This is a genomic window from Roseiconus lacunae (genome assembly GCF_008312935.1).
In the GTDB taxonomy this organism is placed as follows: domain Bacteria; phylum Planctomycetota; class Planctomycetia; order Pirellulales; family Pirellulaceae; genus Stieleria; species Stieleria lacunae.
This window is the reverse complement of sequence record NZ_VSZO01000053.1, coordinates 576,714-629,750: the sequence shown is the minus strand read 5'-3', so window position 1 is coordinate 629,750 and position 53,037 is coordinate 576,714. Positions and strand designations below refer to the sequence as shown.

Annotated in this window: 36 protein-coding genes (1 of these 36 cut by a window edge); 23 read left to right on the top strand and 13 right to left on the bottom strand. The window is 54.5% G+C overall.

What is annotated here, in order from left to right; translation table 11 throughout:
- Nucleotides 1-661: 661 nt before the first annotated feature.
- Nucleotides 662-2,029 carry an integron integrase gene (locus FYC48_RS25265; RefSeq protein ID WP_200836697.1) on the top strand — a complete coding sequence of 456 codons (1,368 nt, stop codon included), beginning with the start codon at nt 662-664 and terminating at the stop codon, nt 2,027-2,029.
- 464 nt (nt 2,030-2,493) lie between these two features.
- Here the strand turns inward: FYC48_RS25265 and FYC48_RS25260 are convergent, their stop codons facing one another.
- From FYC48_RS25260 to FYC48_RS28210, 3 genes are all read right to left on the bottom strand, one after another.
- Nucleotides 2,494-3,993 (bottom strand): Gfo/Idh/MocA family protein, encoded by a 1,500-nt coding sequence (locus FYC48_RS25260; protein ID WP_149499554.1) that lies wholly within the window; start codon nt 3,991-3,993, stop codon nt 2,494-2,496.
- Nucleotides 3,994-4,332: 339 nt separating this feature from the next.
- On the bottom strand, nt 4,333-5,079 hold the full coding sequence (locus tag FYC48_RS25255; RefSeq protein WP_235034420.1) for a methionine-R-sulfoxide reductase: 747 nt from the start codon (nt 5,077-5,079) through the stop codon (nt 4,333-4,335).
- 1 nt (nt 5,080) lies between these two features.
- Entirely contained in the window at nt 5,081-6,334 is a 1,254-nt protein-coding gene (locus FYC48_RS28210) for a prepilin peptidase (protein WP_235034419.1), read from the bottom strand.
- Between the two features lie 710 nt (nt 6,335-7,044).
- On the opposite strand from FYC48_RS28210, the gene mtnA reads away from it, so the two are divergent.
- The gene (gene mtnA / locus FYC48_RS25245; RefSeq protein ID WP_149499592.1) at nt 7,045-8,085 is read left to right on the top strand and encodes an S-methyl-5-thioribose-1-phosphate isomerase; all 1,041 of its coding nucleotides are present in this window, start codon (nt 7,045-7,047) and stop codon (nt 8,083-8,085) included.
- A gap of 6 nt (nt 8,086-8,091) precedes the next feature.
- Here mtnA and epmB read toward each other — a convergent pair whose 3' ends face one another.
- Complete coding sequence (epmB, locus tag FYC48_RS25240; protein ID WP_235034418.1) at nt 8,092-9,222, bottom strand: EF-P beta-lysylation protein EpmB; 1,131 nt, start codon at nt 9,220-9,222, stop codon at nt 8,092-8,094.
- Nucleotides 9,223-9,371: 149 nt separating this feature from the next.
- On the opposite strand from epmB, the gene efp reads away from it, so the two are divergent.
- The 7 genes from efp to FYC48_RS25205 all read left to right on the top strand — a co-directional run bounded on the left by efp (nt 9,372) and on the right by FYC48_RS25205 (nt 19,919).
- On the top strand, nt 9,372-9,941 hold the full coding sequence (gene efp, locus FYC48_RS25235) for an elongation factor P (protein WP_149499553.1): 570 nt from the start codon (nt 9,372-9,374) through the stop codon (nt 9,939-9,941).
- Nucleotides 9,941-11,287: a magnesium transporter gene (mgtE, locus tag FYC48_RS25230; protein WP_149499552.1), complete on the top strand. Its 1,347-nt coding sequence runs from the start codon at nt 9,941-9,943 to the stop codon at nt 11,285-11,287. The genes efp and mgtE overlap by 1 nt, the downstream gene beginning before the upstream one ends.
- Before the next feature lie 934 nt (nt 11,288-12,221).
- Entirely contained in the window at nt 12,222-13,691 is a 1,470-nt protein-coding gene (locus FYC48_RS25225; RefSeq protein ID WP_160149763.1) for a methyl-accepting chemotaxis protein, read from the top strand.
- Nucleotides 13,692-13,881: 190 nt separating this feature from the next.
- Nucleotides 13,882-14,232, top strand: coding sequence for an arsenate reductase (glutaredoxin) (gene arsC / locus FYC48_RS25220; RefSeq protein ID WP_149499550.1), 351 nt, complete (start codon nt 13,882-13,884; stop codon nt 14,230-14,232).
- Nucleotides 14,233-14,497: 265 nt separating this feature from the next.
- Nucleotides 14,498-16,975 carry a c-type cytochrome gene (locus tag FYC48_RS25215; RefSeq protein ID WP_149499549.1) on the top strand — a complete coding sequence of 826 codons (2,478 nt, stop codon included), beginning with the start codon at nt 14,498-14,500 and terminating at the stop codon, nt 16,973-16,975.
- Complete coding sequence (locus FYC48_RS25210) at nt 16,915-18,546, top strand: DUF7133 domain-containing protein (protein WP_235034417.1); 1,632 nt, start codon at nt 16,915-16,917, stop codon at nt 18,544-18,546. Before FYC48_RS25215 ends, FYC48_RS25210 begins: the two co-directional genes overlap by 61 nt.
- Before the next feature lie 5 nt (nt 18,547-18,551).
- Nucleotides 18,552-19,919 (top strand): PhoPQ-activated pathogenicity-related family protein, encoded by a 1,368-nt coding sequence (locus FYC48_RS25205; protein ID WP_149499548.1) that lies wholly within the window; start codon nt 18,552-18,554, stop codon nt 19,917-19,919.
- A gap of 79 nt (nt 19,920-19,998) precedes the next feature.
- Here FYC48_RS25205 and FYC48_RS25200 read toward each other — a convergent pair whose 3' ends face one another.
- The 4 genes from FYC48_RS25200 to FYC48_RS25185 form a co-directional block, all read right to left on the bottom strand.
- A complete protein-coding gene (locus FYC48_RS25200) occupies nt 19,999-20,934 on the bottom strand; it encodes a beta-propeller domain-containing protein (protein WP_149499547.1) in 936 nt (311 codons plus the stop codon).
- Between the two features lie 50 nt (nt 20,935-20,984).
- Complete coding sequence (locus FYC48_RS25195) at nt 20,985-22,361, bottom strand: sulfatase-like hydrolase/transferase (RefSeq protein ID WP_149499546.1); 1,377 nt, start codon at nt 22,359-22,361, stop codon at nt 20,985-20,987.
- A gap of 275 nt (nt 22,362-22,636) precedes the next feature.
- Nucleotides 22,637-25,114, bottom strand: coding sequence for a DUF1549 domain-containing protein (locus FYC48_RS25190; protein ID WP_235034416.1), 2,478 nt, complete (start codon nt 25,112-25,114; stop codon nt 22,637-22,639).
- 73 nt (nt 25,115-25,187) lie between these two features.
- A complete protein-coding gene (locus FYC48_RS25185; protein ID WP_149499544.1) occupies nt 25,188-26,564 on the bottom strand; it encodes a DUF1501 domain-containing protein in 1,377 nt (458 codons plus the stop codon).
- Nucleotides 26,565-26,684: 120 nt separating this feature from the next.
- Here FYC48_RS25185 and FYC48_RS25180 point away from each other — a divergent pair, with 120 nt between their 5' ends.
- Both FYC48_RS25180 and FYC48_RS25175 read left to right on the top strand, forming a co-directional pair.
- Nucleotides 26,685-27,512, top strand: coding sequence for a class I SAM-dependent methyltransferase (locus FYC48_RS25180; RefSeq protein WP_149499543.1), 828 nt, complete (start codon nt 26,685-26,687; stop codon nt 27,510-27,512).
- Nucleotides 27,513-27,585: 73 nt separating this feature from the next.
- On the top strand, nt 27,586-28,815 hold the full coding sequence (locus tag FYC48_RS25175) for a protein-L-isoaspartate(D-aspartate) O-methyltransferase (RefSeq protein ID WP_149499542.1): 1,230 nt from the start codon (nt 27,586-27,588) through the stop codon (nt 28,813-28,815).
- Between the two features lie 380 nt (nt 28,816-29,195).
- Here FYC48_RS25175 and FYC48_RS25170 read toward each other — a convergent pair whose 3' ends face one another.
- Nucleotides 29,196-29,714 (bottom strand): hypothetical protein, encoded by a 519-nt coding sequence (locus FYC48_RS25170; RefSeq protein ID WP_149499541.1) that lies wholly within the window; start codon nt 29,712-29,714, stop codon nt 29,196-29,198.
- A gap of 246 nt (nt 29,715-29,960) precedes the next feature.
- Between FYC48_RS25170 and FYC48_RS25165 the strand changes: the two genes are divergently transcribed.
- From FYC48_RS25165 to FYC48_RS25150, 4 genes are all read left to right on the top strand, one after another.
- The gene (locus tag FYC48_RS25165) at nt 29,961-31,586 is read left to right on the top strand and encodes a 30S ribosomal protein S1 (RefSeq protein ID WP_149499540.1); all 1,626 of its coding nucleotides are present in this window, start codon (nt 29,961-29,963) and stop codon (nt 31,584-31,586) included.
- Between the two features lie 287 nt (nt 31,587-31,873).
- On the top strand, nt 31,874-33,238 hold the full coding sequence (locus FYC48_RS25160; protein ID WP_149499539.1) for a sulfatase-like hydrolase/transferase: 1,365 nt from the start codon (nt 31,874-31,876) through the stop codon (nt 33,236-33,238).
- Nucleotides 33,239-33,675: 437 nt separating this feature from the next.
- Nucleotides 33,676-34,014 (top strand): ArsR/SmtB family transcription factor, encoded by a 339-nt coding sequence (locus FYC48_RS25155; protein WP_149499538.1) that lies wholly within the window; start codon nt 33,676-33,678, stop codon nt 34,012-34,014.
- A gap of 244 nt (nt 34,015-34,258) precedes the next feature.
- Nucleotides 34,259-34,747, top strand: coding sequence for a bacterioferritin (locus FYC48_RS25150; RefSeq protein ID WP_149499537.1), 489 nt, complete (start codon nt 34,259-34,261; stop codon nt 34,745-34,747).
- 257 nt (nt 34,748-35,004) lie between these two features.
- Here FYC48_RS25150 and FYC48_RS25145 read toward each other — a convergent pair whose 3' ends face one another.
- Both FYC48_RS25145 and FYC48_RS25140 read right to left on the bottom strand, forming a co-directional pair.
- Entirely contained in the window at nt 35,005-36,252 is a 1,248-nt protein-coding gene (locus tag FYC48_RS25145; RefSeq protein WP_149499536.1) for a DUF1559 domain-containing protein, read from the bottom strand.
- Between the two features lie 335 nt (nt 36,253-36,587).
- Nucleotides 36,588-36,782: a hypothetical protein gene (locus tag FYC48_RS25140; protein WP_149499535.1), complete on the bottom strand. Its 195-nt coding sequence runs from the start codon at nt 36,780-36,782 to the stop codon at nt 36,588-36,590.
- 927 nt (nt 36,783-37,709) lie between these two features.
- On the opposite strand from FYC48_RS25140, the gene FYC48_RS25135 reads away from it, so the two are divergent.
- The gene (locus FYC48_RS25135; protein ID WP_149499534.1) at nt 37,710-38,066 is read left to right on the top strand and encodes a hypothetical protein; all 357 of its coding nucleotides are present in this window, start codon (nt 37,710-37,712) and stop codon (nt 38,064-38,066) included.
- Nucleotides 38,067-38,457: 391 nt separating this feature from the next.
- Here FYC48_RS25135 and FYC48_RS25130 read toward each other — a convergent pair whose 3' ends face one another.
- On the bottom strand, nt 38,458-39,876 hold the full coding sequence (locus tag FYC48_RS25130; RefSeq protein ID WP_160149762.1) for an amidohydrolase family protein: 1,419 nt from the start codon (nt 39,874-39,876) through the stop codon (nt 38,458-38,460).
- Nucleotides 39,877-40,354: 478 nt separating this feature from the next.
- Between FYC48_RS25130 and FYC48_RS25125 the strand changes: the two genes are divergently transcribed.
- The 7 genes from FYC48_RS25125 (at nt 40,355) to FYC48_RS25095 (ending at nt 51,289) form a co-directional block, all read left to right on the top strand.
- Nucleotides 40,355-43,054: a hypothetical protein gene (locus tag FYC48_RS25125; RefSeq protein ID WP_149499532.1), complete on the top strand. Its 2,700-nt coding sequence runs from the start codon at nt 40,355-40,357 to the stop codon at nt 43,052-43,054.
- A gap of 69 nt (nt 43,055-43,123) precedes the next feature.
- Nucleotides 43,124-44,128 (top strand): ABC transporter ATP-binding protein, encoded by a 1,005-nt coding sequence (locus FYC48_RS25120; protein ID WP_149499531.1) that lies wholly within the window; start codon nt 43,124-43,126, stop codon nt 44,126-44,128.
- Nucleotides 44,129-44,131: 3 nt separating this feature from the next.
- Nucleotides 44,132-45,847 carry an ABC transporter permease gene (locus FYC48_RS25115; RefSeq protein WP_149499530.1) on the top strand — a complete coding sequence of 572 codons (1,716 nt, stop codon included), beginning with the start codon at nt 44,132-44,134 and terminating at the stop codon, nt 45,845-45,847.
- A complete protein-coding gene (locus FYC48_RS25110) occupies nt 45,823-47,727 on the top strand; it encodes a HEAT repeat domain-containing protein (RefSeq protein WP_149499529.1) in 1,905 nt (634 codons plus the stop codon). The genes FYC48_RS25115 and FYC48_RS25110 overlap by 25 nt, the downstream gene beginning before the upstream one ends.
- A 320-nt stretch (nt 47,728-48,047) precedes the next feature.
- A complete protein-coding gene (locus FYC48_RS25105) occupies nt 48,048-48,941 on the top strand; it encodes an EamA family transporter (protein ID WP_149499528.1) in 894 nt (297 codons plus the stop codon).
- A 120-nt stretch (nt 48,942-49,061) separates the two neighbouring features.
- Nucleotides 49,062-50,105, top strand: a complete 1,044-nt coding sequence (locus tag FYC48_RS25100) for a galactitol-1-phosphate 5-dehydrogenase (RefSeq protein WP_149499527.1) — start codon at nt 49,062-49,064, stop codon at nt 50,103-50,105.
- 53 nt (nt 50,106-50,158) lie between these two features.
- Nucleotides 50,159-51,289 carry an aldose epimerase family protein gene (locus tag FYC48_RS25095; RefSeq protein WP_149499526.1) on the top strand — a complete coding sequence of 377 codons (1,131 nt, stop codon included), beginning with the start codon at nt 50,159-50,161 and terminating at the stop codon, nt 51,287-51,289.
- Between the two features lie 106 nt (nt 51,290-51,395).
- Here the strand turns inward: FYC48_RS25095 and FYC48_RS25090 are convergent, their stop codons facing one another.
- On the bottom strand, nt 51,396-53,037 hold the 3' portion of the coding sequence (locus tag FYC48_RS25090) for a c-type cytochrome (RefSeq protein ID WP_160149761.1). It continues 266 nt past the right edge of the window; 1,642 of the gene's 1,908 nt are visible here — the last part of the coding sequence; its start codon lies beyond the right edge, outside the window — the gene reads right to left on this strand; the stop codon is at nt 51,396-51,398.

The window sequence follows — 53,037 nt, the reverse complement described above, 5'->3', positions numbered from 1 at the left end:
GATGTTAAACCGTGACCACGATTGCGATCAACAGGCGACAGAGGGTCCGTTGCCAATGGATGGGACGGTACGTGAATCAATACGGTGAACCAGGCGCGACAGCCAAACCGCAACATCAGGTGCGATCGATAGGCGACTGATGTTCCGTTGCCAATCAATGGGCCCCTACGTGAGTCATCCGGCACGACGGACGCGATTCGCGTTGCGAATCACCAAGCCATCATCCGATTGGAGAAGATGATCTATCATCCCGTGACATCAAGAGCGATCACCAGGAAACAGAGGTCGCGTCACGAAGCGATGGGCCCAAGTCCAGCCACAACGACAGGCAACGGATTAAATCCGCATTCGAAGGTGAATGAACCAACGAACGTGAAGTAGCACGACGAACAACTAATTATTACCGGTTCTCCCAAGGATAATTGAACATATTCCTTGGTTGGGCCGGGAAATATCTCCTACCACCCAATAGTACTGGATGAGTTTTGGGTGGTCAAGCCTTCCCCCAGATGCTAAAAATGCGTTCTAGGCACGGCTCTCATCAGGAGGACATGATGATCGGTACGCGGCATCAAGCTGCGATTGCGCTCTAGGCAACGCAAGCTACGATCCGCTGCCAGAATTTCATCTCTCCATCTTGTCCTGTTAAAGGAGTGGTCAAATGTCTGTCAATCAGTTCCGACAGTGCCTTGCGGTGATGAATCTTCCAGAGGAAGATCAAACTTGGTTTCCCAAATGGCTGGGAAGCTATGCCAGTATGCCGTCCGTTCACGCCCGCTCCAACCCGCACGACGGAATCGCCGTCGAACAGGAATTAGTGATTGCGTTTCTTCGCAAGCTACTGGCATCTAAAACTCCCGCCTGGCAACGCCTGCAAGCCGCTCGAGCGATCGAAGCCTATCAAAGCGCCGTCCTGCGCACGGCAGTCGTCGATTTCCGCCCCATTCGTGAGAAACTGACCGAAATCGCGCGTCGCCCCAGTGACATTGACGGTGCCCACGAAGACGGTGAATACGACCCTTCGCTAGTCGCAGGCGAGGGCAACGAAGGTGCAATCGACGACCGTGAACCGGAGTGCATTCAGCGGATGCGAGGAACACTTCGTCGACTCCATCACCCCAAAAGCACCGAGGAAGCCTACGTCCGTCAAATCAAAAAATTCATTCGTCATCTGGACGACGATCGTCTGGAGAAATTTGGTGAGCCAGAGATCGGTGACTTCTTGACGGATTTGGCGATCGAAACGGAAGTCACCGCATCGACTCAAAACCAAGCACTTTCGGCGATCCTGTTTTTTTATCAAAAGGTCATCGGACGTGACCTGCAGTTCATTAGTTCAGTCCGCGCAAAGTCCAGTGAGTACCGTCCGGTTGTTCTGACGAAATCCGAAGTGACCGATTTGTTCCAGTACATTTCCGGTGTTTACCGACTCATGTTCCTGTTGATGTATGGCAGCGGATTACGCCATCGGGAGTGCCGCACGTTGAGACTGAAAGATCTTTGCATCGAAACCCGTCAAATTGTGGTTCGAAATGGCAAAGGTATGAAGGATCGCGTGACAGTTTTGCCAGACAACACTATTGAACTGTTCAAACAACAGTTCGCGCATGTCAAAGCGCTCCATCATCGAGATCTGGCCGACGGTTACGGCGAAGTCTATCTGCCGTACGCGTTGGCTAAGAAATATCCTTATGCCCAGCGAGATCTCGGTTGGCAGTATCTATTCCCTTCATCAAAAATTTCTCGCGATCCACGCAGCAATCGCCGACGCCGACACCATATACATGAAGGTACCTTTCCGGAGCACTTTAGGCGTGCTCGAAGACGGACCGAAATTGTCAAGAAGGCCGTCCCACACACGCTGCGCCATAGCTTTGCGACACACATGCTTGAAGACGGTGCGGATATTCGAACCGTCCAAGAATTGCTCGGTCACAAAGACGTCAAAACGACGATGATTTACACCCATGTCATGAATCGACCGGGGTTGGCGGTGACGAGTCCTTCGGATCGCCTGGGTTTACTCTGAAGGATTCTTACAGGGCGAGCGATGCGCCAACGAAATCGCTGAATGTATTTTGGGAATCTAACCTGATCGGCTGGTCGAAAGGTCAGGCGTTCCCAAGTTAACGGTTCGCCACAATCGATGGCGATCACGCGGACGCGACGGTTGATGGACCGGGGGATGGGAAACACTTATCGGCACTAATCTCCACTAATAAGTCAAGGTGGATGATCGATGAAGGTCGCCGCACAGGCATGTCCTATGTGGCTTTGTGACTCTGCGAGAGTCCTGTCGGAGCAACTACCATCCGCCGAGGCTTGGTGGCCATCGGCGGATGAAGAGGACCTGAAAATGGAATGCTATCGCACCAATAGCAGTCTGTTCGTTTTCAGATTCAACCTCTTCCCATGTCGCCTATGCTCTGCAAAAGCAGCGAAGCGAACGCTACTTTCACGGACCGAAAAGCGACAATTAAAATTAACAGACCGCTAGGCGAAGGTATCCGCCGAGGGGACTTCGTAGCCGGGGTTGTTCGGATCTTTGAGCAATTTATTTGCTTGATCCGCGTTGTTACCAATAAAACGTTCGCTTTCTGGATCAAACTGCAGCGTCGGCCCGAGTTTCCATGGTGCGTCCTTGGCGACGCCCACACCGTCGGTCATGACCGTTCGCAACTTTTGGAAGTGTTCCGCTGCATCGTCATTCCCAAAGTCAACCGAGGAATCCGACAACGCAACTGACTCGCCCAATCGATACGAGTTATTCATCATGTGTCCGAGTACGCATCCATAGTGCGCGTCGAGGACGTTTCCGTTAGCCATCGATGGATCGTTAGCGCGAATGGCGGCGATGAATGCCCCCCAATTTCCACCAGGAGTCACGTCACCGGGTTCAACATCGAGCGGTTCGGGCTTGGAAGCGCCGGGACGGAGGATTTTGTATTTCCCTTCTCCCGTGATCACACTGCCGTCTTCGAGATAGTACTCGTTGTAAACTTGACGCTCGTAGCCTTTGTAGTTCACGTTGCGAACATTGAAGAAGACCATCTGGCCATTGGGATATTCAGCCATCGCGAACATCGTGTTCGGCGTTTCGCCTTGGTCGCCCCACTGAAATCGGTTGCCAATCGCCATGGTGCGAATTGGGTGCGTTTGATCGTCATCGATCGCCCAACGTGCGACATCGAGCTGGTGGGTTCCTTGATTATTCAAGTCGCCGTTACCGCTTTCCCAGAACCAGTGCCAATTATAGGGGACATAATTGGCGTGATAGTTCTCGATGACTGCGGGGCCTTTCCAGTGATCCCAATCGAGATCGGCCGGCGGATCAGAAACCGGCTTGAAGCCGATCCCCGACCGTGGTTTGCAACAATAGCCGTAGGCAATTTTCAACCGAGGCAACTTGCCCGACTTCAGTGCTTCGTGCAGTCCTGCGATGCCGGCACTGCTCCGTCGCTGCGTTCCGTGCTGAATCACGACGCCGTACTTTTGTTGGGCAGCGACGCAAGAACGACCTTCCGCAATATCGTGACTCATCGGTTTTTCGACGTAGACATGCTTACCGGCTTGGGCGGCCCAGATCGTCATCAACGAGTGCCAATGGTTTGGCGTCGCGATTGATATCGCGTCGAGCGAATCGTCGTCGAGCGTTTTGCGAATGTCATCAACGCCTTTGGTTGTCAAACTTCCTTCGGCACGTTTCTCAAGCGAATCCATCGTACGGCGAAGAACTTTGCTTGCCGGATCAACAACGTAAGCCAGTTCGACGTCTTTTTGTCCGGTCCAACCACCGATATGGGACTGCCCACGACCATTCAGACCGGCGACGGCGATACGAACGCGGTCGTTCGCCCCGTTAATTTGCCCGCTCGCCTTGGTGCCGGTGATGATCAGCTGGCTGCCGGCCATCCAGCCGGTGGTTGCAACGGCGGCGGCACCGGAGCGTTTGAGAACTTGACGTCGATTTAGAGATTTTTTGGTCGGTTTCATGGAAAAGGTAGGAGAGCGAGGGAAGGATTGAGCAAGCACTGAGAGTCGCATTTTAACACGATCGCATTGCCGCGTTGGAAGTGAGCCTGAGTAATCAGGCCGAGCCAGCGAAGACCGATCGCATCGAAGGGAACCGCATCAAAGGAACGAAGACAAGTGCCAAGCAGCGATGCGAGGCCTGTTCCGCAGGAAACGCCTTGTGTCGAGTGAACTTGAGCCGATTAAATACAATGCGAATAGGGAACAGTGCCGTGATACGAAAACAGGCGAGCCGAAGCTCGCCTGTTACGTTAAAGTCGCTGTTGACTACCGTCTTTGTGGTACAACTCAATTACGGCGTTAGTCTTTGTCCTGTTGAACAGGTTCGGACTTGGTCGCGGTGCGCTTCTGATTCGCTTCTTTCGCGGCCTGTTTATCGACGACCAATTTAGGCGGAATCGGCTTGCCTTTGGGAATGAACTTCATCGAAATCGAATTCACACAATGGCGGGTGTTCTTTTCGGTAAAGTTTTCGCCTTCGAAGACGTGACCGAGGTGACCGCCACAGTTGTTGCAGATGATTTCAACGCGGTAGCCATCGGCGTCCGTTTGGCGTTTGACCGCGCCGTCGATTTCGTCATCAAAGCTGGGCCATCCGCAGTGACTTTCAAACTTTGCTTCGCTTTTGTAGAGCGCCGCATTGCACTGCCGGCAGATGTAGGTTCCGGCGTCTTTGGTCATCGTGTAGCCGCCAGGTCCCGGCGGTTCGGTACCTTTGCGTAGAATCACGTAGGCGGCTTTGGCATTGAGCGAATTGTAATCGAAGACGAACTTCACTTTCTGATCGACAGAATCTTCCTTCTCTTTTTCGCTCATCTTCGAATCCTTGTTGTCTTTGGAATCTGCTTGATCGGAATCGGTTTCGGACGCGTCTTTTTTGTCGGCTTTTTCTGCCGCAACTTTGACGGTTCCGGAAGTCTCGGAAATTTCGATGTCGTCAGGCGTCGATGTCACGCCCGGATTGTCGCATCCGACCAGGCCAGCCGTGGCGAGTACACCGCAGGCGACCGCGATGCCGTGACTTCGTATTGATTGTCCAATCTTCATGTTATTCTCCGCGGAACCTATCCGAGACAACTCGATAGCAGTACAGCATTACTCCCATCATACCCAATAGGGCAAGAAACAGCCAAAGCATGAATTGCCCAAGAATTGCGAAGTTACCGACAAACCACCCGCTGACAAAGTCGTCCCACCACAAAATCGTCAGCATCGTTCCGGCACAAAGGTAGGGTCCGAAGGGGATTTCGGCATTCCGGGTGAGGATGAAATAGACCAGAACGATTGCAATCGCCGCGATCGGGGAGACAAAAAACGCCATGACCGCCCCTTGCCACCCGATGAACGCTCCAACCATCGCCATCAGCGTGACGTCGCCAAAGCCCAACGCCTCGCGGTTCATCGCGACACTACCGACGATTCGGATCGCCCAAACGACTCCGCCGCCGACACCGAGACCGACAAGCGAGGACAGCAGGCTGATCCATGGGATCCCGCCGAACGAATACGCGACTCGGATCGCAATGCTTCCGGCCAACCAGATCGCGACCAGCAGTTGCCAGTTGTAGCGACGAACGAGTGAAGCAACAAAATAGGCGACCGCTTTTGCCAACCCGTGCCGCAAGATGACACGTCGATTGGCGAGAGCAAAACACCAGCCGGTCCAAATGAGGATCGCGGTCCACCAGCCCTTGGGCCCTAACCAAACCATCGCGATCGGGGATGGCGACGCAAACGTAATCGGCTCTGGCCAGTTAGGAGCATCCCAGGGCAAAAAAATAAAGATCGAGCACCAGCTGAAGATCAGCGCCAAAATTGTCCCAGGGATAGTCAGCAGATCGGGAATCGTTCGTTCGTCGAAATCGATAAATGTCGCCGCGACCATGATGGTGATCAGAGCCAAATGGGCGGCAAATACGGTCGTCATCCAAGACTCGGCAGCCACGATGTCTTTGGGAGCCCGAAACCCGATCGGAAGCAGCGACGCGGTCTGGGTGACGTACCAGTAATACGCCGGGATACCGATCGACATGGCGACTTCGATTCCCATGGGACGAATCCAAAATCCCTTGCCGTGCAAATGGTTCTCGCGGCGCATTCCCAGCCAACCGAGGATCGGAATGCGATCCGAGATCGAGCGTGCCGGCGCGTCTGGGTGAGCCCTACACCATGGGCCGATCGGCCGTTTGTCCCAGGCTAAGTTATAGATGGCGTAATTGCTGATCACACCCAACAGCACTCCGGTCAAACTGAGCAGCACCAAACGCAGTTCGATCGGCAGCGGTATCCAAAAATTGATCAACGGATTCAGTCTCGTCGTAGGTTTGTGAATTGCTGCGGAAGGTCTGCGGTCCGTGACCGCGCGTGAGAAGCAGTTTACTTTAGACCAGTGATCTTTATTTAAAGCGATTGTGGTTGCGTGGTCCCAGTTCGCTGTCGCTGACATCTCTGCAAGACGCCGATGATAGCGAGCTTCGTAAGCAAACGTTTTTTGCTTTCCGAAGTCGGACGATTGTTGCGTCGTACTGGAACAGAACGGTCGTTCTCGGTCTCTCTCAATATTCGAGTTAGGCTCATCAGCAATCGTGCCATGATTTGCTTACCGCCACCGAACCGTGGCTAACGCCAGCCGGCTAATCGTAATTTCGGATGTCGAGGATGCACCAGGGGCGAACGGCGTCCGAAGTTGCAATTGCAGGATTTCGCTATCGCTGGAACAGTGAAAAAAGCGACGCGATCTCTGAATTCATGCAATGCGTTGGTGATATGGTCGAAAACGCGGCTTATCAACTTCCGTATCCGGTTATCATGACCCGGCAAACAACGCCCAATGGGTCAGCCCACCCGATGTCTGTGGTTTCCAAAGGCCCTAATGTAGCGGCGACGGGCCTACCCTCCAACGCCTTGCCGAATCCGTTCTGTCCGATCATCTTCGGCGTGATTCGGCGAGCCATTCAGGCCACCGACTCAGTTTCTCGTCCGTCACGTCTTACACCATCCCCAAACGCTGCCATGGCGACGCACGCCCCGGAAACCATCCGCTTCACCACCGATCAACTTGAACTCATTGATCAAACGAAGCTCCCGACACAACTCACCTACCTGGTCTGCGAGACGGTGGAGCAGACCCACAGCGCTATACGCCGATTGGTCGTTCGCGGTGCGCCCGCGATCGGGATTGCAGCGGCCTATGGCGTTTGCTTGGCGAAAAGCAATAAACACGGGGTACCACCGACAAAAAAGGACTATTTAAACGCGATCGAATACCTAGCGACCAGTCGTCCGACCGCAGTCAACTTGTTTTGGGCACTCGATCGAATGGCCGAAGTCGTCGAATCGACTGATGACTCGCAACTATTGACGGCCTTGATCACGCAGGCCCGAAAAATTCATGACGAAGATCGCGTGATGTGTCGGGCGATCGGACGCAACGGAGCCTCGTTACTTTCGGGCGTCGATACCGTGTTGACACATTGCAATGCGGGTGGTTTGGCGACGTCGATGTGGGGAACCGCGCTCGCACCGATTTATCACCTGCATCAAACGGGCAAGCGAATCAAGGTGTTTGCAGACGAAACCCGCCCGCTGCTTCAAGGTGGCCGCCTGACCGCTTGGGAGCTTTCTCAAGCGGGCGTCGACGTGACGGTCATCACCGATTCGATGGCCGGGGCGCTGATGCACCAAGGGCGGATTGGCGCAGTAATTGTCGGTGCCGATCGAATCACGGCGGCCGGCGATGTCGCCAACAAAATCGGAACCTATTCCGTCGCAGTCCTTGCGAAACATCATCGCTTGCCGTTTTACGTTGCCGCGCCGAGCAACACGTTCGACATGGAATTGGTGTCTGGTGACGAGATTCCGATCGAACAGCGTGATCGGGATGAGGTAGCCTGTCCTCATGGGACGCGTATTGTTCCCGACGAAGCAAACGTGCTGAACCCCGCGTTCGATGTCACGCCAGCCGAGCTGGTAACGGCAATCATCACCGAGGTGGGCGTCATCGAATCACCAACGCAACAAACGATCGAATCCCATTTTGCGGACCGGACGTAATTCGGCTTAAACGACCAGCGTTTTGCTGGGTTGACCCGATTGCTCACGCACAAATGTCGGCACCGCATACCCCGGCAATTGCGTACGTAACTGATCGATCAGCTCCAAGCCCTTTTCGGGCGGGACCCAGAAATGGCTCGCACCGCGAACTTGGTCTAACTGGTGTAGATAATAGGGTTGAACACCCGCGTTGATCAGCGTTTTCGATAGATCACAGAGTGACTCGACGTCATCGTTGACTTGCGACAACAGCACCGATTGGTTGAGCAACGCGATTCCCCGGCGCCGCATTCGGGTCAGTCCTTCGACGACGGCGGGATCGAATTCTTGGCTGTGATTGGCATGAATCACCAACCAAGTCATGAGCGACGATTCGGCAAGCAAATCCAGAAGCGCGTCGGTGATCCGTTGCGGAATCACGATCGGAAGCCGAGTGTGCAAACGTAGCCGCCGCACGTGACTGATCGTTTCAAGTTCTTCGACGAGCGTGCGGAGACTTTGATCGGAAAGCACCAATGGATCGCCGCCACTGAGCAACACTTCCTCGATCGACGGGTCGCTTCGGATGTAATCGAGCGCGGGTTTCCACTTTGACTTTTGCGCATTGAGCTCCGAATAAGGAAATTCTTTTCGGAAGCAATATCGGCAATGGACCGCGCAAGCACCGTGGGTAACGATTAGGGCGCGGCCGTCGTATTTGTGGAGAACTCCGCCCGCTTGACTGACACGAAGATCACCGACCGGGTCGGCGACAAATCCTGGCACCTCGTGTCGTTCATCGTCGGCCGGCAATACCTGTCGCAAGATTGGATCGCTGGGGTCCCCCCGTTTGATCCTGTCGGCAAATTCGAGCGGCACGAACGTGGGGAAGCCTTCGGCCGAAGGGGCGGCAAACGCCGGGTCGATCCCGACATATCGGCAAAGTTCATCGGATCGGCGAATCGCGCGTTTCATCGCCGTTTGCCACGAAACGGGCCCGGAATTCGATGGAACATCGCCGGAAGTCGCCGCCGCCACATGCTTTAACGGAGCGGAATCACCTGCTGCTTCGGATCGCATCGGAGTCGGCGCGGGCTTGTCGGTCGCTTGTTCGGCGATGGCGAGATGTGGATCGGTGCGAGTTTCGTGAGAGAACATCGATGGAGGCCCGGTGACGAAAAAGGCAAAGCCGGATAAAACAAGGCGGAAAGCTGGTGAGGACAAACTGTAACCAGGTCGGTAAACTGCCGCCCTGATTTTCCCCTAGACGCTCGCCGGATCGGAATTCAACGGAGCCGAACGAAGACATGGCAACTTACAACACAAGCGATTTTCGAAAAGGGCTGAAGGTCCAAATTGATGGCGAACCGTACCTGATGACAGACATGCAGTTTGTCAAGCCAGGTAAGGGAAACGCTCTTTACAAGTGCAAACTGAAGAATCTTGTCCGCGGTACCACTTTGGACCGAACTTACAAAGGTGGAGATTCGTTGGAATCGGCCGACGTCGAAACCACCGACGTGTCGTTCTTGTATCGCCAAGGGCAAGATTACGTTTTCATGCACCAGGAAACGTTCGAACAATACGAAGTCGCCGAAAAGGTCGCCGGCGACATTTGGAAGTACCTCAAGGACGGCATGATCTGCACGATGACGCTCTACAACGGTAACGCGATTATCGTCGAACCGCCCGTCATGGTGGAGCTTGAAATCACCGAGTGTGCCCCCGGTGCCAAAGGCGACACGGCGACCAACGTGACTAAGCCAGCAATGGTCGAGACCGGGGCGGAGTTCACCGTGCCCGGATTTATTAAGGAGGGCAACGTCATCAAAGTCGACACTCGAACCGGTGAATACGTCGAACGCGTCAGCAATTGATGGTTAATCCGCTCTTCTTACCCGAACTTCGCGAAATGCTGGCCGAAGATAATGCGGCCGAGCTGACTGAGTTCTGTAATACTTTGAACGCAGGCCGGACGGCCGAGTTCATGGAAGGGTTAGAAGACACGGACCTATGGGCCGTCTTGCAATACGCCGACGCTGATCGACGCGCCGAGATTTTTGGCTATTTCGACGAACAGCGACAGGTCGGCTTGCTCCAATCGCAAGAACCACGTCAGGTCGCTGAACTTGTCGACCGCATCCCATCGGATGACCGTGTCGACTTGTTTCAGCAGTTAACCGGTACGCGGGCGCAGACCATTCTGCCACTCTTGCCCGTAGCCGACCGTCGCGACATCCAAAGGCTCTGTTCCTACGACGAAGGAACCGCCGGCTCGTTAATGACGTCGGAAGTGGCGATGTTGTCTGAAACGTTAACGGTTTCCGGTGCACTCGAAGCACTCGGCAATCAAGCCAGTGAACTCGAGACGATCTATTATCTTTATGTCGTCGACGAAGATAACTTGCTTCGCGGGATTGTGTCGACGCGGCAGTTGGTCTCTTCGCTACGAACACCATCGCGAACCCTTGGCGACCTGATGGAAACCGACGTCGTCGTCGCCGAAGTCGATGAGGACCAGGAGTCGGTCGCCGAGAAGGTCGAGCACTTCAATTTGTTGGCGATTCCGGTTGTCGATTCTGGTCGACAATTGTTGGGCATCATCACGCACGATGATGTCATTGACGTCGTTCGCGAAGAACTAACCGAGGACGCCCATCGCATCGCGGCAGTCGAGCCGCTCGAAGAAGACTACCTCCGGATTGGATTGCTAAACCTTTCTTGGAAGCGAGGCATCTGGCTGATCATCCTATTCTTTGCGGCGTTGCTGACCGCCTTTGCGCTCGAACACTACCACGAAGAATTGAACAAGTTCATCTGGCTGGTGTCATTCATCCCGCTAATCATCAGTGCCGGCGGAAATTCCGGAAGCCAATCGGCGACGCTGGTGATCACCGCCATGACCAGCGGCCAAGTCGAACTTGACCAATGGCGCAAGGTGCTCGGGCGCGAAGTAATTGTCGCGACAGTGCTTGGTATTTTTCTCGCTTTGATCGGATACGCCGTCGCGATCTTCTTAGCTCCCACACCGGTCGCGGCACTGGTCATCCCGATGACTTTGGTTGCCGTGATTTTTGTCGGTTGCTTTTTCGGCGCATCGCTGCCATTGATCTTTCAACGCCTGGGATTGGATCCGGCGATGATGAGTAACCCGTTCGTCGCGGGCATCGTCGATATTCTGGGCATCATCATCTACATCAATATTGCGCGACTGTTGCTGTAGCGATTCGCAATCTTCGTCATCAGGTATAGACGAACGGTAATTGCCAAGGCAGCTTTTTAACAACGGCTTCCGTTCGAACACGGGATCGATGCCGACGACTGCAAAGCGGCCCTATCCATTGGGTCAAAACGAAGCTGCAGCCGACATGAAGCACGATAGGTTTGATGCGAACGTCAATCCCGCCGACGCATCGTTTCGATGAAGTTTTGGACTGTCGGACGATCAGATACAGGCCGTCAAAAATTCGGCGGTTTTGCACAAGCGAAGCGGGACGGCTGCACGATCGCTGGGCTACGGCATCGCAACGATGAAGCGTTTAGCGGGGGGACGCTCCGCGACTGCCCCTGTCGCGTGCTCCCCCGCTAAACGCGTGTCTGATTCGACCTCAACTTGATGTGAGCACTTTTGCCAGTCCCCGTTGAATCATCGCCGATACCAACGCGACTCGACGCCTCCTGGTAAATCGGACCGCGACTCTACTTACGATCGGTCATGAAGGAATCCAATTTCATCGGAATTGCTCAGTTCTTGATCCGTGATGCGAAGAATCTTCGCGGACGACATCGCTTGTCACCACGGGTGTCAACGACCGGCGACAGTCATCGGGTGGCTAGGCGATCGCACCAGTCGAAATCGCTGACATCGGGTTCCCCGACGCAGTCGTTAGTCGCGGTTCGGTCCAGTAACTGAGGAAAATGCCCACCGGATGATGAGCCAAATCCAAACCTTCGATCGAGACGGAGCACGAGGAAAACGAGGGTAGCGCCCCCCTGATTGCTAGGCGGATCGCCTCCCTCAAGCTGATCGCAAACGGTCGTTTTGAGGGTAAACCTCTCGAAAAACGAGGGAGTAGACCCATAGTTGTAAGCCACGATTTCGCAACGCGGGTTCACGCGTCTACATGATTTCACAAGCAACAAGATGGATAGGCGGAATGTACCTCCAAGGGCTCACCGTGCGTGCCAAGTTAACCGCACTGATCATTGTTTCAGGCATGTCGTTCCTTCTCTACGGACTATGGTCCTGGAATACGTTGTCGGTCGCAAAAGTTCACGGGCCCTACTACGATCGCATTGTCATGGGCAAAGACCTGATCGCTGATATCTTGCCTCCGCCGAATTACATCATCGAGTCATATTTGATGACGTTACACCTGGCGAATGAAGTCGAAGACGGCGCTTCCCAATCAGACATCAAACGCGATCTAGCGCGAAGTGAGCGTTTGAAATCAGAGTTTTATCGGCGTCATCAGCACTGGGTTGACGCATTGCCCGAAGGCGAGATGAAGCACTTGAAAACGGTCAACGCGTATGCACCAGCCGACGAGTTCTTTCGCGTTTTTGAGGAGAAGTTTGCGCCGGCTTGTTTACAAGGTGATGCGGAGGCCTGTCGCACTCTTGAACGTGGCGAACTACGCAGTCTTTACGAAGAACATCGTCAGGCGATCGACCGCGTCGTCGGGATGGCGACCGATCAAAACGCATTGGCTGAACAGCAAGTTGCTTCCTTGGTTAGTCGCCGTGCTTATCTATCCGTCGCCGCGATTGTTCTACTTTCAGGCGTGATGATTGCGATTGGATCCGTTATTTCGCGAGACACGGTCAATCCACTTCGTGCGTCTGCGGAGCGTCTCCAAAGGATGTCTCAATATGTTCGATCGGAACTCCTGAAGGATGCCGAACGAACATCGGAACAGGCCATGATGGCAAGCTCAGCGGCAGAAGAGGTCAGCGTCAATACCCGATCATTGGCGACCGCTGTGGAACAGTTTGAACTGAGCATCAAAGAGATTTCGCAAAACGCCTCCAACGCAGTTTGTACGGCATCTGAAGCCGTCGACGTGACGCGGGAAACGAGTTCACGAATTAGTCAACTCGGCTCTAGCAGCTCGGAAATCGGTGAGGTGATCAAAACAATCAGTGCGATCGCATCACAAACCAACCTCTTGGCGCTGAACGCAACCATCGAATCGGCCCGAGCCGGTGAAGCAGGCAAAGGATTCGCCGTCGTCGCTAACGAAGTCAAAGACTTAGCCGCCGATACGACACGCGCGGCAGATGAGATCATCTCCAAAATTGAGGCAATCCAAAATGACACTCAGAAAGCGATCGAAGCCATTGGACGGGCGAGCACGGTGATCGAACAAATTGCGGAGAGCCAAAATGCGATCGCGGGCGCGGTCGAAGAACAGTCGGCGATGACGGGAGAAATCTCCAAAAGCATCGGCGAAGTGGCATCGGGAAGCAGCAACATCGCACAAAGCATCAGTGCAGTTTCTTCGGCGGCCAGGAACACCACCAGCGGCTCCGGTAACGCGGTCAAAACCGCATCCGAACTCGAGGAAATGGCGCAAGAGTTACTCCAGCTTGTTGGGGAGATCGCGCACGAGCCCATCGAGGTCTAGACGATAAACCGGTCACGCGTCTATCTTGGCATTTAAACCGAACCCGAATGACGTCAACTTAAACGCCGACCGCACTGGCCTCAGCATTTCACGTGGTCTAACCGGAACAGGGCCGATGCTAGCGCGTTCGGCTGTCAATGCTTTGACAAGTTCCTCATCGGTGTAATTATACATCCCGACCGTTGTCGCTATGACCAAGATTTACCACAACCCTCGCTGCAGCAAGTCCCGCGAAGCGCTTCAACTTCTACAATCTCGCGAGATCGAATTTGACGAGGTTCGCTACCTTGACAATCCGCCGACGAAAACGGAACTCCGCAAAGTTATCAAATTGCTAAATCTTCGACCGGAACAACTGGTCCGTCGAAAAGAAAAACTATTCAAAGAATTGGGGCTCGATTCCGAGGCCCTTTCGGATAGTCAATGGATTGATGTGATGGTCGAACACCCCAAGCTGATCGAACGTCCGATCGTCGTTCACGGCGATCGAGCTGCGATTGGGCGACCGATCGGCAACATCGTCGATCTACTTGACGCTTGATCTCGGTGGATGATTTTATTGCCGAGGCCCACAACGTCACCGCCGACCGACTATATTCGTGCCCACAATAGTAGTCTGTTGATGCTTGAACCGGTTGCCTGTCCAGGGCGTCGTTGCATACCGTTTTAACGATGCGATCGCCGCAATGATCGGGACAATAAAACGGTAGGCAATCAACAGCGAGGTCGTGTTTGTATCGAAAAGCGGTGAGTTCAAAGTGGTCGGTTTCGTGTTGCTGATCGTCCTGTGGTTATCGAGATCTATCATGTTTGGACGCCCCCTTCGGGCGATTGGTTCGATTTCGCGGTTGACGTATTTATTGACAGTTGTGTTGGCATTGGCCTGCACTGACGCCGTCGGGGATGAGAAGCAGACGTCTCCCCTCAGCACGTCGATCGTGATTGGATATGATCGTTTTGGTCAACATGGTGACTTGCCCGAATCACGCTTCGGTGACCTCTCGGGCGCACTTTTGGTCAGCGAACTGAATTGTGTCGTCTGCCATCAAGCCGACGATTCCTGGCTGGAACCCAAACGAGGCCCACGGCTCGATGGCGCCGGGATTCGATTGCAATCACACTGGATCGGGTCGTACTTGCGTGACCCTCAGGCGGTCAAGCCTGGAACGACAATGCCGGATGTTCTAGGTGGACTCGGCGAAGCGGAAAAGGTCGATGCGATCAATGCCCTGGTCGCATTCCTTTCCTCCCAAGACAAACCGTTCGTGGAACCGAAAGCGGGCGGGGCCCTGCCGGTCATTCACCAGTTTTGGACTCATGGCGACTCCAACCGAGGCCGCGAACTCTATCACACGGTCGGCTGTGTCGCGTGTCATGATCCTGATCAGGAATACGAGACCAGCGAAGCGGCTCCGTCGGCTATCGATGACCTGCTAAAGAATCTCGATGCCGATGAGCTTGCCGATCTTGGCCTAGCATCTGCGGCACGTCGTGTGACTTCGATCCCACACAGCGACTTGCCAACCAAGTATTCCGCTCGCTCGCTAACGATGCTCCTGCTTAATCCAGCGTCAACACGTCCCGATGCACGCATGCCTTCGCTACGTCTGTCACCGGCCGAAGCGGCAGATATCGCCGCATACCTGTTGGACCAATCAGAGTTTGCAGACGCTCCGATTGAAATCGATGCGTCCGAAGCAGACGCTGAACTGGTCAGCAAAGGCGCAAAACTGTTCGCGCAGTACAACTGCACCGGTTGCCATGACGTTTCTGGCGACCAGGATGAAAAGCCTTCCAAGCAGCAATCGAAGTTGACATTGGCATCGATCGATATCCGAGCAAAACATTCGTGTATCGACAATGCCATGGGATCGATGCCAATCTATCGCCTGAATCTGTCACAGAGGGACACGTTGAAAGCGTTCTTGGGACGCGAGATGGCGACGCCGCATGCACATCGAAGGCAACATTCGTCGGAAGAAGACACCACCTTTCGTATGCTTCAGTTGAATTGTTTCGGTTGTCACCAACGTTCCGAGCTTGGCGGAGTTGGACGCTATCGAAAGCCATATTTCGAGACCGTCGGGCAAGTCGACTTAGGTGACGAAGGACGTCTGCCGCCTTCGTTGGATGGGATCGGAAAAAAGCTGCATTCAAACGCAATTGCCAAAGTCTTTCACCCAAAGACGTCTGCCCACCGCGCGTTCATGAAAGCGCGCATGCCCGCGTATGGCGACAAGATCGTGCGTCCGTTGATCGAGTCGCTTCCCGAAGCCGACCAAGCCGATCGATCCGGCGAAGCCAAAGTCTTTTCGAATAAGCATGAATTGCGACAGCTGATTGAAGCGGGACGTGAATTGGTAAACACGGGTTGCGTTCAGTGTCATGTCTTTCAAGGAGAATCGTTACCCGGCGTCGTCGGCGTCGATCTTCAAGGGATCACATCACGCGTGCATCCCGCCTGGTTTGCGGCGTTTGTCCGAAACCCTGGCGCAGTCAAAAAACGGACCCGCATGCCGACGTTCTTTCCCAATGGGACGAGCAATCGTACGGATATTCTTGACGGTGATGTCGATCAGCAAGTCGCCGCCATATGGGCCTACCTAAAGGACCTACCAAACCAATCATTGCCAAAAGCGATAGCCGATGTCCGTTCCGCCAACTTCGAACTCACGCCGACCGATCGCCCGATCGTGCTGCGTACGTTCATGAAGGAAGCCGGCACACACGCGATCGCGGTTGGTTTTCCCGAAGGCGTACACTACGCATTTGACGCCGAACGCTTACGATTTGCGGTCGCCTGGAAAGGCCGGTTTTTGGATGCCCAAGGCACCTGGTACGAACGGTTCACTCCACCGGCCGATCCCTTAGGCGAATCCGTTGTAGTCTTCGATGAGGAAGGGCTACTTTCGGAACAAATTCGCCAGAAGCCAACCTTCCAAGGCTATCGTCTTAGCGGCAACGGCATTCCGTCGATGATCTACGGAAATAATCAAGTCACCATCGAAGACCAGTTGAAACCGATCGACAACGCTGGTTTTCGAAGAACAATTTCGCTTTCGCCACAAACCGATGGCGTGACGGTTGAGTTACGATTTCTCGATGGCAAAAATTTTGAATCGGTCACCGCGAACGAAGTTGCCAACGAGCATGGAATGACCGCCCGTCTGATAGCTCCGAAGGAATTGCGGCATTGGATCGACCAACAAGACACCCAATCGACATGGAAAGCCAAACTCTCGCTTCAATCAAAACAAACGCTTGTGCTGGAGTACCGATGGTGATGTGGCTGCGATACGGACTGATATGTGGTGCCTTGTTGATTGCCCACAGCGATGTGACGCTGGCCCAGCCGATCGAGGAGTCGTCGACAAAGTCGAGCGAGAGTTCTTATCGGATTATCTCGGTATCGACGGCAAAGGCTGCGACCGATTCGCGTTCGAAACATTGGAAGCCAGCGCCAGATGGATTGGCGCTCGAAGTCTCAGGGATGACAACGCTGCCCGATTCAAGACTAGCCGTGGCAATCCGGCGGGGCGAAGTTTGGATCCTTGACGGAGTCTACGATGACCCCGCCGATCAAGTGACCTATCACCGATTCGCAACGGCGCTGCATGAACCGCTGGGGTTATTAGAACATCAGGGCGATCTTTACACCGCCCAACGAAGTGAGTTGACTCGATTGCGAGATAACGATGGTGACGACGTTGCCGATGAGTACCTTACGGTCGCGAAAGGCTGGGGCGTAACCGGCCATTACCACGAATACGCCTACGGACCAAAACTGGATCGTGATGGCAACCTATGGATCACATTAAACATCGGCCTCGGGCTCAAAGGCGAGCATCTCTCGCGAACGTTGCCCAATCCAGGCTTGGGTTATCGGCAAGGCAAGTGGCGCGGCTGGGGAATGAAAGTCACTCCGAATGGTGAGTTGCTACCGGTTTGTGCCGGCATGCGGTCACCGTCCGGATTGGGCGCCAATCTAAAAGGCGACATGTTCTACACCGACCAACAAGGGAACTGGGTCGCGACGAACACGTTACACCACATGCGTTCGGGCGCGTTTTTCCATCATGCAGAAGCATTAGCGTCGATGAATGAACCGGGTTCGACGATCCGTAACGTCGACAACGTTCCCGGAGGACTTCCGTTTCCAGATGCGTTAAAGGCTTTCAAGGAATTATGCCCCCCCGCGATCTGGTTTCCGTACAAGAAGGTCGGGCAATCGGCGACCGATATCGTGGTCGATCGTAGTGGCGGCGCATTTGGACCGTTCGCGGGACAACTATTTGTCGGAGAGTTTACTCAGGCGGGCATCAATCGTGTCTTCCTTGAAAAAATCGACGGTCAATACCAAGGCGCGTGCTTCCCCTTTAAACTCGGCTTCGCCTCCGCGGTCTTGCGACTGGTACAAGGCGACGACGGAAGTCTATTTGTTGGCTTAACCAATCGTGGCTGGAGTAGCTTGGGTGACGCAAGCTACGGTTTACAGCGGCTTGTATGGAATGGCAGCACTCCTTTTGAAATCAAGGAGATGCGGGCGAAGCACGATGGCTTTGAATTAGAGTTCACAAAGCCTGTCGATGGCGGCACCGCGAGTGATGTCAACTCTTACCAAATGAAAAGCTACACGTACCTGTATCATTCAGCGTACGGAAGTGATGAAATTCAAAATCAAAAACTGAACATCCGATCGGCAACCGTCTCGCCCGATCGGCGAACCGTTCGTTTGCAAATCGATGGATTGCGTCAATTCTTTGTCCATGAACTTGATGCCAGCGGTGTCCTCGATGCCTCGGGTGAATCGCTCGAGCATCCCAACGCCTACTACACCTTGAACCGGATCCCATAGTGCATATGAATTTCCAACGTCTATGCGGTAGCATCGTTTTCGCGATCGTTATTGGGACGATCACGTCAGCAGAGATTCAGGCTCAAGAGCATCACCCCGAATCGAATCCTGTTGCTACGGAAGCGAAGCCCTTTCCGACTGCTCTGATCGACTATGTCAAGCAATCGGATGATGATGTTTTTCGTTGGGAACACCTCGGCAAAATGACGACGGCGGCCGGCACGGTACACCAATTGCGAGTCACTTCACAAACGTGGCAAGGCATCGTTTGGAAACATGCGGTCGAAGTTTATGAACCTAAAAACATCCGCTTCGAGAATCATGCGGTGCTCTATGTCACCGGTGGAAGCACCCCATCGCAACCGCGGCCATCAGATATCGTTCTCGGGGTACAGTTGGCAAACCAATGCGGTGCTCGTGTGGTGATGCTGCACCAAACCCCCAACCAGCCCCTGTTGGGTAACCGTCGCGAGGATGATTTAATCAGCGAGACGTGGTTACGATACTTAGAGACAGGTGATGCGACGTGGCCGCTGCTATTTCCGATGGTGAAGAGCGCGGTGAGAACCATGGACGCGATCGGAGAATTCTCAGAGCAATCACTGAGCAGCAAAGTTGAGCACTTTGTCATCACCGGGGCATCCAAACGCGGCTGGACCAGTTGGCTTTCTCCGGTAGCCGACAACCGAGTTATTGCCACCGCACCGATCGTGATCGATGTCTTGAACTTTCGAAAGCAGATGGATCACCAAATCGAAACTTGGGGATCGTACAGCCGGCAAATCGCGGATTACACCCGAAAAGGATTGGTAAAAACGCCCGGCGAAAAAGAAAGCGAGCGTGAAGCGGCACTGCGGGAAATGATGGACCCGTTCACCTACCGAAGCAAACTGACACTTCCGAAGCTACTGATTGTGGGAACCAACGACCCGTACTGGACCGTTGACGCGATGAATCTGTACTGGAACGACTTGGTCGGGCCCAAGTTCATTCGGCAAGTCCCCAACGCTGGTCACGGACTCGAAGGCGGCCGAGAAGGTGCGGTCGCAAGCCTTGCCGCCTTCTTTCGGCATTGTGCTTCTGGGGAAACGATGCCGAAAGCTCATTGGCAGTTCGAGGAATCGGGACGCGAATTGACGCTTTCCATGTTGACCGATCATCCCCCCAAAGAAGTCCGACTTTGGACGGCACAGTCGGAAACCAAAGACTTCCGAAAGGCCAAATGGTCCAGCAAAGTCATTACCAAGACAGGCGACCTATTCGTTGGCCGATTAACAAAACCGGAATCCAAACACGTGGCCGCCTTTGGTGAATTCGTCTTTGCAGACCAAGTAGGCTCATGGTCGATCACGACGCTTGTCTATCGCCGTTAACGGGTGCATCGGACAATCCGCTGATCGACCAATCAACCACGAAGCGTCTGGTTTCGCGATGTCACTTCTTCGGCGAAGCCTATTTGGTCATGACGACGGAATTGGACACGGAGTTCCCGAGGTGTTCGAAGTCCATCAGTGACCACACCACTTCCTTCTCACGATTGATTTCGATGATTTGGGGCTGACCTTCACCGGCGTGACAGTTTCCCAAAACGATATTGCCATTGGGCATCACCTGCAGCGTCGTCACCCAAGCGAGCGTGATCCCGGGAAGATCATTCTGCTCAACTTTCCAAACGATTTCTTTAGCCGGCGTGACCTCCAACAAGCTGTGTCCGTTGCCGGTTGCGATCAACGTATTCCCGTTTTCCAAGCGAAGCGCGGCGAATACTGAATCGCCAAAGGCCTCGGGACCGTGGCCGCCCTTTTTCTCTTTTCCGAACAATGGCACATCGAATTCCCAAACGATTTTCCCGTCCCGGTCATACTCCCGAACGTAACCGTCACCTTCCTGTGCGACTAGGTAAGTCCAATTATCCCCGTCTACAATTGGTCGGACCAACCGCGTGTCCCGGTGCGGATGGGGATGATCACGCTTCAGATCGAACTGCCGAGCGACCTTTCCGCTACGGTCAATTTCGTAGATCGTTCCCTGACCGCTAAGTGCTACCATCAAGTTGCCATCGGGCAGTCGAGCGATTGAGTGCAATTCCACTCGTTTGACGTCCGAGAGCTTGCGGGCGTCGAACTTCCAGACGATTTCTTTGGACTCCGCATCGAGTTCGACGATCTCGGTGTGCTGATGCGTCAAGATATTTCCATCTTCAAGGACGTGGATATCGTGTGGAGCACCGGTGAGATTGACTTTTTCAATGCACTGGCCCTCAGCATCAAACCAACACAACGTCTGTCCTTCGTTGGCAACCAGCGGATGCCCTGCCGAAACAAGTGACGCCGACGCCAGCGCGAAAACAAAAGAGGCGAGCAAGCGTGCCGCAAAAATTCTTTGCATGGGGATCTATTCTTCAAAAGGAGGGGACGAGGGGTTAATCGCAAGAAAGTCTACTCGGCAGGCGATTGCCAGGGTACACGCCCACCGCGTTGCAAGTGCTTTCGCAGCGACTGTTTCAATTCTTTTGCGACCCGCGGCCGTTGGTCAATCAGATCCGTCGTTTCGTACGGATCGTCGTTCAAGTTGTACAACTGCAACGGCGAATAAGGATCATTGCGAAGCAATTTCCAATCCCCGCGAATCAACGCGTGGTAAGCACCACCGACGTACCGATTGCCGCCTTCGCGTCTGACAAAGTACAACTCACGAGTCTGCTTCGGCATCATTTTGCCTTGCAGGATTGGAACCAAGCTCACCGCATCGGCTTCCGGATCTGGCTTCGCACCGGCGAGTTCGACAAAGGTCGCATGAAGGTCAAAGTTCAATCCAATATAGTCGCTTTCTGTTCCCGCGAGTGATGGATCGGTTGACCGAACGATCATCGGCACACGAAGTCCGCCGTCGTAATGAGATTGTTTGCCATCACGCCAAGGTAGATTCCGCTGTGCATGTGGAAGCGAACCGCCGTTGTCGCTGGTAAAGGCAACCACGGTCTTTTCGCGAAGGCCTAGTTCGTCAAGACGCCGCAAAAATCGACCGATGTTGTGGTCAAGATGCTCCACAAACGCGACATTCTTCGCGCGTTTGAGTTCCATCCCAAGATGCGCCAGCTGCGTTTTGTTCAGCCACTCATCTGGTGGCTGAATCGGAAAGTGTGGTGCGTTATAGGCGAGGTACAGAAAGAATGGCTGATGTGACTCTGCGTCGCCGTCGCTTAGTGCTGTTCGATCGGCAACATAGTCGATTGCCCAGTCGGTGAATAACTCTGTCGCATGTCCCTGGGGTTGGATAGTCTCACGTCCTAGTCGCATGAAGTTAATTCCCCCACGAAGATGCGTGTAGTAATCGTCCATCATGTCGCCGAGAAAACCATGAAAGAAATCGAATCCGCGATCGAGCGGCGTGTTCGGTGACCGGAGGCCGAGATGCCATTTCCCGATTGCCGCGCTGTGATACCCCGCGTCCCCGAGTCGATCGGCCAGCGTCGACAGATTCGGCGAAAGGTATCCCCAACTGTTTTCCGGCTGTGTTCGAATTACGCCCGGAACCCCGGAGCGATCCGCATATCGAGCCGTCATGATGGCCGCGCGTGTGGGCGAACACACGGTGCAATTCGCTCGCATTTGTGTGAATACGATTCCTTCGGCGGCTAGTTGATCGAGATGTGGCGTTTCTAAATCTGGTGCCCCTTGGTAGCTGACATCTCCATACCCCAGGTCATCGACGATGATTAAGACCAAGTTCGGTGGTCTTTCGGCACCCCAACAGCAGTTTTTTAGAGGTATGGAAACGATGAGCAGAATGAGTAGGAGCGGAGTGTTGTTCATTGAACGGAAGTTGAGTGAACGGTGAGAAATCATTGAAAGGGGGATGTGTTCCGATTGGACTCAGGACCAGACGAACGACCGAGGTGATCGATCAGCCGGCAGTCATTGGCATCGGTTTACAACAAAGTGCGGTCGCCGATGCGATCCATCCAGACACAAGTTCGTCTTCTGCCAAAACACAAGCGGTAATCAAACCCCAAGCATTCCGCATAGGTTACGCGGGCAACGATGGGTGCTGCGGCCGGCGCCGCCTCGAAGAGACAAGATGAGGCGTCTTAGTAGTTAAACGTGAATTCAGCGCTCGTCAGGATGCTCCACGTGGCGTCTTCCAGGCCGGTGCGACGATCGGTTTCGTATTCAGCCAAGATCGCCAATAGACGACGACTTTCTTGCTCATTCGGCTCTCTAGCGAAAGCACGTAAGAACATCATCCGCACGAATTCACGTCCGGAAAGATCGTTGTCGATCGCGTTTCCGATGACGTTATTTTCCATCGCCAGTTTGGGATTTAGCGTGTCACCGTTGGAAAGGTGCAAGACCTGCACCATGCTCTGTTCTTCGCTCCGTTCGCATTCGCAAGTGATCTCTCGCGGATTGCGTCCAAAGGTTTTCAGAAAGTATGAATTGACCGCCGAATCATACAGCTCGATCGCTTTGGTACCCGTTGAGTAGAAATCAGTTTTCTGTTTATCGGCACCTGGAAACGCGATCTCAGTGAATTGCGACGAAGTACCAACCACCTGGTCGATCGAATCGAGTAGGACTTCTGCCATCAATCGTCTCGGATAATAACGGCTGTGGTACTTCGACTCTGGCTTATTTTCTGGCAATGCGATGCTACTGCGCTGATACGTTTCGCTTTGCAACATCAGTCGCATCTGTTGCTTGAGATCGAAATTGATCGCGACCAGATGGTCGGCAAGCTTTTTCAACAGTGGCTCGTTTGAAGCGGGATTGCTCAATCTTAAGTCATCGACTTCTTCGACTAAGCCACGGCCGAAGAAGTTAGCCCACAATCGGTTACTGATTGACCTGGCGAAATACGGATTGTCAGGTGACGTCATCCAATCGGCGAGCACCAGTCGCCGGTCAGACGGATCGTCGATCTCGATCGGCGGAGAATCGAGCGGTGCCGGAGCTTGGGGTCGCCCGCGATTGGGCTGGATTAGATCGCCAGCCGCAGAGACAAAGAGCGTGCGGATGCCATCACCGTTTCGGCCGTCGCCTCCCCATCCCTTCGCGCGAACTCGGGCAAACAGATTTGCCATGGCATAGTATTGATCATTAGTCCATTTTTCTAATGGATGGTTGTGGCACTTAGCGCACCCAATCGACAACCCAAGAAACGCCTGGCAAGCGTTCTCGGTCATGTCTTCGGGCGATTGATGCAACGCGTAAAAATTCGTCGCACCGTTTTCATCGCTTCTGCCGGTCGCGGTCAGAATCTCGCGAACAAATTCATCCCACGGTTGGTTCTTTCGAACACGATCGCGCACCCACTGGTAGTACGTCTTCACCGCCACCGGGCGAAGTCGGGTCCCATTGATCAGCAACATGTCCGACCATCTGTACGTCCAGTAGGACACAAAATCTTCACTGGCAAGTAATCGTTCGATCCAAAGATCACGCCGGGTCTGGGGTGGATCGCTAAAGAAACGATCGCGTTCCGCCGGCGTCGGCAGACGGCCGATGGTGTCCAATGTCGATCGGCGGAGGAAAACCGTGTCGTCGCAACGAGGTGACGGTGCCAAATTCAATTTGCGGAGTTGGTTGAGGTTTTCTTCATCGATGAAGTTGCGTTTTGCGGATGCCGCGTAAACGCTATCAGCGATTTGAAACTGGTACGGGACCACCATTCGGGCCAAGACAACTTTGCTTCCGAACCAAACCAGGACGGCAGCCTCACCGCTTCCGACGACCGTTGCGAGTCCCTCGTTGTCGACACGAGCGACGGATTCGTCTGTCGCCGAAAACTTTGACAGGTGCGTGACATCGACGACTCGTCCGTCGTCGTAGTGGGCTTGCACCAAGACCTGCGACTGATCCCCCGGGGCCAACGTCGCAACTTCAGGCATCACCGTGATCTTTTGCAACCGCGCGTCAGTGTCGGCCGGTCCCTTCGCGCCCTGTGCGATCCAGTCGGCGAGGATGCGATAGTGCCTCGATCCGGTTTCTAGCTTGATCCCGCCTTTGTGCGGCAACGCGCCGGTCGGCTTCGCCAACAGCAAGCTTCGCCCGGGATCGGCCAACTCGATTCGGCGACCGCGAGCTTCACGTGTGATCGTGTTATAGTCGTGTGCCGGATCGTATCCGCGAAGCGACAACCGGAATCCACCTTTGCCGGCCAGTGCGCCGTGACAGGCGCCCATGCTACAGCCGGCTTTGGCGAGCACCGATTGGACGTCATTGCGGAAGCTCTGTTGATAGGGGGAATCGGCGTTTTGAACGACGACCGGTACCTCGATCGTTTCGTCCCCGACCGAACACCGCAGGGTTGTCGCGCCGTTGCTGATTGCGCGTACCTGTCGATCATTGATCATCGCGATGGAATCGTCATCGATGTCAATCTTTAAAGACGGATCGACCACCCGCGCAGACGCTTGACCGCGACGGACTTCGACGACGCTGAATCGCTGAACGCTATCGCTACCGTCAAGCACGATCCTGGCCGGTAAGACGCGGTATTGAGGCTGCTCCGCGATTATGTACGGTTGCCAAAGCAGTATCGCTACCCAAGCAACCGCGGCGGCCACGATTTTATCCGTCCGACAAACTGCACCGGAGACTTGAGATTGACAGGTTCGACTGAAGCGCATCGATAAATTCCTAACTGAACAGTTCTCTGACTTCGCGAACGCCGAAATCGACGAGAGGAAAGGGGCGACCGCCGGGACCGGGGATTTCCGCGTGCAGGTCTAATCCCAACGAATGAAACACGCTGGCGATGATTTCACCAGGCTGCGTCGGACGGTCTGCGGGGACCGCGCCGATCGGGTCACTGGCACCGATCGCGCGTCCTCCTTGAACGCCTCCTCCGGCGAAGGTGGTCGAGAAACATTGTGGCCAATGATCACGTCCGCCAGCCGGATTGACTTTTGGCGTCCGTCCAAACTCGGCCAGACCGCAAACCATCGTGTCGTCAAGCATTCCACGTTCGTCCAAGTCACTGACCAATGCCGCATAACCTTGGTCGTACATCGGTGCGACAATATTCTTCATTCCTTCGATCGTTGTGAACGGCTTGCTGCCGTGAATGTCCCAAGTAACTTCGTTGAAGACGGTCAGGAATGTGTTGATGGTCACAAAGCGGACGCCGGCTTCGATCAATCTTCGTGACAACAAGCAACACTGACCGAAGCGATTCATTCCGTACCGTTCGCGGACACTTTGCGGTTCCTTGGACAGATCGAACGCTTCGCGAGCTTGAGGGCTGTTCATCAACCGGTAAGCCGCTTCGAAGTTCTTGTCGAGCATCTTAGCGGACTCCGTCGTTTCCAGCTGTGCCATGCGACCTTCGATCGCTTCACGCATGCGACGACGACGATCGATGCGGACGTCACCCAGGTCTGGGGGCGGCAGCAAGTCGGGAACCTTAAAATCCGGTTTGCTGGGATCGGCCATCAACGCGAACGGATCGTAGGTTTTGCCAAGAAACCCACCGGCTTGACCGTTGGGCAAGTTTCCTCCGCCACGTCCCATTGTCTCGGGCAGGACGACGTGAGCGGGCAAGTCGGTTCGTCGTCCCCGCATGTATTGCAACACCGCGCCGGCGTGTGGATAGTTGACGCCCCCGGTGAATTGACGGCCCGTTTGCAACATCTGCCAGCCGGCATCGTGAACGGCAGCGGCGGTGTGGTAGCAAGATCGGATGACGGAAAACTTATCGGCGATCTCGGCGTGCTTCGGTAGAATCTCCGAGACCTGAAAGTCGCCTTTGGTGGAGATCGCCTTGAATGGCCCGCGAACTTCCGACGGGGCCTCCGGTTTCATGTCGAAGGTATCGAGTTGGCTGGGGGCGCCGAGATTGAAAATCATAATGCATGAGCGGCGATCTTTATCCGGGTCGACGACGCCTCGCTCGGCCGCCGCCAAAAACTGAGGCAAGCCGACGCCGAAAGCTCCCAACGCTCCGACTTGTAAAAAATCGCGACGGCGAACCCCATTGCAAGTTTGTGATGAACCGCGGCCAGTCAGACTGAGCATCGTGTCTCTTCCAGTGCAGCGAACAGAAAGGGAGGGGGGTGGCGAGATCTCTGTGCCGATGTCGATTGAATCGTGGGCATCTCGCTGAGGGGCCTCCATTGTATTAGATTTGCGCCACGAATGCGCAACCGATCACAATCCGCGACGGATCACTTTGACAAGAGGCTTGAAGCGTTGGACGCGACCGATTTCAATCGGCGAGCTTGGGACAACATTGCTCGCAGCCGGCATCGCTGGTTCACCCCCGCACCAGCCGACCAAATCGTGCAGGCAAAGGCTGGCGAGTTTTCGATCCGCCTGACCGCCTGCAAGCAGATTCCTCAAGACTGGCTAGGGGATATTCGGGGGCGGCGAATCCTAGCGTTAGCTGCCGGCGGCGGGCATCAAGGTCCAATCTTGGCTGCCGCGGGGGCCTCGGTGACCGTGGTCGATATCAGTGAAGGGCAACTCGAAATCGACCAGCGGATGGCAGACGAACACGATCTCGATCTGCAGACCACGCGTTGCGACATGGCTGACTTGGGGCACTTCGACGATGCCTCGTTCGACATGGTTATCAACCCCTGTTCGGTCAATTTTGCACCCGACGTGCGGCCGATTTGGCACGAGACGGCTCGTGTGCTCAGAGACGGCGGGGTGATGATCGCCGGACTGATTCAGCCGGTGAACTACTTGTTCGACGAAACGGCACGCGACGATCGTAAACTAACGGTGCGTTTCCAGATCCCCTACAGCGATTTGGATTTACCGGACGACGAACGCGATCGCACGATCGGACCAGAACGCCCGATCGATTTTGGCCACACCCTAACCGACCTGATTGGTGGCCAACTTGATGCCGGCTTCCATCTGACAGCTATAATGGAAGATACCTGGGGAGGCGACGATGTGCTTTCCGAACATATCGCTACATTCCTTGCGACCCGATCGATTCGTGTGCCCCGTTAATGTGGCCCGTCACTACAGTGCGCATCGCTTCCCGATCGACCTGTGATTCGCTTACGTTACCAACGCCGTTGTCATGCCCCTGTATTGCCAATCGATCTTGCTGCTCGCCATCTTTGCCGCAACCACGATGGCGACCGATCCCTACCAACAAGCTCGTGAACGCTTGGTCGCCGAACGCGTGGCGACCGCCGGCGTGGAAGACACCCGTGTCTTAGACGCCCTTCGCGAAACTCCGCGACATGAGTTTGTGCCCCGCAGTCAACTCAACCGCGCGTATTACGACATGGCGCTACCGATTGGGTACTCCCAAACGATCAGCAGCCCTTTCATTGTCGGGTTAATGACCGAAGCTCTCAGCCCCGAACCTAGTGACAAGGTCTTGGAAATCGGTACCGGCAGCGGCTATCAAGCGGCGGTTTTGAGCCCTTTGGTCGAGCATGTCTACTCGATCGAAATCGTCCGAGAACTGGGTGAGCGCGCCGCCGATACGCTCGCACGATTGGATTATGAAAATGTTTCCACGCGCGTCGGGGATGGCTTTCTAGGGTGGCCTGATGCGGCACCGTTCGACAAGATCATTGTCACGTGCAGCCCGGAATCGGTGCCTCAACCACTGGTCGACCAACTCCGTGAAGGCGGGGTGATGGTCATCCCTGTGGGTGAGCGCTATCAACAAACTTTGTATCGGCTAATTAAAAAAGACGGCAAACTGGTCCGTGAGGCGTTGCGTCCGACGCTGTTCGTACCGATGACCGGCGAGGCTGAGGATGGGCGACAAGTCAAACCCGATGCGACCAACCCAGTCGCAATCAACGGTGACTTCGAACTTGTCCCCGAAGGCGACCAACTCGACTCCGATGATGTCGTCCCCGGTTGGTACTACGGTCGCCAAGTCACGTTAATCAAAGGGCATAGTAGTGACCCCGCCCCTTCCGGAGAACGCTACGTGCGGTTCCACAACGAAACGCCGGGACGCAATTCACACCTTTTGCAAGGCATCGCGATCGACGGGAGCGAAGTGTCTCAAATTCGCTTGAGTGGTTCGGTGCGAACTGAAGGAATCGAGAAAGGTCCAACCAGCGATGGGATGCCCGCAATTGCAATCACGTTCTATGACGAAATCCGAAAAGATTTGGGGACGTTTTGGCTGGGACCATTCCGCGGTACACGCGATTGGCGTTCCCACAGTCGATTGTTGCGTGTCCCTCTCACCACCCACGAAGCGATCTTGCGAATAGGACTATTCGGCGCGACTGGTGAAGTCGACTACGACAACATCAAGTTGGAAAAGTACGGTCGCTGAAGTAGATCCGTTTCGCTCGGTCAGCAATTCATAGCGACCTGTTGATTTTCAGAGTTGATCTGTCACAAAGTTGCCTTCCACTCCGCAATACCCACGGAAGAGAACGCTAACTTCAAGGAGTGAAGGGCAACGATAGAAAATCAACAGGCTTTAAGACGTAACGCGAAAAAGACGAAGACGGACGGCCCCCCTTCAAAACGCTGCGTTTGGTCATCTTTGGCGTTGATTTCTTTTCTAGCGGATCGAGTTAAACCGACGGCAGTTTCTTGCAACTTCGCTAAAGAGTGGTCGGTCATTCGTCGCGCGTTCGCCCTGGTGAATGGACGGTAATCGCGGCTAACGCCATCCGGCTACTCGTGATCGCAGATGTTGACTAAGCACTATCCGCACAGCCACAGCATCAGCGATTGCCATTCGATCCACTGGTCTTCTTCGCAAGCTTGGATCTGCTCCTTGCGGCCGGACCGAGCTGCCTGTTCGCAGTGATCGATGAAGTCATAAGGGTCACAATAGCGTCCTCCCGTTTCGATTTCGATTTGTTCTAAGGTCGGATGCTGGCCGACTTTGCGAAACCAGTACTTACTATTGCCGTAGTCACCTTCACGGCGGTGCATGATGCCGTGCAAGAAGCTGCCCTCACGACTGGGCAAGTCCTGGCTGATCGAATGGCTGCGGTGAATGTCACCGGCGACTAGCCACAATCCGCTCATGCATTCCATTTGTCGGGATGCGGCAACATCAATTAAATGATCTCCGACGCCGACCGAAAGGAGCGGGAGAAGAGGTTTGTGAATCGTTCCTTCACCAAGCGACGGTACCGGAGCAGACTCAATTGCTGAAACCAGTTCCATCGAGAAGGAGTCGCGGAGTGAATGGGCAAAATCGGAAAACTCGGGCATCGAGCGAAACTCTCGGAAAGAATGTGGCGAATCAGCAGGGGCCGATATTCTGTTCGGGATGTAGGGTTCTGCGAAATCGGGCGCAGACTACCGAGATTGGCTTTCGGTTGCTAGACTACGGGGCCAACCAAAGCCAGACGGGGCCAACCAAAGCCGGGAGGTCGCGTTCTGCGATCGACCAAGCATCTCTACCTTCAGCGAGTCCGTCTCGCGGTCCTTTCCCACGTCCAAATCGCCAGCTCATTGATGAGTAACGAATCTCAACCGGGTGCCCAATCCACCGAGGCACCAGAATCCGTCAGCGACCCCGCCGTTTCGTCGGCAGAAAGTTCCGCGGCCCAAGACAATTCTGCGGGCCAGACGTCTTCCGACGCGCCCGCCACCACGGAATCGACGCCGAAGCCAGCCTCGAAACCGCCCCAGCCTGCCGGAGCGGGACCATTGGCCGCCCGCGGCCTGGGCGTCGCCAAGCCCGCGTCGCCTTCGGTTTCGACGGAACAACTCGAAAAAGCGGAAGCAAAATCGGCCAAGGCTGGAAAAAAGAAAAAGGCGCCGCGGCCACGACTGCACGGTGAGAAAGAGGGGCAGTCACCGGCTGCTTCGGTGGCTAAGAAACCGTCACGGGTTGACGTGCCATCGGTACGCGGTGAACTCTCCGACGACTTACTGGCCGAATTCGAAGCCGAACTGGCGTCCGCCGATGTCGACGCGATGCTGGGCGGCAGCGCCGGAATGCCTGACCGCAAAGAACCGCTGGCCGATGGCTCGCGGATATCGGCACAGGTTTTGAAGATTCATCAAGATAGCGTCTACCTTTCGCTCGGCGGCCCCGACGAAGGCGTCGTGCCGTTCGAACAATTCACCGAAGCGGAACCACAAATCGGATCTTCGATCGAAGTCCTGGTCCGTGGTTTCAGTCGGCAAGATGGCCTTTACATGTGTTCGCTTCCGGGGTCAACGATCGATGTCGCCGACTGGAGCGACTTGGAAGAAGGCGCCGTTATCGAAGCCGTCGTCACGGGACACAACACCGGTGGCTTGGAGTGCAAGGTCGGTGGCGTTCGCGCGTTCATGCCGATCAGCCAGATCGCCGAATACCGGGTGGAGGATGCCAGCGAGTTTGTCGATCAGAAGTTCGTTTGCCTAGTGACCGAAGCAAACGAACGGCGTGGTAATTTGGTGATCAGCCGACGTGCGATCTTGGAACGAGAACGCGAGGCCAAACGCGCCGAGCAACTCCAGAAGATCGAACCCGGTGATGTTGTCGAAGGTGTCGTAAGGACAATCAAGGACTTCGGCGCATTCGTCGACCTCGGTGCACTCGAAGGACTGGTGCACGTCAGCAAACTAAGCTGGGACCGTATCAAACATCCCGGTGAAGTGCTGGAGGTCGGCCAGAAAGTCAAAGTCAAAATTGATTCCGTCGATAAAGAAACCGGTAAGCTCAGCCTTTCCTACCGGGACATGCTCGAGAATCCTTGGGATGCCGCCGAAGCAGAATACGCACTCGGAAGCGTTCACAAAGGTACGATCACTCGAATTGCTTCCTTCGGCTGCTTCGTCCGCCTCGCACCAGGGATCGAGGGTTTGGTACACGTCAGCGAACTGGCAAACCATCGTGTTTCCAAAGTCGACGCGTTCGTCAGCGAAGGACAGGAAGTCGATGTCAAGGTTTTGTCGTTCGATCGTGCTTCGCAAAAAATCGGCTTGTCAATGAAGGCTGCTAACACGCCCGCCGAAGACAGCAAGCCGGTTGTCGAAGAAGTGGACGAGCCGCAGCGCGACGTCGCGGTCAAACCGCAACACGCCGGCCCGCTAAAGGGCGGCAACAACCGTGAAACCGGTGGCGAGCAATTCGGCCTACGCTGGTAAGCGCTCCCCGTCTTCCCACCTCAGGTCTCTCCTCAACGATCTGAGGTGGTGCGATCGGAAGTAGAACGCGAGCCATACGCAGACACGATCACGTCGTGCTTCGTTTGGACGACCGTCGCGATGCTCGACGCCTAAAAACATTCTTTCGCGGATCCGTCGTTGCCGCTAAGACCTCAGGTGTAATCGATCGCGCGGCTTGAATCCCTTCTTGGGTCACCGCGAATGGTCCCGACGAATCGTCTACAATGCGACCGTTTTTATCGGGCATCTCATGACGGGGGACAAAAATGCGATTGCTGCTTTTGACAACGATGCTGATGATTGGATTCGCTTGCGACGGGCCCACCGCAACGAACCTCTGGGCCGAACCACTACGTCCAAATGTGGTGTTGATCTTTGTCGACGACCTTGGATATGGCGACTTGGGTTGCTACGGCAACGCGAAGATCAAAACTCCGCATCTGGATCGTTTGGCCTCTTCTGGGCAGCGCTGGACTAGTTTCTACTCATCTGGATCCTACTGTGTCCCCAGCCGTAAAGGACTGATGAGCGGACGCCATCCCAACTTCATCCCCAACCGTGTGGATGGACTTCGCGATGACCCGCAGGCGTTGCTCCCCGCGATGTTCAAACGGGCGGGTTATGCGACCGCGATGTTTGGAAAATGGCACTTAGCCGGCTATCCGAAAGACTTCACCCAGCACCCGATGCATCCGCTCGAATGTGGATTTGACGATCATCTTGGGACCCCCGGCAGCAATGACGTCCCCGCACCAAAGGGACAAAAGCAAACGCGTGATTTATTTGATCGGTGCGATAAGTACACTTTCCCGGTTCCACTGATTCGAGGCCGCGAGGTGATCGAGTTTCCGGCAAACCAAGAGTTGTTCACCCAGCGCTACACCGCCGAATCCATTCGGTGGATTCAGAGCCATCGCGACGAACCTTTCTTTGTCTATCTTGCCCACAATATGCCGCACGCACCCGTGTTCGCCTCTCCAGAATTTCAAGGAAAAAGTGCGGGCGGTCGGTTTGGTGACGTTGTCGAAGAGATTGACTGGTCTGTCGGTGAATTGATGAAGACACTCGCCGCGCTCAACCTACGTGAAAAGACGTTAGTGGTCTTCACCAGCGACAACGGCCCCTGGACAGTGTTCGGCCCTCACGGAGGTACCGCGGCCCCGCTGCGCGGTGAAAAAGGCACAACGTGGGAAGGCGGATTGCGAGTTCCAGCAATTTTTTCGTGGCCCGAGACAATTCGACCGGCGACCATTGACGGGATTGCTGCGAATTTGGATCTGTATGCGACGTTCGCGAATCTCGTCGGAGGTGACCAACCGAGCAAAAAGCCCGGATACGATTCGAAAGACCTATCCCCAACATTGCTCGATGGACAGCCAAGCCCCAGAAGTTCCTGGGCATACCACACGACCGCATTCCGATCCGGCCGATACAAAATTCACACGACCATTGTCCCTCCTGCCGATCCGATTTCCCGACGTCGTCAACCGAGAACGGTGCTCGATCAGCCTCAACTTTATGACCTGATTAACGATCTCGGTGAAACCGTCGATATCGCGGCAGAACGCCCCGAAGTTGTCCAGCGTCTGCTTGATGAAAAGAAGCGTTTCGAGGAACGGGAAGCACGCTAATGCTCCGGCTCGACCCTATGCTCGGGTTCGACTCATCAGCCGACGGGTGTCAGCCCCGGTGATCGCACGGAAACCGCGGCTGACGCCAATCCGCGCTAGTCCTTCAATCGAATCGGAACCAAGTACCAACGATACATGCATCGCTGCGGATCATCACGAGCTCATCACGAGCGCGGTTGATTCAGAAACACAAGCTAGGACGAATAAGGGATCAAGAAACCAACGCAGGGCAATGTCTGTTCTCCAGTCGCTAGCCATTGGCCCGGTGGTTCCCGGCCCTGGCGACGCTGACACGTCAAGTTCGCCGTGCGTTTCTCGTATCCCGGTCGCATCCGTCCCGGTCGCGTCCGCTGTCTACGCAGGAACCGGGCACAAAACCCATTGACATATCGCGACATTCCGATATATTAAGATATAGTAAAAGAAACGAGGCAACGATGGCAACAAAAAGCAAGAAAAACGATGCGAAAGCAAGTAAGCCGCGTGGAACGGTTCGTGATTTTGCACAGGCGGCGGAGTGCTTGAAAACACTAGCGCATCCGGTTCGCTTGCGGATCGTGCAGCTATTGCTGTTCGGCCGCTACACCGTTGGCGAATTGGCCGCCGATTGCGAGATCCAGGACAACGTCGCGTCGGACCATCTCCGATTGCTACAACGTTGCGGTTTTTTGGTCAGCGAACGCGAAGGGCGAAGAGTCTATTACCAGATCGCCGAGCCACATTTGCAAGGGCTGATGGATTGCATCGAAGGACGGTTCCTTCCAGCTGAAAGCTGAATCGGCAACTGTCGTTCGAACTGTCGGTCTGCGACAACACCTCGTCATTTCACAAGGTGTCGACAATTATTGGATACCCCGTGTCCTTCGGACAACTTTTGTGCGGGCGGACAGAAACGTCGCGATCGAATACCCGACGATCCGTGAATTGGAGCGGGCACAATCACTGAAACAGTCGACATACAATTTTGTAGAACCGCTGCAACGAGCGCAGCATCAATTACATCTCAAAGGAGAATCGAAGATGGCATCGGCACGATCTTTAGAAAACCTGCAAAAAGGGTTGGCGATGGAACTGACCGCTTCTCACCAATATCAGTTGCATGCCAGTGTCCTCAACGACTGGGGGCTCGACTTGCTCGCTCTGCAGATGAAGGATGAAATGAGGGAGGAACTTGGGCATTCCGATAGATTTCTTGAGCGGATCATGTTCCTCAAGGGCGACCCAAAGATGGAATTCGATCAACCGCCGCAACGGGCGAAGTCGCTAAAAGAACTTTTCGAAACCGATCTTGCAGACGAGCAACAAGCGGTGAAGTTTTACACCAAGGCAGCTCATCAGGCGTCGGAGGATTCCGATATCGGAACCAAACGCTTGTTTGAAGACATCGCAATCGATGAAGAAGAACACATCGGTTGGCTGGAGTTGCAACTGGATCTTCTCGAACGCATTGGCGAGCCCGCCTATATCGCCAAGCATATGTCGTCGCCGCACGACGGTGGTGAGAACTGAGTATGGCATTTTCGGAAAGGCGAAGATCACTTCGATCGGATGCCGCGCGAGTTCAATAGAGAAGCCCAGGGAAGCCATCTCGGATTCCACTGGGCTTTTCTTATGGTTCTCAAGCAACCGAAGACATTCGACGAGTGCTCCATTGAGACCCAACGTTTGGGTTCGGCCGATCAGCCGTCAGGCGTTTGCCCCGGTGATTGCATGAAAACCGTGGCTAGTGCTATTCGGCTTGTCTAAACCGCAGATGTCATCAGACACTAGAAACTTTCGTCGATCACTTCGCGACTTGCACGCGTTCCCAAGGCTCCCCACAAACCGAAAGGACTCTGTGAACCCGGCACGGTTGAATGTGTAGGTTCGGCTGAAGTTCCGGCGATCCGTACGGTAGCATGATTGCTTTGTCCGGCTTCGATGGAATCGGTCATGAACACAACCGCACCGTCTGTAAACAGAACATGAACGCCACCTTGGTGATTGCTGGACGCTGTCAAAACGGATTCGGCAGACAAGTCACCGTTCTGGTGTGATGCGCATTGACGGTTCGGCGGAAGTATCGTATGGAATCCGGTGTAAGCGGCGCGACCAGAGGCCCATTTGTAACCGCGACGATTGTCGGCGCGAGCGGACGCTTCCGCGGTTCCGGGAAGCCAATAGCGTGGACGTTCTGGGTCGATCATCGAGCTAGCGAAATCCGGGTTGATGCGAAGATTCCCTCCGCTACGGGCGATGAACGTTCGGATATCTCGATCGCCAAGATCCGTCTTGATTTCTCCCATCATGATCGAGTTGGACAATCCATCGAGTACATCGCGAAACTTGACAAACCGACGAGGAACAAACACGCCTCGGCAGGATGCTTGCGTTCGCTCTGAACGGGCTGTGTTGATGACACCAAGCTGATTCTCTGGCCCGACGTTGGTTTGTCGCGGCGCGTCACCGAGACAAAACGCATAGTTCGTTCGGCCTGACGCCGGCAAGCCGGCCCCCGGATCGGACGGACAGCGGAGCATTGGGATCTCGGTCATCCAAGGGTCATATTGGTTGGCCGCATGATTGGAGAGAATCATGTTTGTGTCTGGCCCCATCGCGGCAAAATAGGTCCCCGAATTGGTTCCGGATTGGACTTCGAACACGTTACTAATCATGTCCCATAGCCCCTGCTGCTCAAAATAAGCTGTCAGGCCAACCAAGCCACTGAGCTCATTTCGGTTTGTTCCCGATGCAGCTTGGGGCGTCGGCCCTGGACTCCGATTAACCGCGGTACTACCCACCTTTTGAAACGTACCACCCATATGTTTGGGCAGCATTTTGTACGCGGAATGGTAGTTGTGCAGCGCAAGGCCAAGCTGTTTGAAATTGTTGCTGCAACTCATCCTGCGGGCTGCCTCGCGCGCCGCTTGAACGGCGGGAAGCAACAGTCCTACCAAAATTCCGATGATCGCAATCACGACCAATAACTCGACAAGCGTGAATCCTGCTCGGCGATTAAATGTATCGACTCTCATTAACGGTCCCCGATAAAAGTGCGTCCTAGAACAAACATGAAAAACGAATCAACTATGTCTGGATGCTCGATGCACACGAGGTCGGCCTATTCGGCAGACAATGTGCGGTTATTGCAACGGCATTAAAACCGATTCGAAAACGGATTCCGCCTGGCTCGTCTGCCAATGACGCTCGCCGTAGCTCGCCTTGCATTCAGCTGGCGTTGTCGACGGAGCCCAAGGCTCGCGAGCTCAGACAATCGCTTTCCGTACGGTTCATCAAAAATATTCGGGAATAGGGAGTCAACGATGATCGGGAGTGCTACCAACAACGCTCCCGTTCACGATGGAATCAATCACTCATTGTTTTCGGCAGGATCGGTGTCGTCTTCGACCGTCTCTGCTAGTTCGGGATGCTCGTCCAAATAACTTGCCAGTTCGTTTTCTTCCACCGTTTCCGTTGTCTCCGTTCCACACCCAACCACAGTGATGGTAACAGAGGTCAACAATACAGCGGCATAACGAGAGACAAATGGAATAAGACACTTCATGGATTCACCTTTGGACATCAGCGGGCGGGAACGACAGAACGTTAAAGATAAAGCGTAGGGGACAAGGCGAGTGTATGCGCTCCCATCCCGACATTCAAATCTTTGTGCCCCAGTTGCGATACTTCATCACTAACTAAGCGATAAGGCCGTGATCCGAGCCTCTCCGACAACTGTTGTCGACCAACTTTAAAGTTGCCCGCGTTCGGAATGAGGCTTCATGATCACATCGATTATCTTGCTTCGATTCGACTTCAGGTTTAACCGAGTGGTCGTGGTCACGCTTGCACTGCGTTGACCAACGCCAACACCTATCGAACGTTCAAACGCACCGAGACGCTAGTGGGAGCGAAGTTCTAAGTTACAGTCACCTTGGAGCATGATGGGCGAAGCAACACGCCGTTAGTAACGAAGCACAAAAGGTTGACGTTCGATCTCACACCGACGCATCGATCAAGACGAGTCGACGCAACGTCCGAAGCGATCGCTGGGGACATTCAAACTCGGTCATGTGTCGGTTGCGTACAAACTACGGTGGCTGTTAGTACATCTCATCGAACCTTGGTACCAACACAAGCACGGCAAGCGCGAGGTCAGTGCGTCTGTTGTCAACACCGTACGTAGCCAACGCCTCCCGTTTGCTCACCGCAACGATTCTCACTATCCGCTTGGACACGGAAACAAAAAAGTGACTTCGATGAGTGGCCGCCATCTGCAACGGTCGCCGTCGATTCGGGCGTGATCGCTATCCAAGCGTCAAAATCGATCGAAACTGCAACGGAAGTTCCCCAATTGTGTCGTTTTAGGGGACTTGCGTAGTTTTTGCGGCTAGGCGAAGCTTAACCATCTGTAACGGTGCCCAGGTTGTTTTCTGCATGGCACCTCAATTGGCACCTGTTTTTGCAACCTTCAAATTGCAAGGAATTCCAGATGAAAAGTGTTCCCTTTTTCGTAGCTGTCGCCGCACTGTGCTTGTCGACTCTTGCTCCCGCCGCTGCCAATGCTGGCTGCTGCGACCCCGCGCCAACACCTTGCTGCGAGCCGGCACCGGTCTGCTGCCCAGCACCTCCGGTCAAAGTTTCGTTCTGCGTGACCGACCCTGTCACGTGCTGCAAATACCCCGTTTCGGTTTGTGTCCCGGCTGAGTGTGCAGGCCAAACACCATGCTACGTCGGATGCCGCCGCGGTTTCCTCGGTCGCAAGATCTTGACCTACAAGTTCGCTTGCTGCGGAACCTGTGTCGACATCGTGATCACCAAGCACGGTCGCGTGATTGTTCGCGACTGATCGCCCCGTCGAACATTTCGTTTGATGAAACCTGCGAACGCCTAGTCATTGAAGTGACTAGGCGTTTTGCTTTTGAGGCACAACTCTCTGGCCACTTCCGGTCGTAACGGAACAGACTCTCTTTCGTTCGTTCTAAAAAACCTGAAAGCCTTTCAATCGTTGGCGTCTTACGAGTGGACCGTTGAGCGCGTGTTCCTTATTAGTCCTGATTCGTATTTGTACATCGCTGCATCCGCTCGGCAAAATCAGCAAAAAAAGCTTCACGCAATCGGCTAATCCTGATTGCAAAGGTTGACGAAGCACAAGAATCGAAACCACGATCGATGTTTTGAATTGCCATTGTCGCTGATCGTATGAACGAACGGGACAAGATCGCGTGCGTCCTCCCCCATCATTGTTGCGAAACGGAGTTTGGCAATCCAGGCACCCATTGTCCGTTGATCATGACGTCAACAATGCGGTCGATGGCCTTGATCGCCCCAGTCGGATCGCCGTCGACGATAACCAAGTCGGCCAGCTTTCCAGTCTCTATCGTGCCAAGTCGATCGCCGACACCAAAGAATTCAGCGCCATTCTTTGTTGCTGCGGTCAGGACATCGATCGGCTCCATGCCGGCCTGCACCATCAACTCCGCTTCACGCAGAAATGCTTTTCCCCGGCTTGCATAGGGTGCCGCGGTATGTGACCCAACAACAACTTTCGCGCCCGCTTGATAACAACGCTTGAAGAAAGCCATCATGTTTTTAAATGCCGTCACTTCTGTTTCCGTCGCATCCTTCTCACCCTGCCGTCGTTCAAAAATCGCTAGCGTCGGCGATACAAAGACCTCACGTTTGACAATGAGATCGATCAAATCGTCAACCTTGGGATTGTTCTCGATTTGCACTTGAGCCCACAAACGAAATCGCCACTCCCTTCTAGCCGCCGAGTCCTCGCTGACGATGGATTTAAATCGTTCGGATAGATCATCAGAAGCAATCGCGGTTCCAAAACTTGTGATGTGTTCGACTCCAATCACTCCGGCTTTGATGGCATCGTCGGCGTCGACGAGTTCAAGGTGCGCGGTCACGGGAATGTTTCGCTGTTGCGCAGCGTTGCAGGTGGCGCGAATTTGCTCGAGCGGTAATCGAAAGTAAACCTTGATCGCAGAAGCTCCATTGGCAACGTGGCTGGCTACCGCTTGTTTGGCTTCGGCGTTGGAGGTGATGACTTCGGCTTGATCAGGCCAAACCGCCGGCGGTGCGTCGAGATGGCCGCCGCACAGGAACACTCGCGGGATCAGTGCGTTGCTGGAAAGTAGAGTTTCGTAATACTTAAACGGATGGCCCGGATCACGAAACGAGGTGATTCCATGATGCAGTTCATACTTGATTGGCTGCTCAACGGAATGGCGAGAGTGAAAGTGGGTATCAAAGAATCCTGGCAATACAGTTTTACCGGCCGCATCGATCACCGTCGCTCCATCGGGAATCGTGATCTCGGTTCGCTTGCCGACATCGGCGATTCGGTCGCCACGAATCACGATACAAGCATCGTTTGCAGGGGGGCCGCCTCGTCCGTCAATCAACTTTGCTCCGATGATCGCAATGGTTGAATCCGTCGGTGGCGATGCGACCAGGTTCATTTCCTGAGCTCTGGCGGGAAGAGCATGAGCCCCCATGGCCAACGTGACGATTCCAACGACCCTCAGTGTCACAGAAGGCAAACACGATATCGCTTGAGGTAAACGCAATTGGCAGCCGCCGAGTGCGTGAATCGTCGACACGAGTGAATGGACGTGCGATCGAACCGGATACAAAACGCCTTTCATTGACCGAACACTCCTCAAGCGACACAGTAGCGAAACCAATGCAACCGAGCGCGGCATCTATGATCGCGCTGCGGAAAGAATGTCAAAGTTGGCTTCGATTGCTAGATCTCACCATCGCATTGGGCCCGAATTATACGCCATCGACAGAGGGGTGGTATTGGGGCCATCGAGAGGTAAACCCATAGGTCGCGAACGAACGAATCTGACCAGCTTCCATTGATCGGGGAAAACTCCGTTCGTCGGAAGAAACAAGCGGAATCGTCGATTTCGAAGCCTCGAATTGGTTGATGGGCCCTGGTTTATTTGGCTAACCGGGACAAACTCTGGCGTTCACAAATCGACTGAACCTAAAATCACCTTGAACTGGGTGTTAGACAGTTTTAATTACCGTTAAACACCGTTAGGATCTTGCTTCGCCTCCTTTGACTGAGGCATTTGCCTGCAGTCACCGTCCGCAGCCCCGGATTGATCCTGACTTATGTCCCTAACCCCGTTTCGACCTCTCGCGCCGCGACCGCTGTTGATTTGCATTGCTGCGTTTGTTTGCTTGTCGGGAAGCGCAGGTCTGTTCTCGACGGTTTGTTTCGCTCAAACCGACGCGCAAGACGGCGGGCAAGGGGACTCTCGGCCGAGTATGCCAGCGACTGATGACGAGAAGCCTCGGCCGCAGGGTACGTCAGTCACGATCGCACCATCAATCGTGCAACGAGCTTCGGGGAATCGTTGGACGCCACTGAGTGTCGTCGGCGTCAACCGAACCGACGAAGAGAAGACGGAGACTGTTTCGGTCTACATCGATGGAGACCCAGAAGTCCAATTCTCGTCGAAGTTTTGGCTTCCGGCCAAGTCACGCCGGAAAACTTGGTTGCCTGTGCTGATACCGCCTCAGCAAGATCCAGAACGGGTCAACATCCCACTGACAACGATGTCGCTGGAAGAAGGCCCCGATGGCGAGTCGCTGCGGCCCGATTGGACAGACTCGGCCATCGTCGAGCGATCGCTGTTGTTGACTGAAATGGAGATCAATACAGGCGTCATTTCTGACGCGGCGGAGATTGACTTTACCGGACGCCAAGTCGACCGTTTACAGGCTCTGATGAGTTTCATCAATGTCGGTCGTTCGACTGCGATCCAACAATCGATGGAATTACCCAACATCGCATTCGCAGCGAACCTGCTTCCCGATACCCATGGCGGCCTCGACCAGCTCGATCAGATTGTGATCGCCGGCAATTCACTTTCAAACGACACCGCAGGCGTCGGCACGATTCGCCGTTGGCTCCGTCGCGGAGGTCGCTTATGGATCATGCTTGATCGCACCGATTCGGGAATTGTCCGCGAACTACTTGGTGATGATGCCGTTTACGATATCGCCGATGCGACACAACTGAATCAATTCAAGCTCGAAACCTCGGACGTTGTTTACTCGTCAAACTTCACGAGTGAATCATGGGAATCTGAACGTCCGGTTGACTTCGTGCGGGTCTTGACTGAATCCGACGATATCAGTTGCCAGATCGACGGTTGGCCCGCGGCGTTTTGGCAACCGGTCGGTGACGGCGAAGTTTTGTTTACCACGCTGGGAATCGAGGGCTGGATGCTTCCTGAAGGTCGAGCGTCGATCGGACTGGGGCAAATCTCGCGTCGTTTGTTCGAGCCTCGTGCAAAACCAATCGATTCGGTCACGGCGATGGTCCCCGTGGTCAACGACCAAATCGGCTATCAAATCCCGAGCCGAGGCATTGCGGCATTATTGATGGTTTCCAACACCATCTTGATCGCCCTCGGTGGACTTTGGTGGATGCGTCAACAACGGCTTGAGCGACTCGCGCTGTTGGTTCCCGTGGTCGCAATCATTTCTAGTACGGCGATGTTATGGATTGGCAAGATGAACTCGGGATCGATTCCGACAACCATAGCTTCGGCACAACTAGTTGTGCTTAACGACGCGACCAACGAAGCAGACATCCAATCGACTTTCGCGGTCTATTGCCAAGAGGAAATACCGATTGAATTGTCGTCCGCCCCAAACACGTTTGTTCAACCTCTCGACTGGTCCGGCAACCGCACCAAGCGAGCGCAGTGGCTTGATAACGGATCGAGTCGCTGGATCCAACCGGATCAGCCGCCCGGTACCGTTGAAAACTGGTTTTCTGATTCGACCGCGTTCGTCCAGTCGACAGAAAATGGTTCCGATTCGGCGTCATTGGTTCATCCGCTCGTCGGTACTTTTGACGAAGCAGGATTCCTCGGCAGCTTTCCAAACTCAGCGACGGCAACGATCGAAGATCCCTTTCTTGCCTCGTTTCCAGCAGCCAATACAGCCGCAACGTCATCGGTCAACGACGACAGGATCGAAGTGCGAATTCGGGCCGAAGATAGTTTGACGGACGGACAATTCGTTTCGGCAACATTGATGGATGACACCCAATCAAAACGACAAGAAGTACTTCGAGAACTGTTCGCCGATGCAGAGCAAAGTTTCTTAGCCAACGGGACTCAGTTGTTGTACTGGACCGACCCGACAGACATTGGTCTGGGCATCTCCGAATCATTCGTTCGCACGGGAACGGCACTCGTCTCGGTCCCCGTGAAGATCGTTCCGCCACAATCGGGGGCTCGCATCCGAATCCCATCGACGTTTATCGAGATCGATTCGTTTGCCAAATATCGTGGGATCTCAGCACTCTTCAATCCTCGCAGTGGGAAGTGGCTGACCGATGTGACGAAGTCAACTGAAACCGATCTTTTGTTTCGTTTTCCCACTGCGATCGGGCAAGTCGATTTGGAGCGTGTTAACGTCACACTTCGCATCTCGGCCCCCGAACGCCTAGTGACGATCAAAGCGATTCATGGCGACCAATCGTCCACGGTGTTCGAGGAAAACAGCCCGACGGGAACGGTTCGCTTTACGATCGATGATCCTTCGGTGCTGGAAACCGATCAACACGGGGGCTTGGTTTTGACTGTGTCTGTCGGTGCACCGACGGATCCGGGCGATGATTCCTCCATTGCACCGTCTCCACAGCAAAGCCGTCGCGCGACCCCGGGAAGCGAGTCGCCAAACTCGCAAGATTTCCCCGAGGGCCTAGCCCCCATCATTCTTGAATCAGACAACACCAATAAAACTTGGCAAATCGATCAACTGACGATCGATGCCGAGGGCGTGGTGCGATAGAGCAAGTTTTCGTGCAACACTTGCAATTTCCATCTAGGGCCCCTTCCTTACCGCCTTTCGACAGCATCCGTGACAAAGCCTTCTCTTTCAGACGAACCCGTCGTTCAAACACACGAACTGACAAAACGCTACGACGAATTTACGGCGCTCGATTCGCTTTCCATTCAGGTCTCGCGCGGGCAGATTCTTGGCTTTATCGGTCCCAATGGGGCGGGGAAGACCACCACGATTCGCATCCTTGTCGGCTTGGCCCGGCCGACCAGTGGATCGGCACGAATCGCCGGGGCCGATTGTGTGACCGAAGCCCGTAAAATTAAACGCCTCGTCGGCTACATGCCTGATGATTTTGGCAAGTACAACAATATGCGTGTCGGCGAGTACCTCGACTTTTTCGGCGCCGCGTATGGTATCGGTCGCCGTCCGCGTATGAAACGCATCGACGAAGTACTGGAGATTGCCGGTGCGACCTACATGAAAGATTTATTTGTCGACGCACTCAGTCGCGGGATGCAACAACGCGTCGCGATTGCCAGAACTTTGATGCACGATCCGGAAGTCTTAATTCTCGACGAGCCGGCCAACGGATTGGATCCGCAAGCTCGAATCGACATGCGCATCATGCTTCTGCGTCTGGCTGAAATGGGAAAGACGCTTATCGTTACCAGCCATATTTTGCCGGAACTAGCCCGAGTCTGTGATATCGTCGCGATGATCACCAAAGGCAAACTACGTGCCTTCGGGACGGTTGACGAAATCATGCTTGACATCAAACAGCGACGGACAATGGAAGTCCAGCTCGTCAATGCCGAAAAAGTTGACCAAGCGACTTCGGTGACCAACCGTTGGCTCGAAAGTACATCGGGCGAGACGACGGCCGAAGCGGCTCATGCCGAGGGAATTGTTCGCTTCTCGACCAGCAAGACCGATGCGGAACTCGCCCCGCTATTAGCTCACTTGATCGAGCAAGGGCAAGTGGTATCGCAATTTCGTGAAGTTCCGACGGACCTGGAAGACGCCTTTCTATCGGTTGCCGGTCAGGGCAACGACGCCGATGCGGCGAAGGTGGAAGCGTAACCAATGGCTACAGAAGCAATCCCTCAATCTAGTTCCGGACACGCCCAAACGACGGCAGATTCCGCATCCAACCCGGTCGCGAAACGCGAGTTCTTGGGAATCTTGCGTTCGCGAAAGGCCTTCGCGGTGCTTTTCGGACTGACGATTGTTTTTATGGTCGCGGTTCTTTTGCGATGGCCGAGTGCGGGGACTGTCGATCTAAGTGGCAAACAGTCCCTTCAGGTGTTTCGCATGTTCGGCTACGGATTGTTAGCCGGTGTGATTTTCTTGGTCCCGGCATTTCCAGCGGTTTCGATCGTCAACGAAAAGAACGACGGTACGCTGGCGTTATTACTGAACTCGCCACTCACGCCACTGAAGATTTACCTCGGAAAACTGGCAGGCATCTTGATGTTCGCCGCGCTGGTATTGATGGCCAGCCTGCCCGGTGCGGCGGCGTGCTATGTGATGGGGGGCGTCGATCTTTATAGCGGTATCTTGCGTTTTTATTTGCTGCTGGTGCTGTTGATCGTTCATTACGTGACCTTGGCGATGTTGGTCAGTAGCTATGTCCACACTGCCGATGCGGGCGTACGAATCACCTACACTGCGATTTTCGTTACGGCGTTGCTGACGCTACTTCCCGCTGCGTTTTTTGTCGGCGATGCGGGAATCCTTGGGACCGTCTCCGGTTACCTTAGAAGCGTTTCGCCGATCCCGGTCCTGACCGAATTGATGCAACAATCATCGCCTGGTCAACGAGGTTTGATCGGCCAGTCAACTTGGCCGCGTTTCGTCGTCTTTGCATCGATTAGCAGTCTCGTTTGTGCGGTCTGGACACTGTCACGGCTGAATTATCGGATCTTTGACCGTTCGCGGGCTCAAGGCGTGATCACCGATGACCGGAGTACGGGCGAGCGTGTACTTCGCCGGTTGATGTACATCGTCGATCCGCAGCGTCGCAAAGCGGGTATCCCCTGGTACTTAAATCCGGTGATGGTCAAGGAGTTCCGCTGTCGTCGCTTCGGGCGGTCTCAATGGTTGTTCCGACTTGTCGCGATTTCGGCCATGTTGTCGGTCGCGCTCACCTTTGCCGCGGCGACCAGCGTGACCGCCTGGGGAACCGAGACGATCGGCGGCCTGATGGTTGTTTTGCAGGTGATTCTGATCGTCGTACTAACACCCAGTTTGGCGTCGGGCTTGATCAGCGGCGAACGTGATGGCAGCGGTTGGGAGTTGCTTCGTTTAACGCCGCTGTCGGCGAGCAAGATCATCCGCGGAAAATTGCTCAGCGTACTCTGGACGCTTACTTTGGTGCTTCTGGCCACGCTGCCAGGTTATTTGGTGATGATCTACATCCAGCCGCAGATGATCGTCCAAGTTCGGTTGGTATTACTCTGTTTGCTGCTGACAGTCATTTACACGCTTGCCGTCAGCGCCGCCGTGGGAAGTTTCTTTCGGACCACGGCGAGCGCGACAACGGTGACGTACATCATCGTGATCTCGATTTTCGTCGCCCCGTTACTGGTCTGGCTCGGACGTGACGCCCCGTTTGGTTACGACTTCGTCAACGCCGCGTTGTCGACAAACCCAGCCTGTGCGGCTTTATCGGTCATTAACTCGCCAGGTTTCGAATCCTACGATCTGCTACCCGATGCGTTTTGGTTCGCTGGCATTTTATCTGCAATCATGTTCTGTCTTTTTGGATACCAAGTATGGCGACTTACACGCCCCGTCTAAACCGCATCATGGGAAAGCGGATTCGACCGGTGCTCGAGTCCAATTGGAGATTCATCGTACTCTCTGCGATCGGCTTGATGGCCGGGGCATTCAACGTCGATGCGCAAGAGACATCTACCGACGGATCGGACAACGTGTCAGTTGCCGACGGACGGACTGAAGAACGGACGGACAAAGGTCCCGATCAGATTCTGGATGTCGATTATGTGATGTACGAAGCCCCGAAATTCGTTAGCCCGCCAGGGTTGATCGAGGTTTCGCCGGAGCCACTGAAACTATGGCTACAGGCATTGCAGCGTTCCGATGCCCAGCTTCAGCGGACCGTGATCGATACGATCGGTATCGCTAAGCAACGCGGCATGCCGGATCTCGATCAGGCTTTGCTGGCGATCGTCGAACTCACCGAAGATAAATCGTTGCCACTATCGGTTCGGCGGTCTGCGATCAAGACAGTTATTCGCTTTAATGATAAAAGTCTTATCCCATTTCTTGTCCGGCAAGCGACTGACTACGGGGCTCCGGTTCGTAGTTTGGTCGAACCCGCATTAGTTCAATGGAAAGATGATTCGTTTCGGGATACTTGGACGAATCGGTTGAACGATGCAACCGCACGTGAAGTTGATCTTCGAACAGCGATTGAAGGATTGGCTGCGATCGTTGACATTCAAAGTTCAGACGACATCAAGGCGATTGCCAAAGATTCACTCCGCCGTGTGACCGTTCGTTTATGCGCGGCGCGGGCGTTGGGCGAACTGCATCGAGAGGGATTAGTTGGCGACGCGTCAGACTTAGCGTCTTCGACGACCAGTCGTCTTGATCCGTTGCTGGCCGTCGCACTTTTGTCCCGACACGAAGACAACGAAGCGAAGAAGTTGCTTCAAGAGCTTGCCGAAACAGAGGACGGATTTGTCAAAGCGGCCGCGCTTCGCAGGTTGCTTGCGGTCGATCCGAAGATCGTTAAAACCGTTGCGCGTGATGCGGTTCACCATTCTGATTATGCCGTTCGCGATGCATCGGCGGACATCCTTCATGCGGAAGGTGAGCGTGCCGATGTCGCTCCGCTGGCGCATTTATTGTCGGACGCGAATCCGACCTTGCGCCGAAAGGCAGCGTCCATGTTGTATCGCTTTGCCAAAGAAAACTCGTTGGCTGACGAAGTGATTTCACAAACGATGGGCGTCCTCGATCGCGACGATTGGCGCGGCTGTGAACAAGCCACTCGTGTCTTGGTCAGCTTGAATTATCGTCCCGCCGGTGATCGACTGGTCGACTTGATCCGTCACCCGCGAGGCGAAACGATGATCGCCGCCGGTTGGGGACTGCGACGATTGGGCGATCGCCAACACCTTGGCGCAATGCTCGGTCGCGCCCAAGAGATCTTCGATCGTTTTCGGTCCAATGAATACAACGCCGACATGCCAGGGCCACATTATCTGCTCGCACAATTGTTCTTGGCGTTTGGTGAAATGAACTACGGCGAAGCGGAAAACCTGATGCGACAGTATGTGCCGCGGAATTTGACTCTGGGAGAACGTGCCCGAGGCGCGGCATGCTGGTCACTTGGCATCATTCACGAAGGCGAAACGGTGGATGACCTCGTGGACATGATGATTGAACGTCTGACCGATACGGAAGCACTGATTCCCGAGTTCCACGACGTCCGTCACATGTGTGCGATCAGTTTGGGGCGAATGAATGCCGAGAAGGCTCTGCCGGCACTACGGAAATATGCAACGATGCGGGGCGATGGCGTCGGGCGTGCTTGCTTTTGGTCGATCGAAAAACTGACCGGTGAAGAGTTACCTCCGTTGCCTCCCTCACCGGTGTTTGATTACGAAGACTGGTTTATCCAGCCGATTAAAGAAAAGCCAGAAGAATAGCCGACTTGGTTCTGCCACCTAGTTCTGTCGAGTGATCTCTTGTCAATCAACGGCTGGGGTGATTCCAATGCATAGGGCTAGACGAAGTCGCTCATTGCTTGTGGAATCTAGGTTCGTGATTCGAACTTCGTCAGTGCGTCGTTCCGAACGGCATCTTGGGTGCGATTGATCGCGCTGGCAGAGTTAACGGCGATGATCGCATCAGCACCGTGGTGGACGCCATTCGGCTAACCCGAATATCGGATGGTAACGGAGCACTAGCCGCACTGTGACAATTCGATCGTCCGTTCGCCCCCCTTTCCAAGCGTCATCGATCCATCGTGCTGGCCGACTCCTTTCATTTAATTTTCCCACTGTTGGCCAGTTTGCTGTTTGTCGGTGGCTTGCTGTTTCTGAAACGAGCAACACTAGCGGGGGCAAATCCGTGGACGGTTTCGATCGTCGCGAACTACTGGGGCGCAGTGCTCTTTTCGTTCTTTTGGTTCACCAGTGACTTGGTCGTCACGCCCGGCCTGATCTGGCAACCGGCGCTTGTCGCGGTGTTTTATATCTTGGGACAGATTGGAACGTTTTCGGCGATCAACTACGGGGACGTGTCGATCGCGGCGCCATTGTTCGGGATCAAGGTCTTACTGGTCGCCGTGCTGCTCACCGTGATTGGTGGCCAGACACTGCCGCTGACAATTTGGGGTGCCGCAATTCTAGCGACGGTTGGCATTGCCTTAGTTCAATGGACCGGATCAGGAAAACGTTCACGACTTTGGTACACGATCCTGAGTGCGTTCGCGGCCAGCCTTTCGTTTTCTATTTTCGACGTCCTGGTCCAAACATTCTGCTCTTCCGAACATTGGGACACTGGGCGTTTTTTGCCGATCATGTTCTGGTTCGTTGGCCTTTACACGATCGTGTTCTTCAAAGGGATCCAGCGTCCGTTATTTGCCGATCCCCAGGTCCGTCGGTCACTGTTCTTTGGCGGCATGCTCATCGCGATGCAGGCGATTTGCATTGTTTTTGCGTTATCGGCGTTCGGCGATGCGGCACGTGTCAATGTGGTGTACTCGATGCGCGGCATTTGGGGCGTCTTACTGGCCTGGGTGACGGCAATTCTGTTCGGGGGCAGCGAGGCCGATTTGACGCGGCGTACGATGGCCACCCGACTGGGCGGGGCAACGCTGATCACGACTTCGGTCGTGATTGCGATTCTATTTGGGTAACGCTTGAAGGCCGTCAGCGATAGAACTCATTGCGTCCGACGCCCGATCGGCTACGCTATCGGCGGATATTTTCACCCAATCCCCCTCCAATTCGCACTCGAAAACCGGGATGAATGACGCATGAAGGCGATGCTGCTGACGGAATATAAGAACCTTGAGGTTACCGAAGTCGAGGATCCGACGGTGGGCCCCAAGGATTTGCTGGTTCAAGTCCGTGCTTGCGGAATTTGTGGCAGCGACATCCACGGCTATGACGGCAGCAGTGGACGCCGTATCCCACCATTGGTGATGGGACACGAAGCGGCGGGCGTCGTGACGGAAGTCGGCAGTGACGTCACCGACTTTCAAGTCGGCGATCATGTCACATTTGACTCCACCGTTTCCTGTGGGGAGTGTTTTCATTGCCGCCGAGGTGAGATCAACCTCTGTGATAACCGCATGGTATTGGGCGTCTCCTGTGGTGAGTATCGTCGACACGGAGCATTTGCCGAAAAGGTCGCCGTTCCACAACACATCTGCTACCGCTTACCAGACGAAATGCCGTTTGAGCACGCCGCATTGATCGAAGCGGTCTCGGTCGCCGTCCATGCCGCCAATCGAACTCCGGTCGTGCTGGGAGATACCGCCGTCGTCGTTGGCAGTGGCATGATTGGATTGTTAACGATCCAAGCGATCCGTCTAGCAGGATGTGCAAAAGTCATCGCAGTCGATTTGGATCAAGATCGCTTAGATGCCGCATTGGCTTTGGGGGCCGACGTTGGCCTGAATGCAAAGGAGGTCGATGTCGTCGAGGAAGTCAAGAAATTGACCGGTGGCCGTGGTGCCGACGTTGCCCTGGAAGTCGTGGGCGCAAGCGCGACGATCAACACCGCGGTCGAATCAGTCCGCAAAGGCGGCTCGGTAACCTTGGTCGGTAACTTAGCCCCGCGAGTCGAGATGCCGCTGCAAGCGATTGTCACCCGGGAACTCAATGTGCTCGGAACCTGTGCTTCCTGCGGCGAGTATCCCGCCTGCATCGAATTGATGAACTCAGGTGCGATCAAGGTCGAGCCTTTGATCACCGCGAAAGCGACGCTCGACGAAGGACCACAGTGGTTCAAACGTCTTTATGACGGTGAAAAGGGAGCGATGAAAGTAATCCTCCAGCCGAACGTGTCTGCCTAATATAATACGCGTTGATATTCCTTCTTGATTCACTCCTCTTAGGCCTCCCCCAAATGCTTTCCTTCAGAATCCCACTTGCGATCGCCGCCCTGACGGCTGGAGCGCTGGCTATCCACGCGAGCACTCAAGCGGCGACTGCCGCCGAAGTCAAAACCGCAAGCGACATCCAAATCGTTTCGCTGACCAACGAGCACGGCATGTCGATCAAGGTCACCAATTACGGTGCGATCATCATGTCCATTGTCGTCCCGGATAAAGACGGCAAACTTGCTGACGTCGCTCTCGGCTACGACGACATTCGATCCTACACCAATGCCGTCGACAAACCGTATTTTGGGGCCGTCGTCGGACGATACGGCAACCGGATCGCGAAAGGAAAATTCACCATCGACGGCGAAGAGTACAGCTTGCCGATCAATAATCCGCCGAACAGCTTGCACGGTGGGATCATCGGTTTCGACAAGGTCATCTGGGATATCCAAGTCGAAGAAAGCAAAAATGCAGTCAAGCTGAGCTACCTCGCCAAAGACGGAGAAGAAGGCTATCCGGGTAACCTCAGTTGCTCGGTCACGTACACATTGACCGACGAAAACGAAATCAAGGTGGAGTACTTCGCGACGACGGACAAAGCAACTCCGGTGAATCTGACCCAGCACACGTACTTTAACCTTGCCGGGGAAGGCGAGGGCGACATTTTGGATCATCAACTGATGATCAATGCGAATCGTTTCACGCCTGTCGACGAAACCTTGATCCCCACCGGAAAGACACCGGCAGTCCAAGGCACCCCCTTTGATTTCACGACCGCCAAAGCGATCGGACGTGATATCAACTCCGACAACGAACAACTTCGTTTCGGCGGTGGTTACGACCACAACTGGGTCCTAGATAAAGGCGGACAAACGGGCGAGCTAACACTGGCCGCGCGTGTCGTTGAGCCCAAAAGTGGACGCGTGATGGAAGTCAGCACCACCGAACCGGGGATCCAGTTCTATTGTGGCAATTTCCTCGATGGAAGATTGATTGGCAAGTCTGGAAAGGAGTATGTCTATCGCGGCGGATTCTGTTTGGAAACGCAGCATTATCCGGACAGTCCCAATCAACCTAACTTTCCGTCGACAACCCTCAAACCAGGCGACGAATACGAAACGACGACGATCTTCAAGTTCTCGACGACAAAGTAAGTCGCCGCAATGATTGACAACACCACGCTCTTGTGAGCGTGGTGAGTTGCATTCACCTTAAACAAGCAACAACTAGCCACGCCCGCCATCGCCTGGCTTCATGCACTCACTCGTTGCCAGCCGCTTTCTTTTCGGCGGCTTCTTTGAGGTACGCCATCAGTTCTAGGATCTCTTCCTTGGTGTACTGATCCATCAATGCTTTCGGCATCATTGACGTCGCACTTCGCTTGGTCAGTTCGATGTCTTCTTGCGAGATTACGATCGGCTCTTTGTCTTCGGGATTGCTGACCAACGTCAAAATATCGTCGTTCTCATCGATCACGATTCCGGAGTAGGTTTTTCCTTCGACAGTTAGCACAGTTTGCATCGCGTACTTACTGTCGATCTTGTGCGACGGTTCAAGAATCTCGCGCAAAACCGCTTGGTGGTCTGATTTCCAACGCGTGTAAACGTCCGTTAGATCCGGACCGACGACGCCACCTTGGTCGTTGACCTTGTGGCAGCCGACGCAGGAGGCCTCGTTGAAGATTTTCTCGCCGATCATCGTCGAACGGCCGGCAAGATCGCTGTCGAACGCACCGGCAAAGTCGTCCATTGTCCAGGCTTGAACGAAGGATCGATTGCTGCCGAGCGGATTTGCTGGCTCGATCGGGTTTTGGTTCCAGGCGTCAAGGTCCTTAACTACGACCATGACACCGTACATGCGGTACCAGTGCTGGGGAAATGTGCATACGTAGGGATACTCACCCGGTTGTTCTGGCGCGGTCAGCGTGATGCGAGTTGTCGCGTCCGGGGCGATCATTGCACTGGCGGCAACGACGTTGGGGGAATCCGGCACGTACGGCAGTCCATTGGTTCCTTCGGGTCCGGCTGAAAGCCCTGCCATTGCAACACTTTTCAGTGCCCCCGGCTGAGTCACCACCAAGTTATGCGGCATCAAGTCATGATTCTCCAACAGAATCTGAACAGGACGTCCCGCTTCGACTGCGAAATAGGGAACGTCGTAACGCATTTCTTCTTCGACGGTACCAATTTTGACGACACGCACGGCAACTTCGCGTAGGCGCCTTCGCAGTGACTTTGCCGTGTCGGGTTCAACGATCGAAAGCAGGCGATCGACTGCGCGCATCGAATCAATGAACTCGACACTTGTACGATCAGCCGCATCGGTTTTTTCGGCAAACGTAACCAAGGATCGCGCAGCAGTTTCGGCAGTCGCCGGGTCATAGACAGCTTTGGGAAGACGCAATAGTCCTCGGCATGCGTCGGTTCGCAGCGTCGTATGATCAACGAACCGAAGCAGCGCTGCGAATGTCTCTGAGGTCGGTCCCGGTAGCTTCGAAAGGGCGTCAATCGCGGCCGCCTGAACATCCTCGTTGGCTGATTTGAGTTCGTTCTCCACCATCGACCGTTGCCGCCGCTTCATCGCATCGCTGGGTAGCAATTCGATCGCGCGAAGGCGAGCGATCATCGATTCGCTACCGGCGGAACTTAGCTCATTTACGAGATCACTTTTCCCCGCGGCAAGAAGAGCCGCCATCGCCACCGAAGACTCGCGCGCGTCGCCATCGGCCAGTTCTCGAAGACCTTCAATTTCCTTGGCGAGTTCGTTCGCCGGTTGAGCGATCAGTTTCTTTGCCAGAACAGTCTGCAAGCGTTTTGCTTCGGCGTCATCGACTTTTAATCTCCCTATCGTCGCGACCAATTCGGCGGCGACAGATCGCTCTCGCAACTTCGCCAATGCTTCG

What these genes read in the sequence shown, in the direction of transcription:
- FYC48_RS25255 (WP_235034420.1), bottom strand. Translation starts at nt 5,079, where the DNA reads ATGAAGATTGGACAATCAATACGAAGTCACGGCATCGCGGTCGCCTGC.
- FYC48_RS25200 (WP_149499547.1), bottom strand. Translation starts at nt 20,934, where the DNA reads ATGCAAAGAATTTTTGCGGCACGCTTGCTCGCCTCTTTTGTTTTCGCG.
- FYC48_RS25175 (WP_149499542.1), top strand. Translation starts at nt 27,586, where the DNA reads ATGCCCCTGTATTGCCAATCGATCTTGCTGCTCGCCATCTTTGCCGCA.
- FYC48_RS25205 (WP_149499548.1), top strand. Translation starts at nt 18,552, where the DNA reads ATGAATTTCCAACGTCTATGCGGTAGCATCGTTTTCGCGATCGTTATT.
- epmB (WP_235034418.1), bottom strand. Translation starts at nt 9,222, where the DNA reads ATGTTCTCTCACGAAACTCGCACCGATCCACATCTCGCCATCGCCGAA.
- FYC48_RS25260 (WP_149499554.1), bottom strand. Translation starts at nt 3,993, where the DNA reads ATGAAACCGACCAAAAAATCTCTAAATCGACGTCAAGTTCTCAAACGC.
- FYC48_RS25145 (WP_149499536.1), bottom strand. Translation starts at nt 36,252, where the DNA reads ATGAGAGTCGATACATTTAATCGCCGAGCAGGATTCACGCTTGTCGAG.
- FYC48_RS25150 (WP_149499537.1), top strand. Translation starts at nt 34,259, where the DNA reads ATGGCATCGGCACGATCTTTAGAAAACCTGCAAAAAGGGTTGGCGATG.
- mtnA (WP_149499592.1), top strand. Translation starts at nt 7,045, where the DNA reads ATGGCGACGCACGCCCCGGAAACCATCCGCTTCACCACCGATCAACTT.
- FYC48_RS25125 (WP_149499532.1), top strand. Translation starts at nt 40,355, where the DNA reads ATGTCCCTAACCCCGTTTCGACCTCTCGCGCCGCGACCGCTGTTGATT.
- FYC48_RS25265 (WP_200836697.1), top strand. Translation starts at nt 662, where the DNA reads ATGTCTGTCAATCAGTTCCGACAGTGCCTTGCGGTGATGAATCTTCCA.
- FYC48_RS25135 (WP_149499534.1), top strand. Translation starts at nt 37,710, where the DNA reads ATGAAAAGTGTTCCCTTTTTCGTAGCTGTCGCCGCACTGTGCTTGTCG.
- FYC48_RS25115 (WP_149499530.1), top strand. Translation starts at nt 44,132, where the DNA reads ATGGCTACAGAAGCAATCCCTCAATCTAGTTCCGGACACGCCCAAACG.
- mgtE (WP_149499552.1), top strand. Translation starts at nt 9,941, where the DNA reads ATGGTTAATCCGCTCTTCTTACCCGAACTTCGCGAAATGCTGGCCGAA.
- FYC48_RS25210 (WP_235034417.1), top strand. Translation starts at nt 16,915, where the DNA reads ATGGAAAGCCAAACTCTCGCTTCAATCAAAACAAACGCTTGTGCTGGA.
- FYC48_RS25095 (WP_149499526.1), top strand. Translation starts at nt 50,159, where the DNA reads ATGCTTTCCTTCAGAATCCCACTTGCGATCGCCGCCCTGACGGCTGGA.
- FYC48_RS25160 (WP_149499539.1), top strand. Translation starts at nt 31,874, where the DNA reads ATGCGATTGCTGCTTTTGACAACGATGCTGATGATTGGATTCGCTTGC.
- FYC48_RS25155 (WP_149499538.1), top strand. Translation starts at nt 33,676, where the DNA reads ATGGCAACAAAAAGCAAGAAAAACGATGCGAAAGCAAGTAAGCCGCGT.
- FYC48_RS25100 (WP_149499527.1), top strand. Translation starts at nt 49,062, where the DNA reads ATGAAGGCGATGCTGCTGACGGAATATAAGAACCTTGAGGTTACCGAA.
- FYC48_RS25110 (WP_149499529.1), top strand. Translation starts at nt 45,823, where the DNA reads ATGGCGACTTACACGCCCCGTCTAAACCGCATCATGGGAAAGCGGATT.
- FYC48_RS25215 (WP_149499549.1), top strand. Translation starts at nt 14,498, where the DNA reads ATGTTTGGACGCCCCCTTCGGGCGATTGGTTCGATTTCGCGGTTGACG.
- FYC48_RS25185 (WP_149499544.1), bottom strand. Translation starts at nt 26,564, where the DNA reads ATGCTCAGTCTGACTGGCCGCGGTTCATCACAAACTTGCAATGGGGTT.
- FYC48_RS25170 (WP_149499541.1), bottom strand. Translation starts at nt 29,714, where the DNA reads ATGCCCGAGTTTTCCGATTTTGCCCATTCACTCCGCGACTCCTTCTCG.
- arsC (WP_149499550.1), top strand. Translation starts at nt 13,882, where the DNA reads ATGACCAAGATTTACCACAACCCTCGCTGCAGCAAGTCCCGCGAAGCG.
- FYC48_RS25130 (WP_160149762.1), bottom strand. Translation starts at nt 39,876, where the DNA reads ATGAAAGGCGTTTTGTATCCGGTTCGATCGCACGTCCATTCACTCGTG.
- FYC48_RS25195 (WP_149499546.1), bottom strand. Translation starts at nt 22,361, where the DNA reads ATGAACAACACTCCGCTCCTACTCATTCTGCTCATCGTTTCCATACCT.
- FYC48_RS25165 (WP_149499540.1), top strand. Translation starts at nt 29,961, where the DNA reads ATGAGTAACGAATCTCAACCGGGTGCCCAATCCACCGAGGCACCAGAA.
- FYC48_RS25225 (WP_160149763.1), top strand. Translation starts at nt 12,222, where the DNA reads ATGTACCTCCAAGGGCTCACCGTGCGTGCCAAGTTAACCGCACTGATC.
- efp (WP_149499553.1), top strand. Translation starts at nt 9,372, where the DNA reads ATGGCAACTTACAACACAAGCGATTTTCGAAAAGGGCTGAAGGTCCAA.
- FYC48_RS25140 (WP_149499535.1), bottom strand. Translation starts at nt 36,782, where the DNA reads ATGAAGTGTCTTATTCCATTTGTCTCTCGTTATGCCGCTGTATTGTTG.
- FYC48_RS25180 (WP_149499543.1), top strand. Translation starts at nt 26,685, where the DNA reads ATGCGCAACCGATCACAATCCGCGACGGATCACTTTGACAAGAGGCTT.